This window comes from Vibrio sp. 99-8-1 (genome assembly GCF_013114595.1).
Classification (GTDB): domain Bacteria; phylum Pseudomonadota; class Gammaproteobacteria; order Enterobacterales; family Vibrionaceae; genus Vibrio.
In genome coordinates this window covers 57,672-106,039 of sequence record NZ_VTXE01000030.1, presented here as the reverse complement: position 1 = coordinate 106,039, position 48,368 = coordinate 57,672, and the positions used below count along the sequence as shown (strand labels likewise).

Here is a 48,368-nt window from a genome sequence, read left to right as displayed (position 1 = left end):
GATGCAGTAAACGAAGTGTACACAACCTTCTTCAAAGGTGACCTTCCAGCAAGAACCGTTGTCGGTGTTTCTGAAGTATCTATGGGTGCGCTAGTACAAATTGATGCCGTGGTTTCTAACGGTGAAGGTACGCCTCCACAAGCATAATCGTTATCATCATTAATTTTAGATAACCGTTATTCATAAACGGCTAAGGGCTTACAAAGAGCGTTTAGCCGTTTTTTTACTAATTGACTCTAGTGATCTGATGATGCTTGAGTATAACCTTTATATTGGCAAACGTTTTTCGGTGGTGTACTCTTGTCGCAGGCTGATTGGACGCCTACCTCGCAAAAGCAAACGTACCAATGTCTTAGCAAAAAAATACAATCTATTCAGTTAATACGCTGAACAACTTCTGAAACCGATAGCGAGCAGGTTCAATAAAGGAGACAATTATGCGTATTGAACAAGCAAACCTTGCAGAACTTTGGCTATATGAAGCTAAGTTATTGCACAAATCAACCAAATCAGAACAACTTAGTCGCTCTCTACCAACTCTACGTAGATTACTTAGTTTTAATGTACTTGTTGGAATATCACTTCCTGAATTGCAAAAAAACAGCGCTATTATTCAGAGAAAACATCTCTTACAGCTTGTAGCAAAAGAGAACGGTTTTAATAGCTGGGTTGAATTTAAACAAATTCTTGAAACAGAGTCCGGTACATCTAAAGAGTACCTGCCGCAGCGATTAAAGCTTAAGAATATTGGTTATCCCGCACTGTGGTTTTCAACCATGGATGAGGCCGTCCTATACGCAAAAGAGCATGGTGGTGAGGTTGTTCCTGTCGGAACCCAAGCGGTAATCGCCACAAGCCATGTAGAATAAGTTATTGCCAGACACTAATCGCGACCATAACTTACCCCATTAGCGACAAACGCAAAAAAGCCGTAGCAAGTACTAACTTGTTACGGCTTTTCGTATATGGCACGCCCTAGAGGATTTGAACCTCTGACCACATGCTTAGAAATCTAACTTCAACCTATATTTTCATTGGTTTCATTTAACTTTACAACTAATTTCTTTTTTTATTATCAATGATTTAATATAATTTCGAGCACTTCATACGCTATCATTAAACGACGTTCAGTAACATTAAATAACACACCAGCCAGAAACAATTAACGATAAAAATTAATTCACCTCTTATTCTTAAATAGATTAAATTTCTTATTAAAATCCGTTTTAAATGTTTTGCCTACCGGAATGCTATGAGAATGAATAACTAATAAATTCCCTTTAACTTCTTTAATGTGCTTAAGAGAGACAATATAGGACTTATGAACACGAACAAAATCATCAGAAGGTAACTGTTTCTCCAACTCCTTTAGAGAATACAAGCCTAAATAATGCCTGCTTTGTGTTTGGAAACTGACATACTCCAGAGCACCCTCAACAAAAAGAATATCATCATAGAAAACTTTGTATTCTTTCCTGTTATCTCTGACAAACAGGAACCTCTGTGTGTCGGTATTCTGTCTGGTCGTTATATCAGCAGTGATTTTTGCAGGTTTATCATGCTCCAGTTTCCTTAATCGAATGATCTCAGTTGCTTTGTTAACAGCACTTATAAACCTCGGTAAGGAGAAAGGTTTGAGTAAATAATCCACTACATTAAGTTCATATCCTTGTAATGCAAACTCTTCATAAGCCGTTGTAAATATAATTGCGGAATTACCATTTATGCTTTTAACAAAATCAATTCCAGACAAATCAGGCATTTCTATATCGCTAAATATTAGGTCAACATCGTGACTTTGAATGTAATCAAGCGCATCTATGGCATTGTCAAAACTTTCTTTCAATTCCAGCTTCGGCATTTTATTGATATACTTCCCTAATAAATCTCTAGCCAAAGATTCGTCATCAACAATTATACACTTTACTATACTCATACTATTCAACATCCATCATTAGTTTGACCGAATATTCATCTTTAGATTTTTCAACCAACAATGTATATTTATCCGGATATAAGATATCTAATCGTTTTTTAACATTACTCAACCCAATACCACCGCTTGATATTAATAAATTATGCGAATCTAACTTGGGTATTGAATTTTTAGCAAAAAACACCAATTTATTATCCGCCATCTTAATTTCAAATTTAATCCAAGCGGACTTATCTCTGTCAATCCTGCTGTGCTTAAAGCAGTTTTCAACAAACGGCATAAGCAACATTGGAGATATTTTTATACTCTCCTCAAATTTATCCAATTCAAATGTAATGTTTTTTTCATCATTTGATTTTAACTTTTGGAAAATGATATAAGAGTTTAAATAACTAATTTCTCTCGACACCGACACTTTTTCATTGTTGCAATCATAAAGAACGTACCTAAGCATATCCGAAAGCATTAATATTTTTTCAGGCGTTGATTTATCTTCGAGAAAACTCATTGTATATACACTGTTCAAAGCATTAAAAAGAAAATGAGGGTTTATCTGATGCTTAAGAAAATCCAGCTCCGTCTTTAATTGCAACTTCTCTAAAGCTTCAATTTTTTCCCGTTGTTCTCTTTCTTTTACTAGTATGAAAAAAAATGTGCTGAGAAAAAAAGGAAAACCTAATACAACTAAACCCAATACCACCAAGCCTAGTATGGGAATTTCTGTTGCATTTTCAGTGGGCCTAGGCAAGAAACCGTAATTCACACATAACGCAGTAACTGAGATAGAAAAAAAGACAAATAGTATTAGGGTGGCTAAAGAAAAGGCCACATATTTTACAGATGAGTAATTGTACCTACTAAGCAGAACTCTTGTGTTTACTTGTATAAGAAGTGCCTGTAAGAGAGTGTAATGAATCGAAAAATAGAGTACCTCTTTAAATAAATCTTCACCTGTAGATAGGCTAGATAAAATAGAGAAGTATAACAAGGCTAATAATGGATAATAGACCAATGGTTTTTTGAGACTTTGAACATGCATATATTCACTCTTACAAAAAGTCAGGACTGTAGCAAAAAAAACCATCAAGTCAATATAGTATAGCCTAATTTCAATAAACCGCCCTATTTTTTCAATCTATGGACTTTCATGCTGCATAGATACTTTCAACACATTTAATTATTCAATTAAGTTTGTTTATTCATAAAACATTGAATAATTCATGCGGGACATTGATATTGCATTGGGTAGTTCTTTATTTATAAGTATTCTTACATAAATCAAATAATCATTTAAAAATAACCAGTGCCATAGAGAGTTTATGATGTTACAGAAAGCAGTAATAACTATTAATCATCGTGCAATATGGTTTCTATTGTGTCTAATCTGCTCTGGATGTTCCGTCGTTAAAGTAATGGATGTTGGCAGTAATATCCCTTATGGCATATTAAACAGTGATGACCTAGAAACGACTAAGGCTGGACTGCCTTCCTATTTACTTATGCTAGACGGTCTTCTTGAAACTTACCCGGAAAGTAAATCACTTTTAATGGCGGCTTCCTCTCTTAACGGTGCTTATGCCGGGGTATTTGTTGAAGATGAAGTAAGAGCCCGACGAATGGCAAATAAGGCATTTAATCTTGCAGTGAGAGCCATGTGTGTTCACAACAAGAAAGCATGTAATCCGAAAAGTATGTCGTTTTCAGACTTTGAGGACGTCATAGGGGAGATGAAAAACCAGAAAAAAGATGTGCCTGTTCTGTACTCACTAGGGACGGCTTGGGCCGGATATGTTCAGTCCAATAGTTCTGACTGGAATGTCATTGCTGATTTGGCAAAAGTTTCATTATTAATGGAACATATTTATGAACTGGATATGAGCTATGAAAATGGCATGGTTCCTCTCTATTTGGGCGTCTTGAATAGCCTTCTTCCTCCTGCTTTGGGCGGCAAGCCAGAAATCGCCAAAACGTATTTCGAACAGGGTATAGAGCTGTCACAAGGACAGAACTTAATGATTAAAGTCCTTTATGCTGAGAAATACGCGAAGTTAACATTTAACCGCCAATTGCACGACAAACTGCTTAACGAAGTCCTTAACACTACTCCTCACGTCCACGGTTTAACACTTCAGAATGTCTTTGCTCAAAAAGAAGCGCAAAGGTTGCTGGAACAAGCTGACGAATATTTTTAATTATATATAGAACACAAAATTATGTTTAAACAAAACCTTAAAACACTGATTACTTTTTTTCTTCTGTTGACTTGCTTTCCAGCATTTTCGCAGACATTTAAAATATCTACCCTTTACCCGGATGGTACAGAAATCCTCGTCGAACTAAAAAAGGCAGCGAAGGAAATACAAACAAAAACAGACGGACGAGTTAAGTTTAAGTTTTATCCTGGCGGCGTGATGGGTGATGACAAAGCCGTATTCCGAAAGATACGTATTGGTCAGCTACACGGAGCAATTTTACAAAGTGGCGCTGTTGCCCAGTTTTACAAAGACAGCCAGATCTATGTATCACCTCTTCTGTTTAAGAACTTTGAAGAAGTCGATTATGTTCGGTCAAAGATGGACCAGAAAATTATCGATGGATTGGATAAATCAGGCTGGACTACGTTTGGCTTAATTGATGGAGGCTTTGCGTATGCAATGTCCGGTCGTCCAGTAAAGAATATTGGCGATTTGAGAAAGCAAAAGCTGTGGCTACCTGCCAATGATCCGATTTCTGAAAAGATAGCAGAATCTATTGATGTTAATCCTATCGTATTAAATATTGGAGAAGTTCATACCGCTCTTCAGACTAATGCTATTAATGCTTTCGCTGCGCCTCCGATAGCCGCTCTTACTTTAAGATGGTCTTCCAAGGTGAGTTACATTACTGATATTCCCTTGATGTATGCATATGGCCTGATGACTATTCAAAAAAAGAGTTTTTCTAAGTTAACTCAGGAAGATCAGATATTGACACAGAACATTCTTTCTCAAGTATTCCAAAAACTCGATACCAACAGCCGTAAAGACAGTATTAAAGCCTTTAGCGCAGTACTAGGTCAAGGAGTCGAGCCTGTTGTACCTGACGAGAAAGATCAAATGGAATGGAAATTTTACGCTGAGAAAGTAACCAGAGATTTAGTCGCCAAAAAAGAATATTCACAAGAAATTCTCGATGAAGTTAGCCAACTTTTAGAAGACTTTCGAAATAAACAGCAGAAAATCTGATGCAAAATAACGCCAAAACTGTATCGGCTCATCCGGTAATCAAATATATACATGCAATCGAGGATGCTTTATTAGTTGTTATCCTGCTTGCTATGATTATTCTTGCCACCTTTCAAGTTGGTATTCGCAACTTGTTTGATGTCAGCATTCTATGGATAGATCCTGTTTTACGTATAAGCGTCCTATGGATAGGGCTGATCGGAGCAATGATTGCTAGCAGAAATAACGAGCATATTTCTATCGATATAGCCCAACTCTACCTTAGTAAAAAAAACAGACAGATAGTTGCAGTTTTTAATTCGTTCTTTACCTGCGTAATTAGCGTAATGGTTTGCTGGTACAGCTCTCATTTTGTCTGTGACGAATACATCTATGAAACGGTCGTATTTGGCAATGTTCCTTCTTGGTACTTCCAGATTATTATTCCTGTTGCATTTTTGGTTATCGCTGTCCGGTATGCCACTTTATTTATTTTTACACTACTAAGCATATTGCCAATAAACAGATATAAGGAGGCCTCCTTATGAGTTCATTGCTAGCCATCCCTCTTATCTTTATTGGAGGTCTTGGAGTTCCGCTATTTGCCATTATTTTGGCCGCCGCGGCTATAGGATTTTATTGCTCAGATATTCATTTGTCTGTTCTTGCCATTGAACTATATCGAATAACTGATTCTACGGTATTAATGGCGCTCCCGTTATTTACTTTTACAGGTTATCTTCTTAGTAAAAGCAATACCGCTGACCGATTAGTACGTGTATCTGAAGCTTCTCTAGGATGGATGCGCGGAGGTATGGTTATTATTGGCCTGCTAACTTGCGCCTTTTTTACCATGCTAACTGGCGGTTCTGGAGTGACAATAGTTGCTTTAGGAGGGCTTCTTTACCCTGCTCTTGTTAAATCCGGTTATTCCGACAAATTCAGTCTGGGACTCATTACTACGTCTGGTAGTTTAGGGCTGCTTTTGCCACCGGCCATTCCGCTTTTACTATACGGTATTATTGCTCAGCAATTGGATGTGCCCGGAGTTGAAATTATTGATCTATATAAGGCAGGAGCACTTCCTTTCCTCCTTATGATTACGGTACTTTTTCTTTATGGCCTATATGCGATAAGGCATAAAGAAATACCTCTGATACCATTTAATAAGCGAAAATTAATCTCTTCCCTTAAAGATATAATTTGGGAAGCAGCTATTCCAGTTGTCGTCATCTTAGGCGTGGGTTCCGGTATTCTGGTCATATCTGAAGTGGCCGCTGTTATTGCTCTATACGTGCTCATTATTGAAGTGTTTGTATACAAAGATATCAAGATCCGGCAGCTCCCCGGCATTATGAAAGAATCAATGGTGATGGTTGGAGGTATATTATTGATTCTTGGTTGCGCCTTGGCATTTACCAATTTTTTAGTTGATGCTCAAGTTCCAGATCAATTATTTAGACTAATTAACGAACATGTTCACAGTAAGGTTACGTTTCTCATCCTCTTAAATATTCTCCTTCTTTTTCTGGGAGCAATATTAGATATTTTTGCAGCACTGGTCATTATGGTTCCGTTAATTTTGCCGGTAAGCCAAAATTACGGAGTAGATCCTATCCATTTGGGCATCATATTCGTTGCCAATATGCAAATCGGCTATTTCACACCTCCAGTAGGAATGAATCTCTTTCTGGCTAGTTACCGTTTTAATAAATCAATCACACAGCTTTACGCAGCGACACTTCCATTTATGGCAGTTTTACTTTTAGCGTTGTTATTTATCACCTATGTACCTTGGCTAAGTTTGGTTTTCGTAAGATAAGTCGGAGAAAAAATGAGAATTTTCAAAAAACTAGTCGCAGTGATCTTTTTGGTGTTCTGCCCGCTAACCATTCTTAATGCAAAGCCCTTAGATCTAAATGATCATGATCTTATAGAGGCTTTTATTGATGGCTACGTAAAACCCACAATGCAACGAAAGAAAAGTGCTTCTGGTACAGTCACTATTGCCCATAAAGGTAGAGTTATTTTTGCTAAAGGTTATGGTTTTCAGGACAGGAAAACACGAACGCCAGTAATTGCAGATAAAACTCTTTTCCGTCCGGGTTCTGCATCCAAAATATTCACATGGATAGCGGTAATGCAATTGGTAGAGAAGGGAAAACTTGATTTAGATACTAACGTTAACTCCTATCTAAAAACATTCCAGCTTGAAGATACCTGGCCTTCACAACCCATAACATTACGCCATCTCTTAACACATACGGCGGGATTTGAAGATGTTGGCCTTGGATATTTAATGGTTACAAATCCAAATCGTGTTATGCCGCTATCCAAATCATTAAAGCTTTTTGAACCAAAACGTATTACTCCACCGGGAGAGGTCACTGCTTACTCCAATTATGGTACTGCGTTAGCAGGACTTATTGTGGCTAACGTATCTGGTTTAGACTTTAAAGCCTATATTCAACATAACATCCTTGATGTGCTTGGCATGAGCCGAACTAGCTTCGAAGAGCCATTACCTTCGCACCTAAAGGCGAGTATGGCTGTTGGATATCAGGCAGAAGCAACTGAATATGTGGCACAGCCATTCGAAATACTCGCTAACTTTGCTCCGGCGGGTAGCGCTTCGGCAACATCAACGGATATGGTCAAGTTAGGATTAGCGATGTTGAATGGTGGTCAATATCAAGGAAAAAGGATTCTGGAGAAAGACACGGTTCAGCAGATGCTGAGTCAGCAGTTTAGTATGGATAACCGATTACCGGGTATGGGATTAGGGATATATAGCACTCTAGCCAATGGAAACTTAGTTTATGGTCATGAAGGAGATACCGCTCAATTCCATTCGGAGTTAGTCATAGATCCAGAGCATGACCTAACCTATTTTGTCTCTTTCTCAGGCGCTGGTGGTGGGCAAGTGAGAAGTGATTTTAAACAAGCATTTTATAAAAAGTTCTTTCCTGTTAAACACGAGTTGCTAAGCGGCCCAAAGAATTTTTCTAATCGTGCAGACAAGTATTCAGGCAGTTATAAATTCTGGCGTAGTAACGTTTCAAGAGTTGGAAAAGTATTAGGCATTTCATCAACAATTAACGTCAAACCGGGAAAAGACAATACATTGATAATAGCATCTGGATCAGACGCAGCGCACTACGTAGAAATAGATAAAAACCTCTTCAAGCTGCCAGACTCCACTAGCCCTGGTGGTTTTGCTACATTAATTGCATTTCAGGAAAACCAAAAACAAGAGATTACTGGTATAACACTCGATAGCCTACCGTTTATGTCAGCCTATAAGGCGAAGTTTTATGAGCGCGGCAGCTTTAGTGGTTATCTTTTATTAATCTCTATGCTGTTGTTTGTTTTTAGCTTCTTACGCTACGTTTATCAACGCAGTTTAGTAAAGCACTGTTCTGTTCCAGAAAAAACGGCACATAAATCAGTCGCACTATTCTCTGCATTTAATCTGGTTGTATTTATTTCTGGACTTATCGTTTTTACTTCGCAAGCAAGTAAGTTTATGGGAATAATTCCTCTGGTATTTAAAGTTTGGTTAATTATGCCAATCTTGTCTACCATCATTCTTGTACATCAAATACTGAAAACTATTCATGTCTGGAAGGTAAAGTTATTACCCGGTCTATTTGCCCGTGTTCGCTATAGTATGGTAACGCTAGCTGGCGTGATTATGTTTTGGTTTTATTGGTATTGGAACCTCTTAGGATTCCAGTACCTGTAAAAACTGTTCACGTACTCAAACTAAAAAAATCAGATGCTATTATCAGCAGCATCTGATTTTTCAATCAAAGCCCTAAAAATTTCAATCAACCGCAAAATAATCCATCTCCATCAATGAAAATACAATAGCAATCAGTGAACTCCAAATAGAAACCTATCATTGATTATGTTGAGTGCTTAATTGATATTGAATTGATGCCATTCTCTTATATATGTAACCTTCCAATCAGACATTCAATTAAAGAAAAAAATCAACCAAATACATATTTAGTAACAAGAAATTATTATGATTAAAAAAGCAAAATACACAATTTACACTATATGGCTAACATGTATTGTCACACTGTTAATTTCATATGTAATCAACCCTAACTTATTTACCCCACAAAATATTAAGCTATTAGTGGAAACATATAGTAATGAACTGATGATTACCTATATTTCTGCAAGTTTAATAAGAGGGTTATTCTTAATCCCAAGCACACCTTTTGTAATAGTAGGGGCATTATTGTTTCCGGATGACCTGCTAAGTGTTCTGTTAATTTCTATCATCAGCGTGATGTTTTCAGCGACTTTATTGTACTACTTTTCAGATTTATTAGGCTTTAGCCAATATTTGGAAAGAAAGCACCCAGTATCAGTAAAGAAATGGAGATCGCGACTAAATAGCCGTAAGTCCATATTAGTCACTACAGGATGGGCATTTTTTCCATTAGTACCTACAGACTTGATTTGCTATGTCTCAGGAATTGTAGCAATGCCATTTACTCATATGTTTATCGGCATTTTCTTAGGTGAAGTTTCAATAATCAGCATCTATTTATTTCTAATTTAATTCCTATCGAAAGAATACAATTAAGGGCAGAAAATGAAATCATTTTTTAAAGAAGCGTTCCGTACGATTAAAACTAGTGGAACAATTAGACCAAGCTCTAATCGTTTAGTACAAAATTGTCTTAAAGGATTGGATTTCGATGGCGCAAAAACAGTTTTTGAATTTGGCCCGGGAGATGGCTGTTTCACTAAAAAAATATTAGACAACTTAAATGATGACGCTAAATTAATATCACTAGAAATTAACCAAAACTTTTACCAACATTGCATTGAAAAGTTCTCAACAAATAAAACTGTGAAATTTGTAAAGAAATCGGCACTGGATTTTGATAAAGAGCTTAGCACTTTAGCCACACGTAATATTGATATTATCATTTCAAGCTTACCTTTAAGTCTTCTAGAAGATTCTGAAGTTGATGAACTTATGAATAAAGTATACAAACATTTAAAAGATGGAGGCATGTTCGTTCAATATCAATATAGCTTAGGAAAGCATAGTAAATTAAAAGAGATTTTTGATCGTGTAGATGTAAGTTTAACTATTCAAAATTTACCTCCTGCTTTTGTATATAAGTGCCACAAGTTTGGCAAAACATTATCAGCTAACTCATTAGATCTAAATCAAGAGTTTAAGCTTGATGACATGGGGGTATAGTCAGTTATGGCAAATAAAAAATGGATGGCAAAGATAGGTGTAATCACTGTCACATTTTTTTTCGAATGGATTATTTTGCTCTTATTTTTTTATCCATAGGTTTTCAGAGACAAGGGTGAATTGAAATATGACTGAATATCACTGCAATTACGGTAATTCGGATGATGTTTAACATTCATTAATCCAACCTCAGTGCAACCATTTCTAAGCATTTTAATATAACCACGCATATACTACTCAGGGCCGGTGGATAAGCTTTATCCGATGCCACCGTCCTACTCCTTAAATAAATATATATCAGAAATCAAATCGTCAAGAACCACCCAGTCTAGTGACCACACCGTTGGGTTTCCTGTTGTTATAGATGAAGTTCCTTCGCATCCACCTTTAAGCAACCCATTTTTATAGAGAGCTGAAACATTTAAGCAGGCTTGATTAGAAAGGTACAAACGAGATCTTTGCATTTGAACACCCATTTTCTACACAATAAAATTCTTCACATGATTTATTTTAATGCAAAATCTTGATTAAAGGATTCACTAACTTGACCCATTAGCGACAAACGAAAAAAAGCCGTAGCAAGTACTAACTTGTTACGGCTTCTCGTATATGGCACGCCCTAGAGGATTTGAACCTCTGACCACATGCTTAGAAGTCTAACTCTACCCTATATTTCATTTAGTCTCATTTAATTTCATATTAGTTCTTTTTGTTTCTTATCAAATGGTTACCTTCATTTTATTTGCTTCATACGCTATCGTTAAGTGACGTTAAGTAACATTAAATAACACGCTAACTTGACCCATAACTTGACCCACGATTTAACTGACACGGAGCTAACAAAATGCTAAACACAAAAAGAATACAAGGACTAAAGCCTAGAAAATCCTCATACTACGAACGAGACAACGACACCTCTAGAGGATCTGGCCGTCTAGCGGTAAAAGTTTATCCAAGCGGTACAAAAGATTTTGTATTTCGATATTTTGTAAGTAAAGCTGAAAAGTTCATTTTTCTAGGACGATTTCCAGAAACAACGCTCGCAATGGCCCGTGAAAAATATAAACATCACGGGTCAATATTGTTGGCAGGAAAAGATCCCAAAGAGCAAATACTGTTAGAAAAAAGAGCAGAGCAAGCAACCATTGCTCAAGAAGCGAAACAAGGTAGCATTCTTGATTTATTGGAAGCACATGCTGAAAGCAAACGTAGAAAAGGAAAAAGAAATTGGGTGAAAGATTTAAATGACGTAAAAAGGGTTTTGCTCCCTTACATTGCACCAGAAACTAAGGCAAAAGATATTACAACAGATGATATCATCTTAGTTCTAGCAGCCATGATAAATCGTAAGGCCGTTGTACACAGTAACCGTATACGTTCAGCGTTACACGCTGCGTTTCAGTATGGTCTCACGTCTGATAATGACCCAATGAACTATGCCAGTAAAAAATTTGGGATAAAATATAATCCTGTTACCGCGATTCCTAAACAAACTGACGCAGAAAAAGTGGGTGATCATTTTCTCAGTAAAGAAGAACTGCTATTGCTCCTCAATGATATGGAGTACCGTCATGATGATCTGAACATTAGTTGGACGGTAAGGAATCTCGTCCTCTTATGTTTTCATACAGGAGGACAACGGCCATACGAAATATGGACAATTAGAAAAGGAGATATAAATTGGCAAGAAAAAACACTAACAATAAGCGAAAAATTTTTTAAATCTACCCGTAAACACGTTGTACCACTAACAGACACTGCCTTAAGAATTATAAAACGACAGTTAGTGAACACAGCCCATCAAAACAGTATGTATCTGTTTCCTAGTAAGAACAATCCAGAGAAGTGCATTGCAAATCAAACTCTGGCACAAGCTATGGATCGCTATAGAAAAATAACCATTATTCGCTATTTCATCCCTAGAGATTTCAGACGCACATTTAAAACCCTTGGTGGACACTTAGGACTAACCAAGCAAGACCGCGACTATATTCAAGGTCATGCTCTAAATGATGTGTCTAGCAAACACTATGACCGATACGATTACCTTAAAGAAAAACGAGCAGCCTTAGAGAAATGGGAACAATACTTAAACGAATCTGCAAGTACTAACGTTGTAACCATACGCAGTAGAACAAACTAAACGCTGATACTTAGCTATTTTGGTGGCCACCAAATATTTACATGCATCACATATTCTTACTAAAAAAAATGTAATCTCAATATTAAATTCATGCAAAACAAACAAGATAAAATAAAAAGCATCAACATGAAACCAACCAAGTTATTTTGGTATTAATCATCATACTTTGATCTTTTCAAAGACAATATATATAATTAATGAGTTCCATATATATACAGGACGTAATTATGGGTAAAACAATTAAACTATCTGAGATATTAGAGCTAACCAAGGTCAGTAAAGTGACTGTATATAGATGGATCAAGAACGGTAACTTTCCAAGGCCAATAAATTTTGGAGGTCGTTCATCTGTATGGCTTGAGTCGGAAGTAAACGACTGGTTGGATCAAAAGATAAAACAAAGACATCACTAGTAACCCTCGTAAAAGCTAGTCGCCCGCTTTTACTAACGTTGAATAAACAAGCTAATTAACCGATGTAGTTAGGTTAATTTTTATCTAAAAATCGAGATCCTTTTCACTGGGTATTTAACAATGCCCAAAGGATAAACTACACCTACAGTAATATAAGGATATATTATTATGACCTCTACAGGTGAGAAAAAATTCTATTAGACGGTATTATTTATAACATCAATACCAACGAAGAACGAGGTATATTTGTAGATAGAGACCAGCTAAATATTATGGTAAAAGAATTACAAATAATGGAAAAACACCACAACAAGGTATTCGTATTATTTTTTAATTTACACTTATTAAAAGATGGATTTATCAAAGATATCATCGTTATTTCTCAATTAATGAGGAAACTAAAGCCGAGCTTAGCTAAAAAGTACAAGATTAAGCGCATGGGCTACACTTGGACACGAGAACAAAACGATGGGACATACCACAAGCACTACCATGCAACTTTGATACTCGATGGCTCCAAAATTAATAGCAGCTATAAACTCAGCTCGATCATTAACGTACTCTGGAATGAGCTAACAGAAGGCCACGTAGCCTACCTAGATAACCGTTTTTACAATTTACGCAGGGGGAATACACAAAGAATTCTCCCCTGCTGTATATCGGATGTCCAACACGCTAAGACTGACCTTGTCTATATGAGACCAGCAACGGTTCATCGGAATAGCACTAGCTGAGTAAGATTCGAAGATAAGAAAAAGCGTTAGCAGCTAGCGTATGGAGAGAGGGTGTACCACCCCTCCCTCAAAAACGTGAACCTAATAGTACGGCTTTAGATAATCTGCATATATAACGTCGACAATTTCTACTCAAAAAATTAGCAAAAAAATTTTCAGAAAAACAAATTTGAATTCTGTAACAGTTATTAAACTTGAGGATAAAGCAATGAAAAATGCTAGACGCCCAAATCTCAACATTCCCAAATCACTAAAACGAACAGAACTAGTAGAGCTGGTGGCAAAAGCCTATAGCTTTTTTGAGTCCTTTGATCCAAAGGGAATTACTAAGCAGGACACCTATAAAATCGCTGACAACTTTGTTTCAGTTAAAACAAAAGAGATTGGCAACTGGCAGCCTACTTTGAAGTTTTTTCGTTCTGAATGGGCTCCTGAGCAGCAAGCGCTTATTGATGCTTTGATTCCTCCGAAGCAACAGGGAGGAAAACGTACAGGAGCCGGAAGGAAAAAAGGCATAAAGACTACTGTGATTCGTGTACCTGTGGAAATAGAGGATTTAATAAAACATTTGACATATATTTACAAAAAATATCCAAAAAAACGTTCTACATTGATTAAAAACATTAAACGTTGTTTCGCTCTTGTGACGCCTAGTTAGTAATTGATCTTTTCAATCAAAGACTAAGGTCTAAAATTTCTGTATAATCAGCGCAATTTTTTTCTCATAAGTGCTGATTTCCTATGTCCCAAGATACGACTAACAACAACCATTCTTCAGTAGCAGCGTTTTTATGGTCAGTAGCTGACCTTCTGCGTGGTGATTTTCGACAATCTCAATACGGTCGTATCATTCTCCCATTCACACTATTAAGACGATTAGAGTGTGTGCTTGAAGCGACCAAACCAGATGTTCTAGCCAAATATGACGCTGTAAAAGCAATGCCATTTGAAGCGCAAGATAAGCTACTGACGCACACAGCGCAGTTAAGCTTTTACAACACGTCAAAAATGGATTTAAACCGCCTTGGTGAAACAGGCGTTGCCAGTAACCTAGAAAATTACATTCAATCTTTCAGCCCTAATGCTCGTGAGATTTTCGAGCACTTCGATTTCTTCAATACTATCGACAAACTAGAAGAAGCCGATCTGCTTTACAAAGTAGCGAAACGTTTTGCAACCACTGACCTTCACCCTAATACCATTAGCAATCACGGTATGGGTTTAATCTTTGAAGAGCTGATCAGACGCTTTGCTGAAAGCTCCAATGACACGGCTGGAGAGCACTTCACACCAAGGGATATTGTCGATCTCACTACCTCATTGCTCTTCACCAATGAAGAAGAATTAACCAGCTCTGGTTTGGTTCGTTCTATCTACGATCCTACGGCTGGCACAGGTGGTTTCTTATCCTCTGGTATGGAATACGTTCATAAACTCAATGACAAAGCTTCTCTGTCTGCCTTTGGTCAAGAGCTAAACCCAGAGTCATACGCAATCTGTAAAGCCGATATGCTTATCAAAGGGCAAAAGGTCGATAACATTAAGTTAGGTAATACCCTATCGAATGACCAACTACGCACCGATAAGTTTGACTATATGCTATCTAACCCTCCGTTTGGTGTGGATTGGAAGAAGATCCAAAAGTTCATTAATGACGAGCACAGCGACAAAGGCTTTAAAGGTCGTTTTGGTGCAGGTTTACCACGAGTTTCTGACGGTTCGTTATTGTTCTTAATGCACCTTGTGAGCAAAATGCGTCCCCGCTCTGTTGATAATAAAGGGAACGAAGGCGGTTCACGCATCGGTATTATCTTGAATGGTTCGCCACTCTTTACAGGTAGTGCTGGTAGCGGTGAAAGTGAAATTAGACGCTACATTCTTGAAAATGACCTACTTGAAGCAATTGTGGCTCTGCCTACCGATATGTTTTACAACACAGGTATTGCGACATATGTTTGGGTTTTATCGTCTCACAAACCAGCTAACCGCAAAGGTAAGGTTCAGCTTATCAATGCTTCAAAAGAGCGAGCTAAAACAGGCGGTCGTGGTCGCAGCCGTGGCGGTGAAATTGAAGGTAATGATGAGCACGTATTCTATGCAGCAATGCGTAAATCATTAGGTAGTAAACGTAAAGAACTCACCCCAGCAGCGATTGATACTATCGTAAAAACATACGGTCAGTTTGCTGAAAACGAGTTTAGTAAAATCTTTGATTATAAAGAGTTTGGCTACCGAAGAATTACAGTTGAACGCCCTCTTAAATTAGCGATTTACCCAAAAGATGAACTACGCCTTGAAGCACTACAAGCCGATAAAGCGTGGAGTAAATTAGCTGAGTCAGTTCAACAAACAGTTTTGGAAGCCCTTGCTTCATTCAAAGAAGAAAAGCTGTTATCTCGTGATACGTTCCTAAAAGTCTTTCTCGCTAAAACGACCGACATAAAGCTCACCGCAGCCCAGCAGAAATTGATCGTGAAACACTTAGGTGAGCACGATGATGAAGCAGAAGTGTGTAAGGTTAAAGGCAAAGTTGAAGCTAACCCTGACCTACGTGATAACGAAAACGTGCCATTAACCGAAACCGTTGATGATTACTTTGCTCGTGAAGTTCTACCGCACGTTCCTGATGCGTGGATTGATACCAAAAAGACCGATGAGCTAGATGGTAAAGTTGGTGTTGTGGGTTATGAAATCCCATTCAACCGACATTTCTACGTTTATGAGCCACCAAGAGCACTCGAAGCCATTGACGCTGATTTAGATGCGGTATCGAGCGATATTATGCAGCTACTTCAAGAGGTGCATTCGTAATGGTTGAGCGTTATAAAGCTTATAATGAGTATAAAGATTCACCTATTGACTGGCTCGATAAGATACCAGCACACTGGACAACTAAGAAACTGAAGCACATTGGCGAGGCAATAATAGGTCTTACATATTCACCTAATGAAGTTGTTGATGGTTCTGATTCAAATGCGACTCTAGTGTTGCGCTCTTCAAATGTTCAAGAACAGAAAATAACTTTAAATGACAATGTATTTGTAAATAAAGAGATCCCAAAAAAGCTTACTACTCGTTTGAATGACATTTTAATCTGTTCTAGAAATGGCAGTAGAGCACTAATTGGTAAAAATGCTCTGATTGATAAAGGTTCTGTCGGAATGAGCTTCGGTGCATTTATGACTATCTATCGAAGTAAACATAATACCTACCTATCTCACGTGATGAACTCAAAACTATTTGAGTATCAATCAGGCTCGTTTCTAACTTCAACTATTAATCAGTTAACTACCGGTAATTTGAATAGTTTTGAGATTCCTTTTCCAAGTGAAAAAGAGCGAGAGTGTATCGCCAACTTCCTCGATCACGAAACCGCCAAGATCGACACCTTAATCACCAAGCAAGAAAAGCTGATTGAGCTACTAAAAGAAAAACGCCAAGCAGTGATTTCTCACGCAGTGACCAAAGGGCTTAACCCTGATGCACCAATGAAAGACTCTGGTGTGGAATGGTTAGGTGAAGTGCCTGAGCATTGGGATTTAAAACGATTCAAACATCTATTTAAGATCCGAAAGCGTATTGCTGGGAAAACTGGTTACGATATCCTTTCGATTACTCAAAAGGGAATAAAAGTAAAAGATATTACCAGCGGTGAAGGCCAACTATCTATGGACTATTCAAAATACCAGTTAGTCTACAAAAATGATTTTGCAATGAATCATATGGACTTGCTTACAGGCTTTGTTGACATATCTAGTTACAATGGAGTTACTAGTCCCGATTATCGTGTTTTCACACTTGAGCACAAATTGTCTGAACCATCTTATTATCTAAGGATTTTACAAATGGGCTACTTAGACAAACTTTTCTATCCTTTAGGCCAAGGTGCAGCACATATTGGTCGCTGGAGACTGCCGACAGAAGCTTTTAATGAGTTTCTGGCTCCTTGCCCTCCGCAAGCAGAGCAAAAAGAAATATCACAATTTATCAAAACAACCCAAGGTAGAGTTGATGCTTTATTAGAAAAGGCTGAAGGTGCGATCATTCTAATGAAAGAACGAAAAACAGCACTTATCTCAGCAGCAGTAACAGGTAAAATTGACGTGCGTGATTGGAAGGTAATGACTAATGGCTGATACCGTTACCGTAAAGCAACTTTCCACTTTCATAGCTCAGATTACAAATATAGATAAAAAACCTGACCACACATTATTCTTTCGTGGTCACGCTGATACCGAGTATGTTGCACTGCCATCTATCTTCCGAAGTATTCCTGATAGTGAATCTGGTGCAAAGTATGTAGATAAAGAGGAGCATCTTTTTCACAATATGATAATGCAATGCCCTGATGACTTTATAAATTGCGTTTCAGCATTTGATTTTCTCGTCAAAATGCAACATTACGGCTTGCCTACTCGCTTACTCGATATAACAAGTAACCCCTTAGTTGCTCTTTACTTTGCGTGTTGCAGCCTGTCTGGTAGAGGCAACGATGCAAAAAGCGGAGAGGTTCTAATTTATCAGATCCCTAATGCAGATATAAAGTTCTACAACAGTGATACTGTGTCAGTAGTAAGTAACTTAGCAAAGGTGGGTGGTGATTTTAATATCAATGATGTAAATAACAGAAAACGTTATTTGCATACAATAAAAGCTGAAAAGCCATACTTTGAAGATCTAATAAAAGAAGAGCATTTACACAATGTATTATGCGTTAGACCCAAGCTGGATAACAAAAGAATCATCAAACAAAGTGGTGCGTTTCTGCTGTTTGGAATGGGAGTCAAAAAGAATGACCCAACTAGAATACCTGATGATTTCCGTTCAGATTCTATTGCTCGTATTGAAATCCCTAAAACATCTAAAAAGAAAGTAATTGAAGAGCTTTCCAGTATTGCCATTTCTGAAGCGACCTTGTTTCCAGAGATTGATAACGTTGCACGATTTTTAAAGGGATAAATAATTGAGTAGATTAGAAAGTAAAATTGAAGCGAATAATCGCTCTATCTTAGAAGTGCTCGATAATAAAAAATATACCGTAGATTATTATCAGCGTGAGTATAGCTGGGAGCAAACCCACATTGAACAACTTGTAACTGATCTATGTAATGCATTTTTAGATAACTACGCGCCAGAGCATCAACGCCCAGATGTAGCATACTATAATAGCTACTACTTAGGTCCATTTGTGCTAAGTGAAAAGTCTGGTAAGCGCAGTATTATTGATGGACAACAGCGTTTAACTTCACTCACACTCTTTCTTATCTATCTCAATAATAAGCAAAAAGAGCTTGGTTTAAATGAATCAATTGCTGGGATGATCTTCTCAGATGAATACGGCATTAAGTCTTTTAACATTAATGTTCCAGAGCGCGCGGTTTGCCTAGATGCACTATTTAATCAAGGTGAATACACACTACCAGAAGATGCGGATGCATCAACCATCAATATGGTGACTCGCTATCAAAACATTTGCGATGCCTTTCCAGTAGATAAAATCAATGTAAATGTTCTAGTTATGTTCCTAGATTGGTTAAGACGTCAGGTTGTTTTGGTGGAGATCGTAGCTTATAGCGATGAAAACGCCTATACCATTTTTGAAACGATGAATGATCGAGGCTTAAACCTTACCCCTACCGAAATGCTAAAAGGCTTTTTACTTTCGAAGTATCGTGATGATGCCAAACGTAAACACTCTAATGATTTTTGGAAAAAAACAATTATTGACCTAAAAGCGTTTGATAAAGAAGAAGACCAGCGCTTCATCCAAGCTTGGTTAAGAGCAAAATATGCAGAGTCAATCAGACAAAGCAAAGCTGGCTCACTCAACGAAGATTTTGAAAAAATCGGCACTCGTTTCCATAACTGGGTAAGAGATAATCTATCTCGAATGAACCTTGCTAAAGCTGGTGAAAATGAGTTTGATGCCTTTATTAATACTGAGTTTAGATACTATGTGAATGCGTATAAACGCCTTCGTAATGCTGAAGAAGCCTTCACCCCTAAACTCGATTCGATTCACTATATTTATCAGTGGGGTATCGCTAGCTCATTAAGCTATCCGCTTATGCTTGCCCCACTTAAAACAACAGACTCCGTTGATCTCGCTAATCAAAAGATGAACCTTGTTGCTAAGTACATTGATATCTTCTGTGTTCGTAGGTCAGTCAACTTCCGCAACTTCTCTGCAAGTTCAATTCGTTACACGATGTACAATCTCGTGAAAGAGATCCGTAACAAAGACTACAGCGAGCTAGTTGAGATCTTTGACAAAAAGCTAAGTGAGATGGATGAGCAGTGGAACGGTTTTGAAGGGTTCCGCCTACACGGTCAAAATGGTCGATTTGTTAAGTATCTACTCTCACGCCTGTCTGGGTATGTTGATGGTCTAGCTGGCGAAAATACTGATTTTGCAATTTATTATCACGCTACCAATGGCAAGCCTTATGAGATTGAACACTTGTGGGCGAACAACTTTGATAACCATCGTGATGAGTTTGAACAACTAAACGAGTTCAATGATGCTCGTAATAGTATTGGCGCATTAGTGTTGCTTCCACGAGGCACAAACCAGTCATACAGTGATAAGCCTTATTCAGAAAAAGTAGAGCACTACATTAAAGAAAATCTTCTTGTGAAGTCTTTGCATCCTTTGGCTTATGAGAACAACCCAAACTTTAATAAGCTTGTATCACACAATGGTTTATCTTTCCGACCACACTCAGAAATGAAGATGGCAGACGTTCAAACTAGACGAGATTTGTACCGCCAAATCGCAGAGCAGATCTGGTGTTTGGAGGATGATTCTCTTGATTCTATATAAGTTTCGTTCATTGGATAACTTTCAATTCGTGTTAGATATATTGGTTAACCAACGAATGTATACAGCGACATTCGATACGATGAATGACCCAATGGAGGGCTTCTATACTTCAGACGAAGATATCCCTCAAGCGTCCCTTGAAGCACTTGAGAAGCACCAAAAATCGCTGAAGTTTTGTTCTTTATCGAAGTACAGTAATAACCCTCTTATGTGGGCGCATTATGGGAATGGTTGTCGTGGTGTGGCTATTGGGGTTGAATTCAAAGAATCTGAAGATATGCGTGACGTGAACTATGGCTCTCATTCACACCTGATTGCTTCGAAACCAACAACTATCGAGCGTGCAAAGGATGTATTGAGTTTTAAAGCTGACTTTTGGCAGTATGAAGATGAAATTAGAGTTTTTGCAGGAAAAGGAAACTTTATCCCAGTAAAAGTTAAAGAGCTAATCTTTGGTGAAAGAGTAGATAGAACGCAAAAGGCTTTGTTGAAAAAGATAGTACAAGCTACAAGTCCATCAGTTGAAATCATCGAATGGGATGACTCTATGCTATACGTTCATTCACAACCAGTTTACAACGCAGAAGCCTAACTATTAGACCGTTAGTATCTAAAAGAACAGGATAAATAAAATGTCAGATGTGGCACAAGAAAAAATATTCCAAAACGACATCCTCGACCAAATGCAGTCTCACGGTTGGTTGCTAGGCGAGTCAAACAAGTACAACAAAGAGTTGGCACTTTACCCTAAAGATGTGATCGCTTTTGCCAAAGCAACTCAGCCTGAGCAATGGGATAAGCTAGCACAGCACTTTCCAGATACAGAGCGCAGTCCAAACGCAACGGCTGACGCTTTGCTCAAGTCATTAGAGCAAGAGCTTAAAAACGAAGGCACACTTTGGGTATTGCGAAACAAACTCAATAATCGTGGAGCGAAGTTTGACCTTTGTAGCTTCAAACCTGATCACGACCTAAATCCAACGGCAACCGCACGTTATGAGCAAAATATTCTGCGTGTTGTGCCAGAGCTAGTTTACTCACCAAATGGTTATGATGGTCGTTTAGATTTAACGCTATTCGTTAACGGTATCCCTGTTGCAACGTGTGAGCTTAAATCTGAGTTTAAACAGTCGATTGATAATGCCAAAGTCCAGTATATGAAGGACAGACAGCCTAAAAATCCTAAGACTAAGAAAACAGAGCCGTTATTAACCTTTAAACGTGGCGCATTGGTTCACTTTGCTGTGAGCCAATACAATGTCGCAATGACCACTCGTTTAGCTGGTAAAAAGACGTTCTTCTTACCCTTTGACCAAGGTACGGCTGACGGTGGTAAAGGTAATGATGTACCTGAAGACGGCAGCTATGCAACCTCTTACCTTTGGAAAGAGATTTTCCAAAAAGATAACCTGCTACTGATCCTAAGCCGATATATCCATCTTGAAGTAAAAGATGAAGAGCAGTTAGACGGCTCTATTAAAGTAAAAGAAACGATGATTTTCCCTCGTTATCACCAGTGGGCGGTCGTTTCAAAACTACTTAATACCGTTGACAGCGAAGGCACAGGACAAAAATATCTTATCCAGCACAGTGCTGGCTCTGGTAAATCAAACTCGATTGCGTGGTTGTCTCACCAACTTGCTTCAAAGCACTACTACACTGATCATCCAGAGCTAAACAAAGCGTCTGGGGATAAGGTCTTTGGCTCAGTGATAGTGATTACTGATAGAACAGTGCTTGATAGTCAGCTACAAGATACGATTTATCAGTTTGATCATAATGAAGGGATGATTGCACGTGTTAACCGAGAAGAAGCGCAAGGCTCTAAATCTAGCCAATTGGCAGGAGAGCTAAAAGCAAGCACCTCTATCATTATTGTAACCATTCAAACATTCCCACACGTTTTAGAAGCGATCCGTAAAGATTCTACTCTTTCAGGTCGAAGCTTTGCGGTTATTGCCGATGAAGCACACTCAAGCCAAACAGGAACAACCGCACGTAAATTGCGTGAAGTGCTAATGGCAGAGCAATTAGACGGGAATGAAGAGCTAGACAGTGAAGATATGTTGTGTTTATCGCTGGAAGCTCGTAAAGGCTCAAACAATATTAGCTACTTTGCGTTTACAGCGACACCGAAAGCCAAGACCTTAGAATTATTTGGCCGTAGACCTGATCTTGATCAGCCAGCCAGTGATACCAATAAACCCTTACCGTTTCACGTTTACTCAATGCGCCAAGCGATTGAAGAAGGGTTTATTCTGGATGTATTACAGAATTACACCAGTTATCGAGTCGCTTACCAATTGGCACATGATAACCCAGCCTCAGATCACGAAGTAGATAGTAAAAAAGCTGCTTCAAAGATGGCGAAGTGGGTTCGTTTACACCCTTACAATATTGCTCAAAAAGTCGAAACCATTGTTGAGCACTTCAACGAAAAAGTAAAACATTTGCTAGGCGGTGAAGCAAAAGCAATGGTCGTCACCAGTAGCCGTTTAGAAGCGGTGCGTTACAAACTGGCTTTTGAAAAATACGTTCAAGACAAAGGCTATAACAACGTTAATGCAATGGTGGCGTTTTCTGGCGAAGTGAATGATCCCGATTTTCCAGATCAGCCTTTTACTGAAAATAATATGAACCCTAATCTACGTGGTCGTGATATGCGTAAAGCATTTGATACTGCGGATTATCAGGTGATGTTAGTAGCGAATAAGTTCCAGACAGGATTTGACCAACCTAAACTTGTCGCTATGTATGTCGATAAGCCATTAAAAGGCGTGGAGTGTATTCAGACCCTATCAAGACTAAATCGAACCTGTAAGGGCAAAGATAAGACCTTTGTGCTCGACTTTGTGAATGACCCAGAAGAGATCTTGGCAGAGTTTAAGGTTTACTTCCAAACGGCTGAACTGGCAGGCATATCTGATCCAAACATCGTTTATGACTTGATGAAAAAACTCAATCAAGTTGGGATTTACCAATGGTTTGAAGTAGAAGCGTTTGTTGATGCGTATAACAACAAACAAGCAAACCAAGCCAAACTTGCGAATCTGTGTAAACCTGCCGTTGATCGTTTCACCGTTCGCTATAAAGAGGCGACTCAGGTGCTTCAATCCGCACAGGCGGAAGTGTCAAAAGCGAAAATTGAAAAGAACGACAAGAGGATTAAGTTTGCAGAAAACAGCGTCAAACACGCTAAAGAAGCACGAGATATTCTTGAAGTGTTTAAGAAGGATTTGATCTCTTTCTATCGCTACTATGAGTTTACTTCTCAGATCGTCAATTTTGATGATTACGAACTGGAAAAACTCAGCATCTTTGCCAAGCATCTACACCCACTTTTACGCCTTGATATCATTGACGATGATGTGGATTTATCAGATGTGGTAATGACGCACTACCGACTACACGAACAGCGAGAAGCAGATTTACAGCTTGATGTTAAGATTGGTGAAGAGCCTAAACCTTACTTGCCAGCCGCAAAAGAAGGTTCAGGTGCAGCGCCTAAAGATCCAAAAACGGAGTTTCTTAACGAGATCATTGAGCGAATGAACGACCTGTTCATTGAAGATGGGTTATCTGAGAACGATATGCTGAGTTATGCTCAAACCCTGTTTGGCAAAGTGCAGGATGATGAAATTACGATGGATCAGGTGAAGAACAACACCAAAGAACAAGCTATGCTTGGTCAATTCCCTGAAGCCATACAAACCGCCATTATCGAAAGTATGGAAACTCACAACACAATGGCGATGAAAGCTCTTTCTGATAATGCCGTAAAAGATGGTTTAGCAAGTATCGTCTTTGATATGTTTATGAAAGGGCTGGGCAAGTTCAACGAAGCTCAAAGCTAATCCTTACTTATTAACCACCTTGTAAATGAGTTCAAGGTGGTGATCGCTTAAACATACAAGAAAGTAAGATAGGTTGAATAACATCGTTGTTGTGCTCTCAAAAAATAACACCTAATTTATATCGGTATATATCTATCCTCAAGACTAGCGCCAGCATCATACAACTCACCGTATATCCTATCCTTCATTAAATAAAGTAAGTACTCTTGGCACTCGACGTCTTCAAATATCTCAGTAATAAAATCCGCCCTGATATTTGGGTCTTTTTTTACATTTGCCATATCAAAACAAAATGATGGCGACAACCCTCGCGCCAAATAATTAATAAAGTTTCTTTTTTTATCGTCCGTAATCATTTATTAACACTCCGTAACTCTAATAAATTCGCAAAACTTCTCACCAATCATATCTGATTGAAACTCCAATCATATTTTACAAGAATGAAAATCATATTTGATTATATCCCCTATCATATTTGGTAGATTAAAAAACAAATTAATCATTTATTTCAACAGATTAAAGTTGATTCCTTCATCTATTCTATTCTCCTCTATTATTACTATACATATTAAAAAACCAATGAACCTTACTTGCAGTTTGACCACACTTTCACAATTGCAATTCGATTACCATCACCACCATAATGGATCATATTCGGATTAATGATGTAGGCGCCAGAACGCGTCTTTCTCAGAAAGTGATGCTTTCTTAAGGCAGAAAAAACCCTTCCAACAGTCGCCACTCCTACTCCTGTCAAATATGCTATTTCTTGTTGTGTAGAGTAAAACTCATTACGGTTGTTTTTACTCCTCAGTATCCATGATAATACCTTCTCGCTGCTTCCTCCAGTACAGCCAATAACCGAAGCAAACTCATTTAGAAACACTTTATTAAAGTTCCCTCCATCTTTAACCACAAATATGTTATAAGGGATTACCTCTCCTGTCCTATTATTAACAAACTCCCAATCATCAGGATGAAATTCTTTAAAGCTTCTAGCCATAACAACCTCTCATTTATATTGAATTAAACTTATCATGGCACTGATTAGGTCATATATCAACACACCAATAACAAGGTGAAACCAAAAGAGACAACATATAACAAAATATATCAAAAACAAAACACACACAATTATTAAAAACCGTAACCCCATCAAATAATTGATAGAATTTATAATCATTCTATTTTCCTATATGATTACAAATATAATCATTTTCTTGATTGAGACACCTAACTTACAATTATATGAATTTAATTAAAAATCGCACTAAATTAAACTTACCACAACACCAACTTTTAATATTATCCAATGCATTTTTCATTATTCATATTACACGTTAACAAAACTAATCTATTTCGTATTAACTAAAGATTTATTTCCAGCAGCTAAAACGTGAATTAACCAGCTTCCTGAACTGACTGCTATTAGCTTTAACGCCAGCTAAACAAGCCGCCTTAGCTCTTCTCAAGGCTTTTCCTTCATAGTATCCACATTGCTCAGAGAGTGTCATAAACTGCTTATATAGCCGATTTGAGGTGCGTATAGACCGATCTAACGGGGATTCAGACTGACAACGATAATGCAAACCATGGCAACACCGACAAGCAGCATAACCCGCAATAAAATAAATCTGTTTTCTGTTTTTTCCGCAATAAGGGCACATGAGATAAATACGACTACCTCCGAAATTAACTGGCTGGTGGATAAGCTTTATCCGATGCCGTCGCCCCTGCCCCTTAAGTAAATATGTAACAGAAATCAAATCGTCAGAAACCGCCCAGTCTAGCGACCAAACAGTTGTATCACCTTTTGTTATTGATGAGGTTCCTTCACATCCAACTTTAAGCAGCCCATATTTATAAAGTGCAGATACATTTAAGCAAGCTTGATTAGAAAGGTATAAGCGAGATCTTTGCATTTGAACATCCATTTTCTACAAAATAAATTTTTCACATGATTTATTTTAATGCAAAATCTGGATTAAAGGATTTGCTAACTTGACCCATTACTTGACCCATTAGCGACAAACGCAAAAAAGCCGTAGCAAGTACTAACTTGTTACGGCTTCTCGTATATGGCACGCCCTAGAGGATTTGAACCTCTGACCACATGCTTAGAAGGCACGTGCTCTATCCAACTGAGCTAAGGGCGCGTTGTAGGGTCGAATTATACGAGAAGCACTGGTCAGGTCAATCGCTTTCTTTTACTTTCTGATTTAACTGACTAAAAAAAAGCCAAGTGTTTGATATTTATTCTGCGCAATCGTTTGCGTTATAGCTATTCCATTCATTTTTTGCGACAATGCGCACGCTTAGTAATTCTACAGTAAAGGGAAGATATGGCTGCTCAAAATATAGATGGAAAATTAATATCACAAACCGTTCGTTCTGAAGTTGCTGCACGTGTTAAAGCACGTACGGAAGCGGGATTACGAGCCCCCGGCCTTGCTGTAATTTTAGTTGGTGAAGATCCTGCATCTCAGGTTTATGTCGGTAGCAAACGCAAAGCTTGTGATGAAGTTGGCTTTGTTTCTAAATCTTTTGATTTACCGGCAACAGCCAGTGAGTCAGAGCTACTTGAACTGGTCGACAAACTTAATAATGATAATGAGATTGACGGCATTTTAGTCCAGCTTCCACTGCCTGCTGGTATTGATACTACCAAAGTGCTTGAGCGTATTTTGCCAGAAAAAGATGTCGATGGATTTCACCCATACAATGTGGGTCGATTGGCTCAGCGAATCCCTAAGCTTCGCTCTTGTACCCCAAAGGGCATTATCACTCTATTAGAGCGTTACAACATTGAGTTACGCGGAAAGCACGCGGTTATCGTTGGCGCTTCCAACATTGTTGGTCGACCAATGACATTAGAGCTGCTATTGGCTGGCTGTACCACAACAACTTGCCACCGATTTACCACTGAGCTTGAGACGCATGTACGCCTTGCTGATGTTGTGGTTGTTGCGGTGGGTAAACCTGGCTTTATTCCGGGCAACTGGGTCAAAGAGGGAGCGATAGTGGTTGATGTAGGTATTAATCGTCTTGAATCAGGTAAGCTGGTTGGTGATGTCGATTATGAAGGTGCTAAACAGAGAGCCAAGTTTATCACTCCTGTACCGGGAGGCGTTGGTCCTATGACGGTAGCCAGTCTAATCGAAAATACGATGATTGCGTGTGAACAATACCGTTAATCACGGCGAATAAACTCGATTTACCAAATCATAAAATTAAGGCCGCATTAGCGGCCTTAAAAATAGGTTACTTGAGTATATAAACTCAATCGAGATTATTTAAGTTTGTCTGCTAAATGGCTCACCGCCAAACCAAAGTAATACGAACGATTCCACTTCATCAACACCTGATAGTTATTGTAGATAAGGTACGCTCTACCATTTTCGTCATCAGGCATGATTAACCAAGCATCAATATCTTCATCAAGAACAGGGAGTACATTACCGTTAAGACGCCTGACACCAAGTTCATTCCACTGCTGCAATGATTTAGCATTCTCTTTCGAACGGCCTAACAGAGAAGAAGATAGCCCTTTAGGAACATGAACTTGTCGCCCCCAAGTATAGTTATCATCCCAGCCAGATTGGCTTAGATAGTTAGCAGCGGAAGCAAAGACATCCTCTTTATTATTCCAGATATCTTTTTTACCATCGCCATTACCGTCAACCGCAAAATTAAGGAAAGAGCTTGGCATAAATTGGCACTGACCCATCGCCCCAGCCCACGAACCTTTCATCTTAGAAGCGGTAATATGGCCTTGGTCCAGTATAGTTAACGCTGCCATCGCCTCTTTACGGAAAAAGTCTTCTCTTCTACCGTCATAAGCCAGAGTGGTCAACGCATCAATAACATTGTAACCGCCGGTTAATTTACCAAAGTTACTTTCTACCCCCCAAAGGGCAACAATAAACCTTGGTTGAACGCCATATTGTTTACCAATGCGGTTCAACTCAGTGTAATGCTTATCATAAAGTGATTGAGCTTGCTTTACTTTCCAATCGGGCACTGCTCGTGGAATATACTCATCCAAAGTGAGTTTTTTCTCTGGTTGATTTTTATCTGCCTTTACCGCTTTAGGTTTAAATTTCACATTAGAGAAAGCTTCTTCAACTACCGAAGATGAAATACCATTCTCTATTGCTTGCTTCTTTAATCCTTCCACATAGTTGGCAAAATCGGCATTGTTGGCATAGGCCGATGCGCTTAACGCAAAACCAATAAACAAACTGACTACTTTTTTCACTTCCTTTCTCCGTTAGCCAATCGATGCACATCCCTTTAAGTTGTTATTATGTTAGGCGTCACCTTGGTATTTGGCTTTTTCTTTTTTATATGTTTCCAGCAAATTCTCTGGTGGGGGTGGCAATTGCAAAAAGAAACCATCACTTTGCAACGACGCTTTCACTTTCTCAATATCAACTTGAGCGAGTTTTCTTCCATCAAGTTTGATTACCATAACAAAAAAAGGTTTCCCAAACATCTCCATCAAACTATCAGGAACATCAGAAAAATCATCTTTCTTTGGGATATATAGGTAAGCACCCTCTTTTTTGTTACTTTTATATATAGAACAAAGCATAGGTCTATTACCCTTTTATTAAACTATCTAATTTATTACCAAACAGATCTCTTCGCCACCCTTGAAGAACATCAGGTAACTTGGCGGCATCTCGCTGCTTAACCCATACCCAACGAAGCAGCTGATTTAACTGTTTTTTCGACGCCAAAAATTCTGTGGCCAAACCGGAGTTTTGTGAAGCCACTTTCACCTCATCTTTCAACGCTTTAAACTGCTGTTTATAACCCGGATAATCCATTAGACGTTCAATTTTCTCTGGCCACTCATCTTCAGAAATTAGCTGGGCTTTCTTAACCATAGTGATGATCTTTTCACCATGACGACGAATAGAGCGATGATCAACATCATTCTCTTCCATCTTCTTTAAGCTCTTTAATTCGTAACGAGCAACAGACCATAGATCTTGCTCTTTAAAGACAAAGTTTAGTGCTAAATCTCTCTTCAAAGCCTCTTTTACACGCCATGTTGCAAGAGGTTTCAAAATAGCTAACTGATTAGGGGTAAGCTGCCACGCACCTTTAATCGACAGATAAGCTTTCTCAGGATCAACCTCAACACTGCGCTTCTCAATCAGTAATTCTGACTCTTGCAACGCTGCATCCCACCAACCTGCTTTGGTGATTTTACTCTCTAACTGTTCATACATTGGCTTGAGATAAAACACATCTGCCGCGGCATACTGTAACTGTTTCTCGGTAAGAGGTCTCGCCAACCAATCGGTTCTCGATTCACTTTTATCCAGCTCAACATCAAGATACTCACTGACCAATGCTGCAAAGCCCGTTGATAACCCGTGCCCCAAGAATGCGGCCATGATTTGAGTATCAACCATAGGAAATGGCGTACAGTTAAAACTCTGTTTGAATACTTCTAAATCTTCACCACAAGCATGCAGTACTTTTAACACCCCTGCATTTTTTAACAGACGTTCAAAAGAAGACAGATCATCAATAAGTGTGGGGTCAATCAGTGACAGGTTTTCACCATCATACAACTGGACAAGACCCAATTGCGGAAAGAATGTACGTGTTCTGACAAATTCAGTATCCAACATAATGGTGTCATGTTGGCTGGCTTTCTGACAAATCTCTTCTAATGCTGAGGTGGTATCAATTATTTGGTAGTTCACAAAAATCTCTACTTATTTATATTCAAGTCACTCACTGACCCTATCAGGCCAACACCACTTGATTTAAAGATAAGGCTCTGTGTTTAAAACATAGCAGATCTACATAGACATAACTCTTTTATACGCATTCAATCATTCTGTTGAAACTCACTGTTCCATAGAATTAGAAAATCTCCCGCCATAGAGTTTACACAGTAAAAAATGACTCAAACGATAGATACCGATTGAGTCATTCAATGATAATAGCACTGCTAGAAAAACTATTCTTGTTTATCTTCAGCGTTTGTGGCGTCGGCTTCTGCACGTTTTGCATCAGCCTCTTCACGAAGCTCACGACGCAATATTTTACCTACATTGGTTTTAGGCAGTTCATCCCTAAATTCCACAATTTTAGGAACTTTATAACCTGTGAGGTACTTACGGCAATGCTCAATAATCTCATGTGCGGTGACACTAGGGTCTCGTTTTACAACACAGATTTTCACCATCTCACCTGAGACTTCATGTGGTTCGCCAATGGCGGCAACTTCTAACACTTTACCGTGTAGGGCAACAATATCTTCGATCTCATTAGGGTAGACATTAAAGCCAGAGACCAAAATCATATCTTTTTTACGGTCAACAATATGCAAAAAGCCTTCATCATCGAACTTAACAATGTCACCGGTTGATAGCCAGCCATCTTCATCAATGGTGTTTCTGGTCGCTTCTGCTCGCTGCCAATAACCTTGCATAACCTGCGGTCCACGAACTTGCAGTTCACCGACTTGGTCATTTGCCAATGGCTTACTTTCATCGTCTACAATACGAACCTCTGTTGAGGATACAGGCAAACCGATGGAGCCATTATAGTCTTCTAGATTATATGGGTTAACCGAGACTAAAGGTGCACATTCCGTTAGGCCGTAGCCTTCAGCGAGTGGAACTCGAGTGGTCTTTTTCCACTTATCAGCTACGGCTTTTTGAACCGCCATACCGCCACCGATGGTTAACTTCAAATTACTAAAGTTAAGCTCTTGGAAATCTTCATTGTTTACCAAAGCATTAAACAAGGTGTTCACGCCGGTAATTGCAGTAAATTGATACTTTTGCAGCTCTTTAATAAAACCGGGAATGTCTCTTGGGTTGGTAATTAGTAGGTTGCGTCCGCCAACTTCCAAAAAGAGTAAGCAGTTTACTGTTAAAGCAAAAATATGATACAGAGGCAGTGCAGTTACTACGGTTTCTCGGCCATCTTTCAAGACAGGACGATAAACCGCTTTGGCTTGCATGACATTAGCGATCATATTGCGATGAGTTAGTATCGCCCCTTTTGCCACCCCCGTTGTTCCACCGGTATACTGCAAGAACGCAATGTCTTCACCAGACATAAATGGTTTGACGTACTGCAGTCTTCGACCTTTATGCAGAGCCTTCTTAAAAGAGATAGCTCCCGGTAAATCATACTTAGGTACCATGCCTTTGACGTACTTAACGACAAAATCGACAATCGTCCCTTTTGCAGTTGGCAGCATCTGCCCTAAGCTGGTCAACACAACATGTTTTACTGGTGTGTTATCTACAATTTGCTCTAAGGTATTAGCAAAATTCGACACGATCACAATAGTCGAAGCGTCGGCATCATTTAATTGATGCTCTAACTCTCTTGGCGTATATAAAGGGTTAACGTTAACGGCGATCATACCGGCTCTTAATACCCCAAATAACGCAACAGGATATTGCAGCAAGTTAGGCATCATTAATGCAACACGATCGCCTTTTTTCAGTTTTAAATCATTTTGTAAGTATGCAGCAAAAGCACGGCTTCGCTCCTCCAACTTACGGAAGGTCATGACTGAACCCATATTGACGAACGCGGGTTGATCAGCAAAGTTCCTTACTGCATTCTCAAACATCTCAACCAGAGATGGGTACTCATCAGGGTTAATTGTAGCTGGTACATCGCTTGGATAGCGTGAAAGCCAAGGTTTCTCCACGACTTGTCTCCTTGTTGCACGAATTTAGCAAATATCAATTTGCTTTTATGATTGTGATTGCCACTTATTACAGCACAAGCATATAAGTGGACGCACTAAAGTATTAAACAGTTGTTTAAATTTTGTTAACTAAATCCAAAATAATTTTCGATGTTAACTTAGGCTGTTGAATATGGCAGTGATGTCCACCAGACAAACGCTCAACCTTAACCTTTTGATTATTAATGTTTTCACCCTCTTCCAGATAGGATAAAACTTGTTCAGAGAGATAAGAAAAGCCTTCATCACCTAAAATGATGATCTGCGGACATGTTACACTTTTCATAAATGTGTCTGCATGCAAAAATGACATTCTATATAGTGAGTCAGCCTGAAGTTTTACATCATGCCGCCATTGCCATTTTTCGCCTTTACCATAACTCGCTCGCTCTACCAACGGAGATATTTGCTGCTCTGTTACGCCGTTCAGGTTTGCTCGCAAACTAACCATATCAGCCAGTGATGAAAACTCTCGTTGTCTCTTTTTAGCAATTTGTCTGCGGCTTAGAATGCCTTTTCGCAACCTTGCCACACTGTTATCTTCTTTCTCTGCCAAGGGTCCAAAGCCTTCAATCTGAATTAGCCCGTCAACCTGTTCAGGAAACGCAGCACTATAGCAGCAGCCTATTAACGCGCCAAGAGAATGGCCGACAATGATCAACTTATTGGCAGACAATTTGGCTAAAAGTTGATGAACGTCGTCAATATAGTCATGAAATGGATAAAAGTTGTCCGATTGTCGATGTGCCGATTTCCCATGCCCAGGCAGATCGATGGCAATGTAATGCACATTTGACCGTAGCGTCGCACACTCAGCCAATACCGAAGAGAAGCTGGCTGCATTGTCCAACCAACCGTGTAGAAAAACCACCGTTACCTCGGCATCCGCCGCATGGCCCAGTTGTAGAGTCGCCAGTTCATAATTTGCCAGTTGTATGGTCTGCTCTCGAATCACTTTTTTTCCCTATCCCTAACGACTAATGACGCCTCTAAATACTATTTCAACTCTCTTACTACTCGGCCGGTATTCGATGAGGGGGAACTGCTTCGGCAATGTATCCCGCCCCAACACGGATGAAGAATACTACTGCTTTCATTAACGATAACTTTCTCCTCGATCCGCCATAGGTAATAGCTGGTCACATTAATAACCGGAAAATCCGTGTCAAAATCCCCTACCTTTCCCTGCTCAATGCCATCACTGACGCCAAGGAACGTCACCAATCTTCCATTAGCCAATGACATAGATTCAACGTAGCCATCAATATAGGCGACATATCGTCCCGTTGGCTCTGAGAGCAAATCTGGCCGACCTGAGCTGCTAATTGGCATGTTAACCATCTCAATACGAGTTTTGTCCGCTAAGTTGGTGACACTGGCCACGACTCCCCCAAGCCGAACCTCATTTGCGACATTAAGGTCAGTACCTTTCCACTGTGTAAAATCGGTTATGACATTTTTATTAGCAGTAGCAAGATTGTCAGGAAGAGAGGAGCAAGCGGAAAGAAAGAGAGTAAAAAATAGAACAAACGTTGCTTTATACATAGCTAGCCGCCTTTTAAATTAACTTGGGTCGTTTGACCTTTCAGATATTTTAGACCCTATATATACAGGTCAACGCCTATTAACTGGGCAAGTTCCTCTTTACGCGCTTGATTGAGTACATCCATATACTCTTCCATCGCTTTTCGTGATCCTCCCGGCGGAAGATCATATTGTATCTGTGCCCTTTCGATTTCAGATTCGTCTACATGGCGTATAGAGTGTGCAACAGCGTCTGCAACCTTAGTGGTTTGGGCAATTTGGCTTCTGTTTTGTTGTTTTTTAGCCGGGCTGTTTTTTTGTGCTTTGCTAGTATTTGCCACTGTTGTGGCAGGCAAACCGTTTATCATCACCATATATCACCTACCATTCATAACACGCGTTTAAAATCCTATTTGCCATACCGTTTTATTACATATCACCAGCTAAAATATGTCCGAATAAAACAAATTATTCACGTCCGGGCAGTTTTTTCCAAGCTACCTTATCTCTTAAGTAAACAGGGCTGGCTTGCTCAGCCGTTACCGTGTTGCCTTTTTGTAGCTCAAACTGCGCAAGAAAAGCAATATCTTCTGCTTCGGGGTAAAGTACATCACCCTCTTCAACAGAAATAGCCAATGATTCTAGTGATTGCTGATACGCTTGCCAGCCCGTCCCGGCTTGCGTCCAAGTCACATCGTCAGACTCTACTTGAGAAAGCAAATTTTCCGGTGCAATAACACACTCTTCATCAATCGCAATCCAATCGCCACTTTCTTGACGCTGGTATCTTCCCCAATAGACTTCACTCATTCTGGCATCAATAGCACAAGCGACAGATGCTTTAGCCTGTTTACGATACGTTGCTTGCGCCATGGTTTTTAACGTCGACACACCAATCATCGGTAAATCTGCACCAAATGCTAAACCTTGTGCAATACCAATGCCAATTCTTACACCAGTAAAACTGCCGGGACCTCGTCCAAAAGCAAGAGCATCAACGTCATTAAGGGTGAGCCCTGCTTCAGATAATACCTCGTCCACCATTGGTAATATTTTCTGTGTATGGCCACGCGGTGATGCTTCACTACGGGTATAGCAGGTATTCCCCACCAATAATGCAACAGAACAGTTTTCAGTAGATGTGTCTAAGGCAAGAATTTTCGTACTCATGAATGTCTCAAATTTTTCGTTAGTTTGTTAGGTCTAATTAGCTAGGGTCTGTTCTAAAAACTGGGAGATCTGGCTCAGATCTCTGGTTCTCGGAATTGGCGGTAAACTTTGTAAAAACGTTCCACCGTAATCACGAGTGACCAACCGATTATCGCATATAATCAATGCGCCTCGATCTGTCTTGTCTCGTATCAAACGCCCTACCCCTTGTTTAAGGGTAATAACGGCATCCGGTAATTGAACCTGGGTAAAGGGTTCTCCGCCACTTATTCGACAATCCTCTATACGCGCTTTTAATAGTGGGTCATCAGGGGCAGTGAACGGCAATTTATCGATAATAACACAGCTTAAGCTGTCACCTCTAACGTCAATCCCTTCCCAAAAAGCTCCGGTGGCGACCAATAGAGCATTTCCTAGCTCCATAAATTCAGCCAATAACTTCTGTTTACTGGTTTCCCCCTGCATCAGCACTGGTACAGACAAATTGTCCCGAAAACCATCTGCCAACTCTTTCATCATACTGTGTGACGTACAAAGGAAAAAGCAGCGGCCATTGTTTTTCTCTATAACAGGCGACAACATAGTCACTAGCTTTTTCGCCAAACCGGGGCTGTTAGGCTCAGGGAGATACCTAGGCACGCACAGCTTTGCTTGAAGCTGATAATCGAACGGGCTAGGCAATGAAAACTGCTGGGGTGGTTGCAAACCCAACCGATGAGTAAAGTGACTAAAATCGTTAGAGACAGACAAGGTTGCAGAAGTAAAAATCCATGCACCAGGCTTGAGTTCGATTTGCTGGCTAAACTTATCCGCCACAGAAAGCGGTGTAATGTGAATACTAAAGTGACGGGGTGACGTATCAAACCAATATGAATATCCAGTTATTGAAACATCGCAAACTCGTTCTAAGCGTGACTTTAACAGCGTCGCTCTTTCAAAAGCGGTATCGAGTAGCTGACTTCGCCCCAGAACCAACTTAAGTACTTCAATCGCCAACTCTAAGCCATCGAGTATACGTCTGACATTATTTTTGATTGGATCTGATTTTATTGCGTCACGCCAATTGCCACGAAAATGCTGTTCACCAAACACTATTCTCATGTCCATTGCTGACTGGCTTATGCGGGTCGCCACTTTTTCTAGTTGGCGCATATCTCGAGCTTCAGTTCGATAGCCAATTTCAATATCCTTAGCTAACTCTAACATCTGTCGACTGGAGACTGATTGACCAAAATACTGGCTAGCAATATCTGGAATTTGATGTGCTTCATCAAAGATAAACACATCGGCTTCAGGAATAAGTTCTCCAAAACCTGTCTCTTTGATGGCAAGATCGGCCATAAACAGGTGATGGTTTACCACCACAACATCGGACTCTAATGCTCTTTTTCTCGCTTTTAATACAAAGCACTCTTGAAAACTTGGACACTCTTTCCCTAAACAATTATCATTGGTCGAAGTAATAGATGATATAACTGGGCTGTCTTCCGCAATATCATCGCAGTCACCCAAATCACCCGTCTTGCTTTCCGATGACCAGCTACGAACCTTGATTAACTGAGTTAACATTGTTGGATCGGATTCGTTACTATGGCTCTCTACTAATTGTCGACTTAAACGGTCTAAACAGAGGTAATTTGAACGGCCTTTCAACAAGGCTATCTGCCCCAAATAGCCTAAAGCGTCCACCATTAAAGGAAGGTCACGATGAAATAACTGCTCTTGAAGGTTTTTAGAGCCGGTACTAATGATGGTTTTTTTGCCACTTAACAGCGCTGGAACCAAATATGCAAATGTTTTACCCGTCCCAGTTCCTGCTTCCACCACTAACTGAGATTTTTCCTTAATGGCTTTCTCTACAGCTTCTGCCATATCCAGTTGGGCTTGCCTAGGTTGAAAACCCGGAATGGCTTTTCCTAACGCACCCTCTGCCGAAAATGTTTTGTTCATCATCTATACTCAAGTAACCTCATGGGGCTTGTTCAGCGAGAATTCATTGGCAGCTCATCAATATGCTCTTTTCTGCGTCAGATAACCTTGAAAGGGAATACCATTCCCTCGATTATCTTTCTTGAACTGAACCTGTTGATGCAGTTCTGAATCCTGCATCTTGAGGTCACTTGAGTGTAAATGCGACATTTTGCCAATCTTTAATGAAGCAGATTATGGCAGGTTTGTTAGGGTGACGCGATAATCAATCAAATTAATTTATTGAAACCAAATTAAGAATGGATTAATTATAGAGGTAACGAATATAACCAAGTAACCTCAAGGTGCTTGTTCAGCAAGAATTTATAAATACGGAAGTAACAGAAAATGGAAAAAAAGACTTTGCTCACTCACTGCAGTGACGCACCTGGCCTGATCGCTAAAATAACCAATATATGCTACAAGCATCAGCTCAATATTATTCATAACAATGAATTTGTTGATAATACCAATGGCCATTTTTTTATGCGAACAGAGTTAGAGGGGATATTTAACGATGACACCTTTCTATTTGATCTAGACCAAGCACTACCACAAGGCACAAAGCGTTCGCTAGTAAGCTCAAAATCAAGAAAGAAAGTGGTTATTTTGGTGACCAAAGAGGCCCACTGCTTAGGGGACATTTTAATTAAGAGCTACGATGGCAGTTTAAATATTGATATTGCTGCGGTCGTTGGAAATTATGATGTTCTACAAAGCTTAACGGAAAAATTTGATATTCCGTACCACCATGTGGATCATCAAGGCCTCACTAGAGAAGAACATGAAGAGAAAATGCTGGCGGTAATTGACTCTTACCAAGCCGATTATTTAGTACTGGCAAAATATATGCGAGTTCTGACACCACAATTTGTCGAAAAATATCATCATAAGATCATTAATATTCACCACAGCTTTTTACCCGCTTTCATCGGTGCAAAACCCTACCAGCAAGCCTATGACCGCGGTGTAAAAATCATCGGTGCGACCGCGCATTTTGTGACTAATGACCTCGATGAAGGGCCAATTATTAAACAAGATGTAATCCCGGTAGATCATAACTTTAGCGCCAAAGATATGGCTCAAGCTGGACGGGATGTTGAAAAGAACATTTTAAGCCGCGCCATCAATAAAGTGGTGAACGATCATGTTTTTGTCAATGGCAACAAAACCGTTATTCTCTAGCCACAGCTTCTTCTAGCTTAATTCAATGCAGCGATACTGAATCCATCGTGTCGCTGCTACATTACGCATTTACATGATAATAATTATCATTTACAATTCACTTTCATCAATATTTCACCTTAATTAAACCGAGTGTTAGTAATCAGTGACGATAATTGATCGTCACCCTTACTCATAAGTTTTAATCAACGGTATATCGCTAGTGAGTCGTAAAGGAGAGTTACCATGAGCATAGATAAATGGGAAGAACACACACTACTGGCCGATAGTGCACTACAGCAAAAAGATTACCTTCGTAGTATATTACATTACCAACAAGCACTTAATGTGTCGGATAAACTCATCGATGAAGAACAGGTTAATATTGATGATCTGCTGACCATTAATGTTATCTCTTGCCACAACTTAGCCAACTTCTGGCGTACAAATGGCGATCAAGAGTATGAGTTAAAATACCTACAGTTGGCATCAGAAAAATTATTGATGCTAGTACCGCAATGCCCACAAAAGTCATGTCACGCGTTTATCGATTCATTAGGCTGCTGCCAAAAAGCGCTAATCAATTTTATGAAAAGACACCCAGACACTAGCATCGCGCAAAGAGTTCAGCACATTAATACCGTTAGCAATTGCGAAATAATCGCTCGATTTAAACTGAACTAAGCTGAGATAAAAAATGCCGCCATTTGGCCGCATTTTAATATTCTATACTTGGGTTCTTCCGAGCGAGATAACCACCCTACGGTTTTTATCTTTACCAATAGGCGTCCCATTGTCTGCAATCGGGCGACGTTTACCATATCCTTGGATTTCGATTCTATTCCCCGGTAAACCAATAGACTTGAAGTAATCACGCAACACCACCGCTCTTCTTTCTGACAAACTTTGATTCGCAGTCTTGTCACCACTTGAATCGGTATAAGTCGAGATGAGCACTAAATCGATATCAGTATTGTATTTCACATATTCTGCTATCTGCGCTAAGCGTTTTTGCGATGCTTTATTTAACTGATCACTGTTGCGGTTGTAATGCAAAATAGTAAAAGAGATATCTTCAAAACTGTACGGCAATAACTGGCTGATACAGAGTGAAAATGCATTGTATTTATCTTGGAATGTAACCGACGATAACGCGACTTCAACGCGCTGATCTCGACTAAGCCAATCAGAATAGCTGAAGGTAGGAGAACGACCTTTTTCTAGCTCAGACAAAATACTCCATGCGGTTTGTCCACCCACATAGCCATCGAACTGTTTAAAGAATTTCATCGTATTCATGCGATCAGCGCTCTCGCCTGCTCGCCATGAAGGTGGCATAGAAACCAAATTAACGCTGCGTGTCTCTCCCATTGGCCGACGCATTTTAAGCTCAAAATCTAAGTTGATTTTTTTGCTCGCAATCGAAGAAAACTCACCCTGACCATAATTAGGAATAGGATGAACAAGACGACACTCTAACGGTGTGTTCACCACCATTTGCCACTCAGATTGCTCAGGTGTTGCGGCATAACGGATCGACACCGCCTCTGATACCGGAGATATCATTGCTGATGACAAACATACACTTAACGCAATCAACTTTTTCATAATCATAAAACTCTTAAATAGCGACAACGGCATATCATTGCCGCCTTCTAGGAAAAAACGCTCCTTTCTCGCTCACTTTCTACAAATAGTCAGTACTTCTGGGTAGCCATTGCAAGAAGTTAGCCACAATTGGCAATAAACGCACTGTCGTCATCAATTTAAGCTCGCTAGTCCCTCTTTTGTCGACTCTTATATCTTTAAAAACATTAACATCCATCCTACAAAAGAAAAATAGTTGCTATATCAGTAGATAGATTTGACTTTAACCATTTTGCTCTGAGTTAGAATCTGCAATAATGCGTGCCTTATCACATTTATAATTTTAAGACATGACAGTAGAAAACGAACAACTCACATTAAAAAAACGCTTTCGTGGTTATTTTCCCGTTGTTATTGATGTAGAGACCGCTGGATTTAATGCAAAAACCGATGCACTTTTGGAAATTTGTGCCGTCACATTAAAAATGGACGACAATGGAGACCTTCATCCAGCCTCAACCATTCACTTTCATGTCACACCATTTGAAGGAGCGAATCTTGAAAAAGAAGCTCTGGAGTTTAATGGCATCAGAGATCCTTTTAGCCCATTACGCGGTGCGGTAACAGAAAGCGAAGCGCTAAAAGAGATCTATAAACTGGTACGAAAAGAACAGAAGCAAGCCGATTGTAGCCGTGCAATCATGGTTGCTCATAATGCTAACTTCGATCATAGCTTTGTTATGCAAGCGAGCGAACGCAGCGCATTAAAACGAGTCCCTTTTCATCCCTTTGCTACTTTTGATACCGCTGCATTAAGTGGTCTTGCTTATGGTCAAACCGTTTTGGCCAAAGCATGTAAAACAGCCGGGATGGATTTTGACAATAAAGAAGCCCACTCTGCACTATACGATACACAAAAAACAGCAGAGTTATTTTGCGGAATTGTAAATAAATGGAAAGCCCTTGGCGGCTGGCCATTAGTCGATTCCGAATAACAATAAATCGAGCCATCTCGCTTATTTTATAGGCCATAGTGGTTTGAACAAATAAACAAACACAACCCAATCGAGAATAATATGAATCCGGTAGTAATCTCAGTATGTATCATGCTGCTACTGGCACTAATGAGAGTCAACGTTGTCGTTGCGCTTACCTTTAGTGCTATTGTTGGTGGCATAGTGTCAGGTATGAGCCTGAACGAATCAATCTCTGCATTTGAAAGTGGTTTAGGCGGTGGTGCAACTATCGCATTGAGCTACGCGATGTTAGGTACATTTGCAGTGGCCATTTCTAAATCTGGTTTAACTGACCTTCTAGCACAAAATGTTATTAAGCGTATTCATGGCAATGAAAATGCTGCTGCGTCAACAGGGCTAAAGTACCTAATCATTTGTGCATTAGTACTTGTGACTATGTCTTCACAAAACGTCATCCCTGTTCATATCGCCTTTATTCCAATTTTAATTCCACCTCTTCTGGGCGTTTTTGCAAAACTGAAACTGGACCGTCGTCTGATCGCATGTGTACTCACATTCGGTTTGGTGACCCCTTATATGGTATTGCCAATCGGCTTTGGTGGTATTTTCTTAAACAACATTTTGCTTAAGAACTTACACGACAATGGCCTTCCAGAAGTTGTTGCTAGCCAAGTTCCAACCGCGATGCTACTACCCGGTTTAGGTATGATTTCAGGCCTCCTATTTGCGATATTTTTCTCCTATCGTAAACCTCGCGAATATAAAGAGACCGAGCTAACAACCGTTCACAGTGAAGTTAGCATAGATAAGCGCAATATTATGGTGGCTCTTGTTGCCATTGCTGCGGCTCTAGGTGCACAGTTGAGCACTGGTTCGATGATTATTGGTGGTTTGGCTGGCTTTATGGTGTTCACATTTGGTGGTGTGATTAAATATAAAGAGACACACGATGTCTTCACCAAAGGGGTACATATGATGGCGATGATCGGTTTTATCATGATCTCTGCCGCAGGTTTTGCCGCTGTGATGAAACAAAGCGGTGGCGTAGAAACGTTAGTTGAAGCACTTGCAACCAGCATAGGTGACAACAAAGCGTTAGCTGCGTTACTTATGCTTATCGTGGGATTATTGGTCACCATGGGCATCGGTTCTTCTTTCTCAACCATCCCTATTCTGGCAACCATTTATGTACCATTGGCTGCTGCTTTTGGCTTCTCTCCAATGGCAACTATTGCTCTAGTAGGTACTGCTGCGGCTCTAGGTGACGCAGGTTCACCGGCTTCCGACTCAACCCTTGGTCCAACATCCGGACTCAACGCTGACGGCCAACACGAGCACGTATGGGAAACGGTAGTCCCTACATTTATCCACTACAATATTCCACTAATTGTATTTGGATGGATTGCTGCGATGGTGCTGTAGCACAACGCCATATAACAGACATAAAAAACCCGGCCAGTAGCCGGGTTTTCTTTTGCAGCAATATCTACTCTGCGTCTTCAATCTTAGCAGCCGCTTCTTTAATCAATGGCTGAAGCTCACCTTTTTGGAACATCTCCAAAATAATGTCACAACCACCAATTAGCTCACCTTCAATCCATAATTGTGGGAATGTAGGCCATTGTGCATAAGCAGGTAATTCAGCACGAATATCTGGGTTTTGTAGGATGTCTACATAAGCAAACTTCTCACCACACGCCATTAGCGCTTGAGATGCCTGAGATGAAAAACCACAGCTTGGTAGTTTAGGGGATCCCTTCATATATAAAAGGATAGCGTTCTCTTCCAGCTGTTTCTTAATTTTATCGATCGTTTCCATTGTGTTCTCACATGACTTTTACTTCACTTCAGGCTCTCATTCTACGTATTTATACAAGAATAAAAAGCACAATATCTGTAGGGTTAACTATACTAAACTAGCTTCATTAGTTAAGCCTAGAGAGCAGTAACCTGATAAATAAATGATTTTTTTTTGTTAATAGGGTTTTAATAAAGTAAAAACTTGATAAAATACCTACAAGTCAGTCATTTTGACGAATAATTACAATTAATTGGAAGCAATAGAAAGAGGTAACTCTTTCAAATCAATGGAGAATACGGCAATGGCATTTGAACTACCTGCACTTCCTTATGCAAAAGATGCACTAGAACCACATATCTCAGCTGAGACACTAGATTTTCACCACGGCAAACATCACAACACCTACGTAGTGAAACTAAATGGTCTTATCCCAGGAACTGAGTTTGAAAACAAATCACTAGAAGAGATCGTTAAAACTTCTACTGGTGGCGTATTTAACAACGCAGCTCAGATTTGGAACCACACTTTCTACTGGCACTGTCTAGCGCCAAACGCAGGTGGCGAACCAACAGGTGCCGTAGCAGAAGCAATTAACGCTGCATTCGGTTCATTTGATGAGTTCAAAGCGAAATTCACTGATTCAGCGATTAACAACTTTGGTTCTTCTTGGACTTGGTTGGTTAAGAAAGCAGATGGTTCTTTGGATATTGTTAACACATCTAATGCAGCGACTCCGCTAACCGAAGAAGGCATCACTCCTCTACTAACAGTAGACCTTTGGGAGCACGCTTACTACATTGACTACCGCAATGTACGTCCTGATTACATGAATGGTTTCTGGGCACTAGTTAACTGGGCATTTGTTGCTGAAAACTTAGCGAAATAAGCTCAATTTAACAAATAGATAAAGCTGGCGACGACTTATATGTTCGCCAGCTTTTTTATTGCTTACTGCACACTAAACTGTACTCTAAGGGCTAATATTGCGTATAGATTGTTGTGTTGCCATGACGATCAAAAGCCACCACATCAAACCCTTTATACTGCCCTTCTATACCAGCCATCCCGGGAGAATGCGCAGGCATGCCAGGCGCAGATAGCCCAATAATACCTTCTGGCTTTTCTGCCAATAAACGAGCGATATCAGCCTCAGGTACATGGCCTTCTATCAAGTAGCCATCAATAACGGCACTGTGACAAGAAACCAGTTGCGAAGGCAGCTTATGTTGCTGTTTAATGTCGTTCCATTGCTGCTGATGATGCACCTTAACCTGATAACCTTTCTCTTCAAGTATGTTCATCCATTGCGTACAGCAACCGCAACTTGGTGACTTATATAAGTCAACCATGGCGTTGGCGAGTACTCCTGTACTAAAAAAGCATGTCGATAGAATAACGGCGGTTAGTTTACGTTTCATTTCTCTCTCCAAATACTGGAAATTCTGTTGACCTGTAAAGCGACCAAACTCAGTTGTGGTGCTTTACGACTATAAAAATATCAAGCGACGAACAGAATGGGAGGGCGTAAATATCGGCTTTCATAGCCTGTTAAAACGTTTTTTTGAGAGATAATAAATGGCAGACGAACATACAGAATATTACCACTAAGTAAGCAGCAAGTTGACGCCATTGGATAAGCGTTGGGAGTGATACAACAAGCCATGCTAGCCGCTTTCAGCATAGTGTCGCAATGAACACCATCAGCCGCAGCAGCAAGCTCTGCACAATCTACATGATGTGATTCCAACGTGGTACTCGCACCATTAACATCCAATAGACTTGCCATGGCTACCCTTGTTTGGCTCGCCATTATAACGCTCAATGTTAGTATGAATAAAAACAAACCACTAAGCCATTTAGCCATCGGTGGTCTGTTGCGGTTTCGTTTCATAGCTATCTTTGTCTATTAAGATATACACACGTTAAACGCTAACCTAAGGGTAAGGTCAACTGTTTTGTGCTTATTAGCCATTATTTTTGTTAAACCCGCTATGAATAAACGAACGCTGTGCTGGTAAAACCATTAAGGCAACAACAACCATCACCACTGCCAACATGCCGAAAAATGACTTATCTGACCATCCCATCTCAATAAAGAGACCAAATATCCATGGAGCCGCAGCGGTAGAAAGAATCATTAATGAAGTCATCATGGAGCGAATAGCACCAATATGCTCAGTACCATACACCTCAGCCCAAAGCGCGTTAATGACAGGTCCAGATGCGCCAATACCAAGCCCAAACAGGGTCATAAACAACATAGCCGACCAACTTTGGTTAAAGTAGGCCAATACTGCAAGGCCACTGATAAGTGGCAACATAAAGTAAGCGAGTAAGCGCTTAGCTCCGTACTTATCTACCAAGGTTCCTGCAATCATGGAACTTACCCAGTGCATGATTCCATATGCAACAAAGCTATTTGCCAGTAAGGTAGGTGACCACACTTTTTGCGTTAATAAAAAGTTTTGTTGAATAAAAACACCCGTTACTACAAAAGGAGCTGCTAATGTTGAAGGTAAAATAGACCAGAAACGCCAATCTGATAGTACTTCTCGTCGACCACTTTTATTTACACCTGTCACTTTTGCTCGTGCCGTTTTGGCTAAGATTTTGACTTGATCGGTTTTAGACAATAAGTAATAAGCGATGGGAAGGTATATGAATACCACTACAGCAGATAACGCCAACCAACTGCTGCGCCAGCCTAACCAGCCAATCAAAATAACCACCAAGGTGGGCAATATTACTTCACCAATAGCCACGCCACTTCCCGCAATACTGATAGCTTTGCCCCGCTGATGAGTGTAACAACGGATCATAGTTGTCTGTGCGGTATGCGGCAGCAAGCCCTGACCAGTCAGCCTTAGTAGATAAAATGCAAAAAAGAGCATGATTGGAGAGGCAACATTTGCCATTACCAAGCAGGCACTCGCCAAGACGAACGCAACTAACGTGGTAAAACGACGAACCGCCCAGCGATCCACCATACCACCAACAAACATAATGGTAATGCTACTACACAGCGTCGCAATCGCGTATGTCATACCATAATCAATAGCAGATATAGAGAGATCTCTTTGAATATCCGCGCCAAACCAACTAAGGAAAAAAGACTGTCCCAAGTTACCTGCAAAAACGGTAAGGAGACCAAATGATAGTAGAGGCCATTGCTGACCAATAAAATAACGATAACTGTTCATATTTCTCATTTTTTATTTATGCCGAGCCTGACGACACTAGGCTAAAATGCGAGTGTTCAAGCGCCACACGAATTGTCACGCGAATTATCTATAAAGAACCACGGCTAGATGGGCTGCATTAAGCTTAAAAAATCAGAAAATTGCAATCGAAATTATAAATTTTCCACTTATTTTAGCCGTTCTCTCTTCCCCATCACTTCACCAGGAATCACACTGCTCTCGCTAAACATGCCGCGCAAAATTACTTGTGTATAATCAAAATTCATATTCAAATTAGTGTATACTGATGCAGCTGAACCCCGCTGAGCAAATCAAACAATTCCAATATTAAGCTCATGGTATTACTCCGGTAAATGTCTCCACCATTATTCAATTTGGATTATCAATGTCATCGGTTTTTAAATGGAAACCCGTCTTACTCGCCTGCCTCATAGTGAGTATCGGTCAATTTAGCATGGGACTCGTTTTCCCTTCACTGCCATGGATCGCGCAAGATTTTTCAATCAGTTCTGATCAAGCTCAGTTGCTTATTTCAATCTACTTACTTGGTTTTGGTCCATCTCAATTTCTTTATGGCCCTATCTCTGACGCGCTGGGCAGAAAACCGGTATTGCTGACAGGGTTAACACTTGCACTTATTGGCTTAACATTGGCGATATTTGCTAGCCAATCATTTGAAATGCTGGTACTTGGTCGGTTTATTCAAGGACTTGGTGCTGGATGCTGCGCGGTGCTATCTCGCGCTTCACTGCGTGACTCTTATGATCAACACGAGCTACCAAAGGCATTATCATGGGTTGCAATTGTTGCGTCATTTACCCCCATTATCGCTCCTGTATTAGGCGGTTTTATTAACCATAGCTTTGGCTGGCTGGCGGTATTTATCTCACTTTTTTCTTATATCTTAACGTTACTCGTCTCTTTGCTGTTTCTATTTTCAGAAACACTGCCAGCGAAACAGCCGTTACCAAACCCAAAGACGATACTGACAACATATCAGCAGTTAATTCAATCTAAGTACTTCTTAAGTTTTGCCAGCCTAGGTTGGTATAATTTTAGCTTGGTTGTACTTTCTATCTCTGTTATGCCTTTCATTATGCAGATTCATATAGGCATGACCTCTGATCAATATGCGGTTTGGGCGCTGATTCCTGCTTTCGGTTTATTGGCTGGCGGTTTTACCTGTAATCGACTCCGTCCCATTATTGGCAGTAAGAGGATGCTCTACCTAGTACCCGTGGTGCATCTTAGCGCCGCAATCTGGTTAATCATTGCCCCTCTTCACCCTGCCGCCATGATGGCAGGTCAGTTTGTGTTAAACATGGGCAATGGCATGGCGTTTCCTTGCGCCCAATCTCAGCTGTTAATCCCTTATAAAAGAAAGGCTGGCTCCGTTGCGGCATTATCTGGCGGGGGACAGATGATATTCTCTGCTTTATCAAGTATGTTGCTGGTGAAAATAGGCATAAGTGAAGCGTGGCATTTGGGCGTGGTTATTATGGTTTTTGCTACTCTTAGCAGCATTAGCATGCGAGCTGGATTTGCATCTAAACCGGTATAATAAGACAGGTATAAAAAAGAGATGTTGAATAACATCTCTTTATCATTATCACGTTAGACGTCGCTAGGATCTGTTGACCTTTCCGGTATATTTTTGCAGCTCTTTGTTGGTGTTTTATACAAGGCAGCGTCTGTGCCGTGTAGTCAACGATACAATTAGGCGATAACGCTGTAGAAAATGCCAAAAAATGCTGCCCGAAGGGTTCATCTAAAAGCGTACTAAGCTGTGATATGAATCATTAGCCAAGCAATGGCATACCGATTAGCATTCCATGCAGAGAGAATAACAGTGCCACGGTTGCGCCAAGCCCAATAACAATGGCAATCACATCGTTTATTCCCGCAGGTTTAAGACCAGGTAGCGGACGTTGTGAACGTTTTTTCATCGAAATTCTATCAACCACAGCCCAAGCTAAGAAAGCACCAAATAGCACGATATCCGCCAGAGTGCCATTCACTAATAGATGGCTAAGAGCCCAAATCTTAACCGCCACCAATTGTGGATGCTTGAGAGTTTGGCTAATTCTTCCAGGGAAGTAAGGCGCAACAAAAAAAATCATCGCAGGCAGCATTAACAAAAAGGCCAGATGTCTAAGCCACAGAGGTGCATTATAAATAATCACAGGATCCAGTCGTGCAGCGGCATACCCTTTCGCTATCAAAATCACCCCAAGCAAAGAGACAATTGAGTAAAATGCTTTCCAGCCTAGTGCACTTTTTGCCGCCATACTATCGCGAAATGAGACAGAAATAATCGAAACAGAATGTATTCCCAAAAATAGCAGCAACCCTAATACCAACATTGTCATTTAATTGTTTCCTTTTAATTATTTTAATTATCAACAAGACATAAAAAAGCCCAGATATTACTCTGAGCTTTTCGTCGTCAAATGGCAGTTATGTTTACCAACCTGTCACTTCACGTAGTGCTGAACCGATATCCGCTAAACTTTTTACCGTTTTAACGCCTGCCGCTTCTAATGCAGCAAATTTATCTTCAGCCGTTCCTTTACCACCAGAGATAATTGCCCCAGCGTGACCCATTCGTTTACCAGGAGGAGCTGTAACACCAGCGATATAAGAAACAACAGGTTTAGTGACATTATCTTTAATAAATGCCGCTGCTTCCTCTTCTGCTGTACCACCAATCTCACCGATCATTACGATGGCTTCTGTTTCTGGATCTTCTTGGAACAGTTTCAGGATGTCGATAAAGTTAGAACCCGGGATAGGGTCACCACCAATACCAACGCACGTAGACTGGCCAAAGCCTTCATCCGTCGTCTGCTTAACTGCTTCATAAGTTAATGTACCAGAACGAGAAACAATACCCACTTTAC

45 protein-coding genes and 1 tRNA gene (1 of these 46 only partly in view) are annotated in these 48,368 nt (G+C 39.9%); 24 read left to right on the top strand and 22 right to left on the bottom strand.

Features of this window, described 5'->3' with window-relative positions:
* Both F0227_RS16460 and F0227_RS16455 read left to right on the top strand, forming a co-directional pair.
* Window positions 1-147, top strand: a 147-nt coding sequence (locus F0227_RS16460) for a RidA family protein (RefSeq protein WP_171753911.1), incomplete at its 5' end; no start/stop codon positions are given.
* 290 nt (window positions 148-437) lie between these two features.
* Window positions 438-869 (top strand): hypothetical protein, encoded by a 432-nt coding sequence (locus F0227_RS16455; RefSeq protein WP_171754330.1) that lies wholly within the window; start codon window positions 438-440, stop codon window positions 867-869.
* Window positions 870-1,180: 311 nt separating this feature from the next.
* On the opposite strand, the gene F0227_RS16450 is transcribed toward F0227_RS16455, so the two are convergent.
* The gene (locus F0227_RS16450) at window positions 1,181-1,936 is read right to left on the bottom strand and encodes a LytTR family DNA-binding domain-containing protein (RefSeq protein ID WP_171754329.1); all 756 of its coding nucleotides are present in this window, start codon (window positions 1,934-1,936) and stop codon (window positions 1,181-1,183) included.
* Between the two features lies 1 nt (window position 1,937).
* Window positions 1,938-2,975 (bottom strand): histidine kinase, encoded by a 1,038-nt coding sequence (locus tag F0227_RS16445; protein ID WP_171754328.1) that lies wholly within the window; start codon window positions 2,973-2,975, stop codon window positions 1,938-1,940.
* Window positions 2,976-3,255: 280 nt separating this feature from the next.
* On the opposite strand from F0227_RS16445, the gene F0227_RS16440 reads away from it, so the two are divergent.
* The 15 genes from F0227_RS16440 (at window position 3,256) to F0227_RS16360 (ending at window position 24,339) form a co-directional block, all read left to right on the top strand.
* Entirely contained in the window at window positions 3,256-4,128 is an 873-nt protein-coding gene (locus tag F0227_RS16440) for a TRAP transporter TatT component family protein (RefSeq protein ID WP_216613445.1), read from the top strand.
* 21 nt (window positions 4,129-4,149) lie between these two features.
* The gene (gene dctP, locus F0227_RS16435) at window positions 4,150-5,160 is read left to right on the top strand and encodes a TRAP transporter substrate-binding protein DctP (RefSeq protein ID WP_171754327.1); all 1,011 of its coding nucleotides are present in this window, start codon (window positions 4,150-4,152) and stop codon (window positions 5,158-5,160) included.
* Complete coding sequence (locus F0227_RS16430) at window positions 5,160-5,687, top strand: TRAP transporter small permease (RefSeq protein ID WP_171754326.1); 528 nt, start codon at window positions 5,160-5,162, stop codon at window positions 5,685-5,687. The genes dctP and F0227_RS16430 overlap by 1 nt, the downstream gene beginning before the upstream one ends.
* Complete coding sequence (locus tag F0227_RS16425; protein ID WP_171754325.1) at window positions 5,684-6,961, top strand: TRAP transporter large permease subunit; 1,278 nt, start codon at window positions 5,684-5,686, stop codon at window positions 6,959-6,961. Before F0227_RS16430 ends, F0227_RS16425 begins: the two co-directional genes overlap by 4 nt.
* Window positions 6,962-6,973: 12 nt before the next feature.
* Entirely contained in the window at window positions 6,974-8,884 is a 1,911-nt protein-coding gene (locus tag F0227_RS16420) for a serine hydrolase domain-containing protein (protein WP_171754324.1), read from the top strand.
* Between the two features lie 285 nt (window positions 8,885-9,169).
* The gene (locus tag F0227_RS16415; RefSeq protein WP_171754323.1) at window positions 9,170-9,718 is read left to right on the top strand and encodes a VTT domain-containing protein; all 549 of its coding nucleotides are present in this window, start codon (window positions 9,170-9,172) and stop codon (window positions 9,716-9,718) included.
* Window positions 9,719-9,751: 33 nt separating this feature from the next.
* Window positions 9,752-10,372 carry a methyltransferase gene (locus tag F0227_RS16410; RefSeq protein WP_171754322.1) on the top strand — a complete coding sequence of 207 codons (621 nt, stop codon included), beginning with the start codon at window positions 9,752-9,754 and terminating at the stop codon, window positions 10,370-10,372.
* 844 nt (window positions 10,373-11,216) lie between these two features.
* Window positions 11,217-12,515 (top strand): site-specific integrase, encoded by a 1,299-nt coding sequence (locus F0227_RS16405; RefSeq protein WP_171754321.1) that lies wholly within the window; start codon window positions 11,217-11,219, stop codon window positions 12,513-12,515.
* 1,355 nt (window positions 12,516-13,870) lie between these two features.
* A complete protein-coding gene (locus tag F0227_RS16390; protein WP_171754318.1) occupies window positions 13,871-14,320 on the top strand; it encodes a hypothetical protein in 450 nt (149 codons plus the stop codon).
* 83 nt (window positions 14,321-14,403) lie between these two features.
* Window positions 14,404-16,473 carry a class I SAM-dependent DNA methyltransferase gene (locus F0227_RS16385; RefSeq protein ID WP_171754317.1) on the top strand — a complete coding sequence of 690 codons (2,070 nt, stop codon included), beginning with the start codon at window positions 14,404-14,406 and terminating at the stop codon, window positions 16,471-16,473.
* Window positions 16,473-17,798, top strand: coding sequence for a restriction endonuclease subunit S (locus F0227_RS16380; RefSeq protein ID WP_171754316.1), 1,326 nt, complete (start codon window positions 16,473-16,475; stop codon window positions 17,796-17,798). The genes F0227_RS16385 and F0227_RS16380 overlap by 1 nt, the downstream gene beginning before the upstream one ends.
* On the top strand, window positions 17,791-18,621 hold the full coding sequence (locus tag F0227_RS16375; RefSeq protein ID WP_171754315.1) for an FRG domain-containing protein: 831 nt from the start codon (window positions 17,791-17,793) through the stop codon (window positions 18,619-18,621). The genes F0227_RS16380 and F0227_RS16375 overlap by 8 nt, the downstream gene beginning before the upstream one ends.
* A 4-nt stretch (window positions 18,622-18,625) precedes the next feature.
* Window positions 18,626-20,485: a DUF262 domain-containing protein gene (locus F0227_RS16370; RefSeq protein ID WP_171754314.1), complete on the top strand. Its 1,860-nt coding sequence runs from the start codon at window positions 18,626-18,628 to the stop codon at window positions 20,483-20,485.
* Window positions 20,472-21,077: a DUF2971 domain-containing protein gene (locus tag F0227_RS16365; RefSeq protein WP_171754313.1), complete on the top strand. Its 606-nt coding sequence runs from the start codon at window positions 20,472-20,474 to the stop codon at window positions 21,075-21,077. The genes F0227_RS16370 and F0227_RS16365 overlap by 14 nt, the downstream gene beginning before the upstream one ends.
* Before the next feature lie 40 nt (window positions 21,078-21,117).
* A complete protein-coding gene (locus tag F0227_RS16360) occupies window positions 21,118-24,339 on the top strand; it encodes a DEAD/DEAH box helicase family protein (protein WP_171754312.1) in 3,222 nt (1,073 codons plus the stop codon).
* Window positions 24,340-24,455: 116 nt separating this feature from the next.
* On the opposite strand, the gene F0227_RS16355 is transcribed toward F0227_RS16360, so the two are convergent.
* From F0227_RS16355 to F0227_RS16340, 4 genes are all read right to left on the bottom strand, one after another.
* The gene (locus F0227_RS16355) at window positions 24,456-24,695 is read right to left on the bottom strand and encodes a hypothetical protein (RefSeq protein ID WP_171754311.1); all 240 of its coding nucleotides are present in this window, start codon (window positions 24,693-24,695) and stop codon (window positions 24,456-24,458) included.
* Between the two features lie 230 nt (window positions 24,696-24,925).
* Window positions 24,926-25,342, bottom strand: coding sequence for a replication/maintenance protein RepL (locus F0227_RS16350; protein ID WP_171754310.1), 417 nt, complete (start codon window positions 25,340-25,342; stop codon window positions 24,926-24,928).
* A gap of 373 nt (window positions 25,343-25,715) precedes the next feature.
* Complete coding sequence (locus tag F0227_RS16345; RefSeq protein ID WP_171754309.1) at window positions 25,716-26,261, bottom strand: hypothetical protein; 546 nt, start codon at window positions 26,259-26,261, stop codon at window positions 25,716-25,718.
* A gap of 157 nt (window positions 26,262-26,418) precedes the next feature.
* A tRNA-Arg gene (locus tag F0227_RS16340) sits at window positions 26,419-26,495 on the bottom strand.
* Window positions 26,496-26,681: 186 nt separating this feature from the next.
* On the opposite strand from F0227_RS16340, the gene folD reads away from it, so the two are divergent.
* Window positions 26,682-27,533 (top strand): bifunctional methylenetetrahydrofolate dehydrogenase/methenyltetrahydrofolate cyclohydrolase FolD, encoded by an 852-nt coding sequence (folD, locus tag F0227_RS16335; protein ID WP_171754308.1) that lies wholly within the window; start codon window positions 26,682-26,684, stop codon window positions 27,531-27,533.
* 95 nt (window positions 27,534-27,628) lie between these two features.
* On the opposite strand, the gene F0227_RS16330 is transcribed toward folD, so the two are convergent.
* From F0227_RS16330 to F0227_RS16290, 9 genes are all read right to left on the bottom strand, one after another.
* Complete coding sequence (locus F0227_RS16330; RefSeq protein WP_171754307.1) at window positions 27,629-28,597, bottom strand: lytic murein transglycosylase; 969 nt, start codon at window positions 28,595-28,597, stop codon at window positions 27,629-27,631.
* A gap of 51 nt (window positions 28,598-28,648) precedes the next feature.
* Window positions 28,649-28,933 carry a YcgL domain-containing protein gene (locus F0227_RS16325; RefSeq protein WP_171754306.1) on the bottom strand — a complete coding sequence of 95 codons (285 nt, stop codon included), beginning with the start codon at window positions 28,931-28,933 and terminating at the stop codon, window positions 28,649-28,651.
* Window positions 28,934-28,940: 7 nt separating this feature from the next.
* Window positions 28,941-30,062 carry a ribonuclease D gene (gene rnd / locus F0227_RS16320; protein ID WP_171754305.1) on the bottom strand — a complete coding sequence of 374 codons (1,122 nt, stop codon included), beginning with the start codon at window positions 30,060-30,062 and terminating at the stop codon, window positions 28,941-28,943.
* A gap of 260 nt (window positions 30,063-30,322) precedes the next feature.
* Window positions 30,323-32,038, bottom strand: a complete 1,716-nt coding sequence (gene fadD / locus F0227_RS16315; protein ID WP_171754304.1) for a long-chain-fatty-acid--CoA ligase FadD — start codon at window positions 32,036-32,038, stop codon at window positions 30,323-30,325.
* A 115-nt stretch (window positions 32,039-32,153) separates the two neighbouring features.
* Entirely contained in the window at window positions 32,154-33,029 is an 876-nt protein-coding gene (locus F0227_RS16310) for an alpha/beta fold hydrolase (RefSeq protein ID WP_171754334.1), read from the bottom strand.
* Window positions 33,030-33,073: 44 nt separating this feature from the next.
* Window positions 33,074-33,622, bottom strand: coding sequence for a Slp family lipoprotein (locus tag F0227_RS16305; protein ID WP_171754303.1), 549 nt, complete (start codon window positions 33,620-33,622; stop codon window positions 33,074-33,076).
* Window positions 33,623-33,678: 56 nt separating this feature from the next.
* Window positions 33,679-33,975, bottom strand: coding sequence for a chromosome partitioning protein ParA (locus F0227_RS16300; protein WP_171754302.1), 297 nt, complete (start codon window positions 33,973-33,975; stop codon window positions 33,679-33,681).
* 94 nt (window positions 33,976-34,069) lie between these two features.
* Window positions 34,070-34,771, bottom strand: coding sequence for a tRNA (adenosine(37)-N6)-threonylcarbamoyltransferase complex dimerization subunit type 1 TsaB (tsaB, locus tag F0227_RS16295; protein WP_171754301.1), 702 nt, complete (start codon window positions 34,769-34,771; stop codon window positions 34,070-34,072).
* A gap of 33 nt (window positions 34,772-34,804) precedes the next feature.
* Window positions 34,805-36,724 carry an ATP-dependent DNA helicase gene (locus tag F0227_RS16290; RefSeq protein WP_171754300.1) on the bottom strand — a complete coding sequence of 640 codons (1,920 nt, stop codon included), beginning with the start codon at window positions 36,722-36,724 and terminating at the stop codon, window positions 34,805-34,807.
* Between the two features lie 363 nt (window positions 36,725-37,087).
* Here F0227_RS16290 and purU point away from each other — a divergent pair, with 363 nt between their 5' ends.
* Both purU and F0227_RS16280 read left to right on the top strand, forming a co-directional pair.
* On the top strand, window positions 37,088-37,924 hold the full coding sequence (gene purU, locus F0227_RS16285) for a formyltetrahydrofolate deformylase (protein ID WP_171754299.1): 837 nt from the start codon (window positions 37,088-37,090) through the stop codon (window positions 37,922-37,924).
* Between the two features lie 225 nt (window positions 37,925-38,149).
* The gene (locus F0227_RS16280; RefSeq protein WP_171754298.1) at window positions 38,150-38,587 is read left to right on the top strand and encodes a DUF2753 family protein; all 438 of its coding nucleotides are present in this window, start codon (window positions 38,150-38,152) and stop codon (window positions 38,585-38,587) included.
* Window positions 38,588-38,629: 42 nt separating this feature from the next.
* Here F0227_RS16280 and F0227_RS16275 read toward each other — a convergent pair whose 3' ends face one another.
* Window positions 38,630-39,469: an OmpA family protein gene (locus F0227_RS16275; RefSeq protein WP_253822122.1), complete on the bottom strand. Its 840-nt coding sequence runs from the start codon at window positions 39,467-39,469 to the stop codon at window positions 38,630-38,632.
* A gap of 371 nt (window positions 39,470-39,840) precedes the next feature.
* Here F0227_RS16275 and rnt point away from each other — a divergent pair, with 371 nt between their 5' ends.
* Entirely contained in the window at window positions 39,841-40,485 is a 645-nt protein-coding gene (rnt, locus tag F0227_RS16270; protein ID WP_171754296.1) for a ribonuclease T, read from the top strand.
* 81 nt (window positions 40,486-40,566) lie between these two features.
* Window positions 40,567-41,889 carry a Na+/H+ antiporter family protein gene (locus tag F0227_RS16265; RefSeq protein ID WP_171754295.1) on the top strand — a complete coding sequence of 441 codons (1,323 nt, stop codon included), beginning with the start codon at window positions 40,567-40,569 and terminating at the stop codon, window positions 41,887-41,889.
* Between the two features lie 64 nt (window positions 41,890-41,953).
* Here the strand turns inward: F0227_RS16265 and F0227_RS16260 are convergent, their stop codons facing one another.
* Complete coding sequence (locus F0227_RS16260; RefSeq protein WP_171754294.1) at window positions 41,954-42,286, bottom strand: Grx4 family monothiol glutaredoxin; 333 nt, start codon at window positions 42,284-42,286, stop codon at window positions 41,954-41,956.
* A 283-nt stretch (window positions 42,287-42,569) separates the two neighbouring features.
* On the opposite strand from F0227_RS16260, the gene sodB reads away from it, so the two are divergent.
* Complete coding sequence (sodB, locus tag F0227_RS16255; RefSeq protein WP_171754293.1) at window positions 42,570-43,154, top strand: superoxide dismutase [Fe]; 585 nt, start codon at window positions 42,570-42,572, stop codon at window positions 43,152-43,154.
* A gap of 91 nt (window positions 43,155-43,245) precedes the next feature.
* Here sodB and F0227_RS16250 read toward each other — a convergent pair whose 3' ends face one another.
* The 3 genes from F0227_RS16250 to F0227_RS16240 all read right to left on the bottom strand — a co-directional run bounded on the left by F0227_RS16250 (window position 43,246) and on the right by F0227_RS16240 (window position 45,468).
* Window positions 43,246-43,686: a DUF411 domain-containing protein gene (locus F0227_RS16250; RefSeq protein WP_171754292.1), complete on the bottom strand. Its 441-nt coding sequence runs from the start codon at window positions 43,684-43,686 to the stop codon at window positions 43,246-43,248.
* An 80-nt stretch (window positions 43,687-43,766) separates the two neighbouring features.
* On the bottom strand, window positions 43,767-44,078 hold the full coding sequence (locus F0227_RS16245) for a hypothetical protein (RefSeq protein ID WP_171754291.1): 312 nt from the start codon (window positions 44,076-44,078) through the stop codon (window positions 43,767-43,769).
* A gap of 154 nt (window positions 44,079-44,232) precedes the next feature.
* The gene (locus tag F0227_RS16240) at window positions 44,233-45,468 is read right to left on the bottom strand and encodes an MFS transporter (RefSeq protein WP_171754290.1); all 1,236 of its coding nucleotides are present in this window, start codon (window positions 45,466-45,468) and stop codon (window positions 44,233-44,235) included.
* A 385-nt stretch (window positions 45,469-45,853) separates the two neighbouring features.
* On the opposite strand from F0227_RS16240, the gene F0227_RS16235 reads away from it, so the two are divergent.
* Entirely contained in the window at window positions 45,854-47,029 is a 1,176-nt protein-coding gene (locus tag F0227_RS16235; protein ID WP_171754289.1) for a multidrug effflux MFS transporter, read from the top strand.
* 238 nt (window positions 47,030-47,267) lie between these two features.
* Here the strand turns inward: F0227_RS16235 and F0227_RS16230 are convergent, their stop codons facing one another.
* Both F0227_RS16230 and sucD read right to left on the bottom strand, forming a co-directional pair.
* Complete coding sequence (locus tag F0227_RS16230; protein WP_171754288.1) at window positions 47,268-47,837, bottom strand: NnrU family protein; 570 nt, start codon at window positions 47,835-47,837, stop codon at window positions 47,268-47,270.
* A 94-nt stretch (window positions 47,838-47,931) separates the two neighbouring features.
* Window positions 47,932-48,368 carry the 3' portion of a succinate--CoA ligase subunit alpha gene (gene sucD / locus F0227_RS16225; RefSeq protein WP_171754287.1) on the bottom strand. Its footprint extends 436 nt past the window's final position, so only the last 437 of its 873 coding nucleotides appear in the window; the start codon falls outside the window, past its right edge; its stop codon occupies window positions 47,932-47,934.

What these genes read in the sequence shown, in the direction of transcription:
- folD (WP_171754308.1), top strand. Translation starts at nt 26,682, where the DNA reads ATGGCTGCTCAAAATATAGATGGAAAATTAATATCACAAACCGTTCGT.
- F0227_RS16415 (WP_171754323.1), top strand. Translation starts at nt 9,170, where the DNA reads ATGATTAAAAAAGCAAAATACACAATTTACACTATATGGCTAACATGT.
- purU (WP_171754299.1), top strand. Translation starts at nt 37,088, where the DNA reads ATGGAAAAAAAGACTTTGCTCACTCACTGCAGTGACGCACCTGGCCTG.
- F0227_RS16455 (WP_171754330.1), top strand. Translation starts at nt 438, where the DNA reads ATGCGTATTGAACAAGCAAACCTTGCAGAACTTTGGCTATATGAAGCT.
- F0227_RS16325 (WP_171754306.1), bottom strand. Translation starts at nt 28,933, where the DNA reads ATGCTTTGTTCTATATATAAAAGTAACAAAAAAGAGGGTGCTTACCTA.
- F0227_RS16260 (WP_171754294.1), bottom strand. Translation starts at nt 42,286, where the DNA reads ATGGAAACGATCGATAAAATTAAGAAACAGCTGGAAGAGAACGCTATC.
- F0227_RS16390 (WP_171754318.1), top strand. Translation starts at nt 13,871, where the DNA reads ATGAAAAATGCTAGACGCCCAAATCTCAACATTCCCAAATCACTAAAA.
- F0227_RS16385 (WP_171754317.1), top strand. Translation starts at nt 14,404, where the DNA reads ATGTCCCAAGATACGACTAACAACAACCATTCTTCAGTAGCAGCGTTT.
- sodB (WP_171754293.1), top strand. Translation starts at nt 42,570, where the DNA reads ATGGCATTTGAACTACCTGCACTTCCTTATGCAAAAGATGCACTAGAA.
- F0227_RS16250 (WP_171754292.1), bottom strand. Translation starts at nt 43,686, where the DNA reads ATGAAACGTAAACTAACCGCCGTTATTCTATCGACATGCTTTTTTAGT.
- tsaB (WP_171754301.1), bottom strand. Translation starts at nt 34,771, where the DNA reads ATGAGTACGAAAATTCTTGCCTTAGACACATCTACTGAAAACTGTTCT.
- F0227_RS16300 (WP_171754302.1), bottom strand. Translation starts at nt 33,975, where the DNA reads ATGGTGATGATAAACGGTTTGCCTGCCACAACAGTGGCAAATACTAGC.
- F0227_RS16290 (WP_171754300.1), bottom strand. Translation starts at nt 36,724, where the DNA reads ATGATGAACAAAACATTTTCGGCAGAGGGTGCGTTAGGAAAAGCCATT.
- F0227_RS16305 (WP_171754303.1), bottom strand. Translation starts at nt 33,622, where the DNA reads ATGTATAAAGCAACGTTTGTTCTATTTTTTACTCTCTTTCTTTCCGCT.
- F0227_RS16430 (WP_171754326.1), top strand. Translation starts at nt 5,160, where the DNA reads ATGCAAAATAACGCCAAAACTGTATCGGCTCATCCGGTAATCAAATAT.
- F0227_RS16275 (WP_253822122.1), bottom strand. Translation starts at nt 39,469, where the DNA reads ATGATATCTCCGGTATCAGAGGCGGTGTCGATCCGTTATGCCGCAACA.
- F0227_RS16240 (WP_171754290.1), bottom strand. Translation starts at nt 45,468, where the DNA reads ATGAACAGTTATCGTTATTTTATTGGTCAGCAATGGCCTCTACTATCA.
- F0227_RS16445 (WP_171754328.1), bottom strand. Translation starts at nt 2,975, where the DNA reads ATGCATGTTCAAAGTCTCAAAAAACCATTGGTCTATTATCCATTATTA.
- F0227_RS16425 (WP_171754325.1), top strand. Translation starts at nt 5,684, where the DNA reads ATGAGTTCATTGCTAGCCATCCCTCTTATCTTTATTGGAGGTCTTGGA.
- dctP (WP_171754327.1), top strand. Translation starts at nt 4,150, where the DNA reads ATGTTTAAACAAAACCTTAAAACACTGATTACTTTTTTTCTTCTGTTG.
- F0227_RS16235 (WP_171754289.1), top strand. Translation starts at nt 45,854, where the DNA reads ATGTCATCGGTTTTTAAATGGAAACCCGTCTTACTCGCCTGCCTCATA.
- rnt (WP_171754296.1), top strand. Translation starts at nt 39,841, where the DNA reads ATGACAGTAGAAAACGAACAACTCACATTAAAAAAACGCTTTCGTGGT.
- F0227_RS16345 (WP_171754309.1), bottom strand. Translation starts at nt 26,261, where the DNA reads ATGCAAAGATCTCGCTTATACCTTTCTAATCAAGCTTGCTTAAATGTA.
- F0227_RS16405 (WP_171754321.1), top strand. Translation starts at nt 11,217, where the DNA reads ATGCTAAACACAAAAAGAATACAAGGACTAAAGCCTAGAAAATCCTCA.
- F0227_RS16350 (WP_171754310.1), bottom strand. Translation starts at nt 25,342, where the DNA reads ATGGCTAGAAGCTTTAAAGAATTTCATCCTGATGATTGGGAGTTTGTT.
- F0227_RS16375 (WP_171754315.1), top strand. Translation starts at nt 17,791, where the DNA reads ATGGCTGATACCGTTACCGTAAAGCAACTTTCCACTTTCATAGCTCAG.
- F0227_RS16360 (WP_171754312.1), top strand. Translation starts at nt 21,118, where the DNA reads ATGTCAGATGTGGCACAAGAAAAAATATTCCAAAACGACATCCTCGAC.
- F0227_RS16280 (WP_171754298.1), top strand. Translation starts at nt 38,150, where the DNA reads ATGAGCATAGATAAATGGGAAGAACACACACTACTGGCCGATAGTGCA.
- F0227_RS16355 (WP_171754311.1), bottom strand. Translation starts at nt 24,695, where the DNA reads ATGATTACGGACGATAAAAAAAGAAACTTTATTAATTATTTGGCGCGA.
- F0227_RS16380 (WP_171754316.1), top strand. Translation starts at nt 16,473, where the DNA reads ATGGTTGAGCGTTATAAAGCTTATAATGAGTATAAAGATTCACCTATT.
- F0227_RS16420 (WP_171754324.1), top strand. Translation starts at nt 6,974, where the DNA reads ATGAGAATTTTCAAAAAACTAGTCGCAGTGATCTTTTTGGTGTTCTGC.
- F0227_RS16410 (WP_171754322.1), top strand. Translation starts at nt 9,752, where the DNA reads ATGAAATCATTTTTTAAAGAAGCGTTCCGTACGATTAAAACTAGTGGA.
- F0227_RS16265 (WP_171754295.1), top strand. Translation starts at nt 40,567, where the DNA reads ATGAATCCGGTAGTAATCTCAGTATGTATCATGCTGCTACTGGCACTA.
- F0227_RS16450 (WP_171754329.1), bottom strand. Translation starts at nt 1,936, where the DNA reads ATGAGTATAGTAAAGTGTATAATTGTTGATGACGAATCTTTGGCTAGA.
- F0227_RS16440 (WP_216613445.1), top strand. Translation starts at nt 3,256, where the DNA reads ATGATGTTACAGAAAGCAGTAATAACTATTAATCATCGTGCAATATGG.
- F0227_RS16245 (WP_171754291.1), bottom strand. Translation starts at nt 44,078, where the DNA reads ATGGCGAGCCAAACAAGGGTAGCCATGGCAAGTCTATTGGATGTTAAT.
- F0227_RS16230 (WP_171754288.1), bottom strand. Translation starts at nt 47,837, where the DNA reads ATGACAATGTTGGTATTAGGGTTGCTGCTATTTTTGGGAATACATTCT.